General features: G+C 61.4%; 31 protein-coding genes. 19 read left to right on the forward strand and 12 right to left on the reverse strand.

Annotated features, from left to right (window positions below):
- The first annotated feature begins 212 nt into the window (after positions 1 to 212).
- From H567_RS28630 to H567_RS0116765, 9 genes are all read left to right on the forward strand, one after another.
- Complete coding sequence (locus H567_RS28630) at positions 213 to 794, forward strand: hypothetical protein (RefSeq protein ID WP_028322270.1); 582 nt, start codon at positions 213 to 215, stop codon at positions 792 to 794.
- 395 nt (positions 795 to 1,189) lie between these two features.
- Positions 1,190 to 1,567: a DNA-binding transcriptional response regulator gene (locus H567_RS0116725; RefSeq protein WP_028322271.1), complete on the forward strand. Its 378-nt coding sequence runs from the start codon at positions 1,190 to 1,192 to the stop codon at positions 1,565 to 1,567.
- Positions 1,568 to 1,582: 15 nt separating this feature from the next.
- Entirely contained in the window at positions 1,583 to 2,467 is an 885-nt protein-coding gene (locus H567_RS0116730; protein WP_208598409.1) for a methylenetetrahydrofolate reductase, read from the forward strand.
- Between the two features lie 17 nt (positions 2,468 to 2,484).
- Entirely contained in the window at positions 2,485 to 6,924 is a 4,440-nt protein-coding gene (locus H567_RS0116740) for an FAD-dependent oxidoreductase (RefSeq protein ID WP_153306228.1), read from the forward strand.
- Between the two features lie 182 nt (positions 6,925 to 7,106).
- Complete coding sequence (locus H567_RS0116745) at positions 7,107 to 7,532, forward strand: hydrogenase iron-sulfur subunit (protein WP_084517463.1); 426 nt, start codon at positions 7,107 to 7,109, stop codon at positions 7,530 to 7,532.
- A gap of 256 nt (positions 7,533 to 7,788) precedes the next feature.
- Positions 7,789 to 8,457, forward strand: coding sequence for a methylenetetrahydrofolate reductase C-terminal domain-containing protein (locus H567_RS0116750; protein ID WP_028322276.1), 669 nt, complete (start codon positions 7,789 to 7,791; stop codon positions 8,455 to 8,457).
- 5 nt (positions 8,458 to 8,462) lie between these two features.
- Positions 8,463 to 9,398: a methylenetetrahydrofolate reductase gene (locus tag H567_RS0116755; RefSeq protein ID WP_028322277.1), complete on the forward strand. Its 936-nt coding sequence runs from the start codon at positions 8,463 to 8,465 to the stop codon at positions 9,396 to 9,398.
- A gap of 191 nt (positions 9,399 to 9,589) precedes the next feature.
- A complete protein-coding gene (locus H567_RS0116760) occupies positions 9,590 to 9,970 on the forward strand; it encodes a response regulator transcription factor (RefSeq protein ID WP_028322278.1) in 381 nt (126 codons plus the stop codon).
- A gap of 28 nt (positions 9,971 to 9,998) precedes the next feature.
- Positions 9,999 to 11,027: a hypothetical protein gene (locus H567_RS0116765; RefSeq protein WP_028322279.1), complete on the forward strand. Its 1,029-nt coding sequence runs from the start codon at positions 9,999 to 10,001 to the stop codon at positions 11,025 to 11,027.
- Between the two features lie 286 nt (positions 11,028 to 11,313).
- Here H567_RS0116765 and H567_RS0116770 read toward each other — a convergent pair whose 3' ends face one another.
- The 8 genes from H567_RS0116770 to H567_RS28635 form a co-directional block, all read right to left on the reverse strand.
- The gene (locus H567_RS0116770) at positions 11,314 to 12,549 is read right to left on the reverse strand and encodes a M20 family metallo-hydrolase (protein ID WP_208598410.1); all 1,236 of its coding nucleotides are present in this window, start codon (positions 12,547 to 12,549) and stop codon (positions 11,314 to 11,316) included.
- Between the two features lie 25 nt (positions 12,550 to 12,574).
- Positions 12,575 to 13,288, reverse strand: a complete 714-nt coding sequence (locus H567_RS0116775) for a lysophospholipid acyltransferase family protein (RefSeq protein WP_028322281.1) — start codon at positions 13,286 to 13,288, stop codon at positions 12,575 to 12,577.
- Positions 13,281 to 15,107, reverse strand: coding sequence for a glutamine--fructose-6-phosphate transaminase (isomerizing) (glmS, locus tag H567_RS0116780; protein ID WP_028322282.1), 1,827 nt, complete (start codon positions 15,105 to 15,107; stop codon positions 13,281 to 13,283). Before glmS ends, H567_RS0116775 begins: the two co-directional genes overlap by 8 nt.
- Before the next feature lie 292 nt (positions 15,108 to 15,399).
- Positions 15,400 to 16,740 (reverse strand): penicillin-binding transpeptidase domain-containing protein, encoded by a 1,341-nt coding sequence (locus H567_RS27415; protein WP_161626647.1) that lies wholly within the window; start codon positions 16,738 to 16,740, stop codon positions 15,400 to 15,402.
- Complete coding sequence (gene serS / locus H567_RS0116790) at positions 16,718 to 18,022, reverse strand: serine--tRNA ligase (protein WP_028322283.1); 1,305 nt, start codon at positions 18,020 to 18,022, stop codon at positions 16,718 to 16,720. Before serS ends, H567_RS27415 begins: the two co-directional genes overlap by 23 nt.
- Before the next feature lie 156 nt (positions 18,023 to 18,178).
- Positions 18,179 to 18,949 carry an endonuclease/exonuclease/phosphatase family protein gene (locus H567_RS0116795; protein WP_035254900.1) on the reverse strand — a complete coding sequence of 257 codons (771 nt, stop codon included), beginning with the start codon at positions 18,947 to 18,949 and terminating at the stop codon, positions 18,179 to 18,181.
- 250 nt (positions 18,950 to 19,199) lie between these two features.
- Complete coding sequence (locus H567_RS0116800; RefSeq protein ID WP_028322285.1) at positions 19,200 to 19,385, reverse strand: hypothetical protein; 186 nt, start codon at positions 19,383 to 19,385, stop codon at positions 19,200 to 19,202.
- A gap of 8 nt (positions 19,386 to 19,393) precedes the next feature.
- The gene (locus H567_RS28635; protein WP_153306229.1) at positions 19,394 to 19,561 is read right to left on the reverse strand and encodes a hypothetical protein; all 168 of its coding nucleotides are present in this window, start codon (positions 19,559 to 19,561) and stop codon (positions 19,394 to 19,396) included.
- Between the two features lie 650 nt (positions 19,562 to 20,211).
- On the opposite strand from H567_RS28635, the gene H567_RS27420 reads away from it, so the two are divergent.
- The 4 genes from H567_RS27420 to H567_RS25600 all read left to right on the forward strand — a co-directional run bounded on the left by H567_RS27420 (position 20,212) and on the right by H567_RS25600 (position 28,328).
- Positions 20,212 to 22,242, forward strand: a complete 2,031-nt coding sequence (locus H567_RS27420; protein WP_051185057.1) for a PAS domain S-box protein — start codon at positions 20,212 to 20,214, stop codon at positions 22,240 to 22,242.
- A 153-nt stretch (positions 22,243 to 22,395) separates the two neighbouring features.
- Complete coding sequence (locus tag H567_RS25595; RefSeq protein WP_208598411.1) at positions 22,396 to 23,643, forward strand: efflux RND transporter periplasmic adaptor subunit; 1,248 nt, start codon at positions 22,396 to 22,398, stop codon at positions 23,641 to 23,643.
- 16 nt (positions 23,644 to 23,659) lie between these two features.
- On the forward strand, positions 23,660 to 26,848 hold the full coding sequence (locus H567_RS0116830; protein ID WP_028322286.1) for an efflux RND transporter permease subunit: 3,189 nt from the start codon (positions 23,660 to 23,662) through the stop codon (positions 26,846 to 26,848).
- 1 nt (position 26,849) lies between these two features.
- Positions 26,850 to 28,328 carry an efflux transporter outer membrane subunit gene (locus tag H567_RS25600; protein ID WP_084517467.1) on the forward strand — a complete coding sequence of 493 codons (1,479 nt, stop codon included), beginning with the start codon at positions 26,850 to 26,852 and terminating at the stop codon, positions 28,326 to 28,328.
- A gap of 520 nt (positions 28,329 to 28,848) precedes the next feature.
- On the opposite strand, the gene H567_RS0116840 is transcribed toward H567_RS25600, so the two are convergent.
- Both H567_RS0116840 and H567_RS0116845 read right to left on the reverse strand, forming a co-directional pair.
- Complete coding sequence (locus tag H567_RS0116840; protein WP_028322287.1) at positions 28,849 to 34,566, reverse strand: IPTL-CTERM sorting domain-containing protein; 5,718 nt, start codon at positions 34,564 to 34,566, stop codon at positions 28,849 to 28,851.
- A gap of 577 nt (positions 34,567 to 35,143) precedes the next feature.
- Positions 35,144 to 36,094, reverse strand: coding sequence for an NAD(P)H-dependent flavin oxidoreductase (locus H567_RS0116845; RefSeq protein ID WP_028322288.1), 951 nt, complete (start codon positions 36,092 to 36,094; stop codon positions 35,144 to 35,146).
- A gap of 612 nt (positions 36,095 to 36,706) precedes the next feature.
- On the opposite strand from H567_RS0116845, the gene H567_RS0116850 reads away from it, so the two are divergent.
- From H567_RS0116850 to H567_RS0116870, 5 genes are all read left to right on the forward strand, one after another.
- A complete protein-coding gene (locus H567_RS0116850) occupies positions 36,707 to 37,051 on the forward strand; it encodes an ArsR/SmtB family transcription factor (protein WP_028322289.1) in 345 nt (114 codons plus the stop codon).
- A gap of 115 nt (positions 37,052 to 37,166) precedes the next feature.
- The gene (locus H567_RS0116855; RefSeq protein WP_028322290.1) at positions 37,167 to 38,339 is read left to right on the forward strand and encodes a permease; all 1,173 of its coding nucleotides are present in this window, start codon (positions 37,167 to 37,169) and stop codon (positions 38,337 to 38,339) included.
- A gap of 25 nt (positions 38,340 to 38,364) precedes the next feature.
- Positions 38,365 to 38,757 carry a DUF2703 domain-containing protein gene (locus H567_RS0116860; RefSeq protein WP_028322291.1) on the forward strand — a complete coding sequence of 131 codons (393 nt, stop codon included), beginning with the start codon at positions 38,365 to 38,367 and terminating at the stop codon, positions 38,755 to 38,757.
- Positions 38,758 to 38,776: 19 nt separating this feature from the next.
- Positions 38,777 to 39,010, forward strand: a complete 234-nt coding sequence (locus H567_RS0116865) for a thioredoxin family protein (RefSeq protein ID WP_028322292.1) — start codon at positions 38,777 to 38,779, stop codon at positions 39,008 to 39,010.
- Between the two features lie 205 nt (positions 39,011 to 39,215).
- A complete protein-coding gene (locus tag H567_RS0116870) occupies positions 39,216 to 39,389 on the forward strand; it encodes a hypothetical protein (protein WP_153306230.1) in 174 nt (57 codons plus the stop codon).
- 185 nt (positions 39,390 to 39,574) lie between these two features.
- Here H567_RS0116870 and H567_RS27985 read toward each other — a convergent pair whose 3' ends face one another.
- On the reverse strand, positions 39,575 to 40,900 hold the full coding sequence (locus tag H567_RS27985) for a TIGR04283 family arsenosugar biosynthesis glycosyltransferase (RefSeq protein ID WP_035254893.1): 1,326 nt from the start codon (positions 40,898 to 40,900) through the stop codon (positions 39,575 to 39,577).
- 180 nt (positions 40,901 to 41,080) lie between these two features.
- Here H567_RS27985 and H567_RS0116880 point away from each other — a divergent pair, with 180 nt between their 5' ends.
- Positions 41,081 to 41,932: a sterol desaturase family protein gene (locus tag H567_RS0116880; protein WP_028322295.1), complete on the forward strand. Its 852-nt coding sequence runs from the start codon at positions 41,081 to 41,083 to the stop codon at positions 41,930 to 41,932.
- 384 nt (positions 41,933 to 42,316) lie between these two features.
- On the opposite strand, the gene H567_RS25610 is transcribed toward H567_RS0116880, so the two are convergent.
- Positions 42,317 to 42,892, reverse strand: coding sequence for an ABC transporter ATP-binding protein (locus H567_RS25610; RefSeq protein WP_279615001.1), 576 nt, complete (start codon positions 42,890 to 42,892; stop codon positions 42,317 to 42,319).
- Between the last annotated feature and the right edge of the window lie 119 nt (positions 42,893 to 43,011).

A 43,011-nucleotide genomic window follows, 5' to 3' on the forward strand; every position in this document is an offset into this window, starting at 1 on the left:
AAAAATCGCGACCGTAAAATGAGTAGTGACCATAAAATCGACTAACATACTGAAATATCAGCTTTCGGTAAAAAAAATGGCAAACTTGGGTTAAGCAGAAAATGCTTTTTAACTTGACTTGACCCCTTTTCTGCTATAGCGTCCATTTTGCAAACCTCAGCCTAAGACTCTCCTTTTTGGGCAATTTTGTATCAACGCAGGGGGGAAGTGACATGAAGCGACTCGTTTTTTTTCTTGTTCTTTTCTTCATGATGTGCACTTGGGCCCAAACCTCGGCCAATGCTTCCACCACCATAAAAGCATATATCGATGGTCAAAGCCAAATCATCCTCCAAGGCAACAGCGCTCAGTGGTATCACATATTGCATGATGCTCCTGGACGGAACGGTGGCAACACCTATCCGACTACTATTAATGGAAGTGATTGGTACCCGATCTGGTCTGACATTCCGGATGCCCGCAACAATAGTTGTAATTGTTATTCTAATGTCTATAACTCAGTCAGCCCACCTATCCCCTCTTCATCCACAAAATTCTGTTTAAAGGTGATATCTGCTCGTGAATCTGTAGAAATAAAGGAACAACCCACATCCCAAAACAAGTATAAATTGATTATCGAGTTCAATGATAATTCAATGAGTGGCGCTGATTGGTATGAGATCGAGGTCTACCCCTGTCAAACGGCTTCTCCCGCCCCTGTACCCACAATCAACCAATGGGGCATGATCGTTCTCTCTATCTGCTTTGTGATTTTGACACTCGTTGTATTGAAGCGCAAAAGGAACATGATTTAATCCTATCCAGGGATGTTCTTCGCATTTCGCTTTTCCGGAGACAGGGAACGTGAAATGCGAAGGACGCCCATCATCGATTGGGGCATATCGTAGCAGACGGGGCATAATGCCCCGTTTTCATAAACCCTGTCATGTCAATATCTTAGAAATCAGCACCCCACTTAGCGCTACAAATTGCCCCATCCAGTCCGCCCTATCCCCTCCCCCTCCCTCGCGTGAACGGTTCTTTATCTTGTAATATCCATTACTAAGCCATTCTGGCACCATTGTTGCTCATTACTCGGGCGCATCCGGGGATCCGACGCTTGGTTCACGGGATCCCCTCTCAGAGATGCAGGCCCCGGAGAGAAGGGCTGAACGGTGGACAGCAAGACAACCTGAAAAGGTCACACCTTATGGATGCATCGCGCAAGACCGTTCTCATCGCCGAACCGCAAAGCGTCATGGCCCCGGAGCTGCGGCCTTTCATGGATGACAACGGACTCGAGGGGGTGCATGCCGCCACCCTCAAGGAGACCCTCCTGACCATCCAGAACCAGCGCGTGGACGCCCTGGTCCTCGACTCGTCTCTGCTCGAGGAAGACTGCACCTTCATCTCCATCATCAAGGGCATGGCCGAGGATCTTCCGATCATCATCTGCGCCGAGACCAACACGCCGGAGTTCGAGAGCAAGGTGCGCCAGCAGCGAATCTTTTTTTACCACATCAAGTCGTTTGGCATTCAGGACCTCGAAATGGCGATCGCCAACGCCATGAACAGGCCGCCACATTAATTCCTGGGAGGAATCATGAGCATGAAACTGGAGGCAAAAATCAAAGCCGGTGATTTTATCGTCCTGGGCGAACTGGAGCCGCCCAAGGGGGCGGATTTCTCGATACTGCTGAAAAACGCCAACCTGGTCAAGGGCCGCGTGGACGCGCTGGTAATCCCCGAGATGGCCAACGCCGTCATGAAGGCGAGTTCGCTTGCGGGCTGCGCCTTCCTCCAGGGGCACGGGCTCGATACGATCGTGCAGGCCTGCTGCCGCGACCGCAACCGCCTCGCGCTCCAGGCCGACCTGCTCGGGGCCGCCGCCCTCGGGATCCCATCCGTCATGGCCGTCCAGGGGGAGGACATCACCTTCGGCGACCACCACCAGGCCCGCGCGGTCAACGATCTCGATCTGCTCGAACTCCTTGGCATGCTCCAGACCCTCGGCCGGGGCAAGGACATGGCCGGCATCGAACTGCAGGGCGCCGCGCCGGACTTCCTGGTGGGTAGCACCTTCAACGCCGGGGCGGCAGGCGGCGCCCTGGAAGTGGAACTGGCCGAACTGCAAAAAAAGGCCGACCTCGGCGTGCGCTACATCGTCACCACCCCGATCTTCGAGCCCGACCGGCTGAAGGCCGTCCTGAAGCGGATCGACACCTCGCGCGTCGCCGTCATCCCGACCGTCCTCCTGCTCAAATCCGCCGGCATGGCGCGTTACATCGACCGCAACATCCGCCACATCTCCATTCCGCCCGACACCATCCAGTCGATCCAGAAGGCCGGCGACAAGGCCTACCAGTGCACGAAGATCGCCGGTGAACTCGTGGCCGCCTTCAGGGAGATGGGGCTTGCCGGAACCTTGATTTCAACCATCGGGTGGGAGGACAAGCTCCCCCAGGTCCTGGACATCGCCAGGCTCTAAGAAAGGAAACCAGCATCATGACGGAGAATCAGGCAAAAAAGGTATCGGGATCGGTCATGGTGGTGGGGGGCGGCATCGCCGGGATGCAGTCCGCCCTCGACCTCGCCAACTCGGGGTACTACGTCTACCTGGTGGAGAAATCGTCCGCCATCGGCGGGCTCATGTCCCAGCTGGACAAGACCTTCCCCACCAACGACTGTGCCATGTGAGTGATCTCACCGAAACTGGTCGAGGTCGGCCGGCACCTGAACATCGAGTTGTTGACGAACGCTGAACTGATGGACCTCGAAGGGGACGAGGGTCTGTTCCAGGCCCGCGTGAAGCTGGAGCCCCGTTACGTGGACCTCTCGAAGTGCACGAGCTGCGGCGAGTGCACCAAGGTCTGCCCGATCGAACTCGACGACGAGTACAACCTCGGGCTCAGCAAACGCAAAGCCACCTACAAGAAATACCCCCAGGCCATCCCGGGCGGCTATGCCATCAGCAAACGCGGCACCGCGCCCTGCAAGGCCACCTGCCCGGCACACGTCAGCATCCAGGGCTACATCGCCCTCATCAACCAGGGGAAATACCGCGAGGCGCTCGAGCTCTTCATGGAGGCGCACCCCTTCCCCGCGGTCTGCGGGCGCGTTTGCCACCATCCCTGCGAGGGGATCTGTACGCGGGGGGACGTGGACGAACCGATCTCCATCCAGTACCTTCACCGGTTCCTCGCCGATGTCGACCGGAGCGGCGATGAGCCGTATGTGCCGGCGGTCCCCGAGGAGAAGCGGGACGAAAAGGTGGCGGTCATCGGAGCCGGCCCGGCCGGCCTGGCGGCGGCCTATTTCCTGGCGCTGAAGGGGTACACCGTCACGGTCTTCGAAAAGCTCCCGGTGGCGGGCGGCATGATGGCCGTCGGCATCCCGGCCTACCGGCTGCCGCGCGACATCCTGGCGCGGGAGATTGGCATCGTCGAGGCCATGGGGGTCGAGATCCGGACCGGGGTCACCTTCGGCGAGGACGTCACGCTCGAAGGGCTCAAGGCCGACGGGTACAAGGCCGTTTTCATCGGAACGGGCCTGCACCTGAGCCGCGGGCTGAACGTGCCCGGCGAGGACCTCCCCGGTGTACTGAAAGGCGTCGACTTCCTGCGTGACGCGGCGCTCGAACGGCCGGTCGCGGTGGGCGAGCGCGTCGTCGTGGTCGGGGGCGGCAACGTGGCCGTGGACGTGGCCCTGACGGCCCTCCGCGAGGGCGGGAAGGATGTCACGCTCGTCTGCCTCGAGAAGCGCGAGGAGATGCCCGCCTGGGACTACGAGATCGAAGAGGCGCTCGAGGAGGGGATCAAGATCGTCAACAGCCTCGGACCCCGCGCCTTCATCGAGAAGGACGGGCGGCTCGCCGGGCTCGAGTTCAAGCGCTGCACCGCCGTCTTCGACGAAAAGGGCGCCTTCCGGCCGCAGTACGACGAAGCGGATCTGACCACCTTCGAGGCCGACACGGTCATCGTGGCCATCGGCCAGGCGGCGGACCTCTCCTACGCCGAGAAGGAAGGGATCACGGTCGGCGCGCGCGGGGGCCTCACCGCCGACCCGGTGACGCTTCAGACGCCGACCCCGTGGGTCTTTGCCGGCGGCGACGTCTTCTACGGCCCGAAATCCGTCGTCGAGGCGGTCGAGTGCGGCAAAACCGCGGCCGAGAGCATCGACCGGTATCTGAACAACGTCGACCTCCGCGAGGGGCGCGAAAAGGACTGGTCCTACGAGAAGCCCGATGCCAAGGGGGAACCCTTCCGCCCGCGGGTCGAGATGCGCCACCTGCCCGTCCAAGAGCGGCGCGGGAACTTCCAGGAGACCAACCTCGGCTTCAGCGAGGAGGAGGTCCGGGAGGAGGCCCAGCGCTGCCTCAAGTGCGGGATCTGCAGCGAGTGCTACCAGTGCGTGAAGGCGTGCCTCGCCCAGGCGATCGACCACGAGCAGAAGGCCCTCGAGCGGGAGATCACCGTCGGCTCCGTGATCCTCTGCCCCGGCAACGACATGTTCGACCCCTCCCCTTACGAAGAGCTCTACCACTACCAATCGCACCCGAACATCCTCACGAGCGGCGAGTTCGAGCGGATCCTGAGCGCCTCCGGACCGACAATGGGCCACCTCCAGCGGCCGTCGGACCAGAAGGAGCCCCGGAAGATCGCCTGGCTCCAGTGCGTGGGCTCGCGCGACCCGCACACCTGCGGGAACGGCTACTGCTCGGCCGTCTGCTGCATGTACGCCATCAAGGAGGCCGTGATCGCCAAGGACCACAGCAAGGAAGAACTCGACACGGCGATCTTCTTCATGGACATGCGCACCTACGGGAAGGACTACGAGAAGTACTACAACCGGGCGGAGCATGAGCATGGCGTCCGGTTCGTGCGCTCCCGCGTCCACAGCATCAGCCCGATCCCGGAGAGCGATGACCTCCAGCTCGAGTACTCGGACGAAAACGGCGTCATCCAAGGAGAAGCCTTCGACATGGTTGTCCTGTCGGTCGGCCTCCAGATCAACGCCGAGACCGTGCGCCTGGCCGAGCGGGTCGGGGTCGACCTCGACCGCTACCACTTCGCCGCCACCGAGCCCTTCAGGCCCGTCAGCACCTCGCGGCCGGGGGTCTATGCCTGCGGCATCTTCCAGGGCCCCAAGGACATCCCCACCTCGGTCGTCGAGGCGAGCGCGGCGGCCTGCGCGGCCGGTTCCAAGCTCGATGCCGCGCGGTGGCTCGAGACGAAGGTCTTGGAGATCCCGGACGAGATCGACGTGGCCGGACAGGAGCCGCGCATCGGCGTCTTCGTCTGCAACTGCGGGATCAACATCGCCGGCGTGGTGGACGTGCCGGCGGTGACCGAGTACGCGGCGGGGCTTCCGCACGTGGCCTTTGCCGACAACAATCTCTTCACCTGCTCCCAGGACACCCAGGACAAGATCAAGGAGGTCATCAAGGAGCACAACCTGAACCGCGTCGTGGTCGCCTCCTGTTCGCCGAGGACCCACGAGCCGCTCTTCCAGGAAACCCTCCAGGCCTGCGGCCTCAACAAGTACCTCTTCGAGATGGCCAACATCCGCGACCAGGACTCCTGGGTGCACGCGGGCGACCATGAGGGCGCAACCGTCAAGGCCAAGGACCTCGTCCGCATGGCGGTCGCCCGCGCCGGGTTCCTGCACCCGCTCCACGAAAAGCGGATCCCGGTCAACAAACGCGCCCTCATCGTCGGCGGTGGCGTGGCCGGCATGAACGCGGCCCTCGGCCTGGCCGACCAGGGCTTCGAGACGGTGATCGTCGAAAAGGAGCCGGAGCTGGGCGGCCTCTCACGGCAGCTCACCACCACCATCGAAGGCGCCGACATCCACGCCTACATCGAGAAGCTGATCGAGCGGGTGAACCAGAACGCGAAGATCCAGGTCCTGACCAACAGCCTGGTGGTCAACTTCGGCGGGTTCAAGGGGAACTTCACGACGGAGGTCCTGGTCGGTCCCGGCATGTACGAGCGGAAGATCGACCACGGCGTGGTGATCCTCGCCACGGGCGCCACGGAGTACGTGCCGAAGGAGTTCCTCTACGGGGAGAACGAGGGCGTGCTCACGCAGATCGAACTCGGCCGGCGGCTCGAAGAAAAGGGCCTCGACGGCGTCGAGCGCGTGGTCATGATCCAGTGCGTCGGGTCCCGCAACGAGGAGAACCCCAACTGCTCCAGGATCTGCTGCCAGAGCGCGGTCAAAAACGCGATCCACATCAAGGAGATGAACCCCGCGGCCGATGTCTTCATCCTCTACCGCGACATGCGGATGTACGGGCTCCTCGAGGACTACTACCGCAAGGCCCGCGAGATGGGCGTGATCTTCGCCCGCTTCGAGCCGGAGAACCCGCCCCGGGTGGAATCCTCGGGCGGCGGGCTCTCGGTCACCTTCACCGACCACGTCCTGCAGCGCGACATCCAGGTCGCCGCCGACCTCGTGGCCCTCAGTTCGGGGATGCGCGCCCAGGACACCGAGGAACTCGCGACGATCATGAAGGTGCCGCGCAACGCCGAAGGGTACTTCCTGGAGGCGCACGTGAAGCTCCGCCCGGTCGAAATGGCGAGCGACGGGGTCTTCGTCTGCGGGACCGCGCACAGCCCGAAGCTCGTCTCGGAGACCATCGCACAGGCCCTGGCGGCCGCTTCGCGCGCCACCACCTTCCTCTCCCAGACCGAGATCACCCTCTCGGCGGTGACGGCCCGTGTGGATCAGGACAAGTGCGCCTCCTGCCTCATCTGCGTGCGCTCCTGCCCATACGGCGTGCCGCGCATCAACGAGCTCGGGGCGAGCGAGATCGACGAGGCCCTCTGCCACGGCTGCGGAATCTGCGCGGCCGAGTGCCCGGCCAAGGCGATCGAACTCAACTGGTACGAGGACGAACAGCTCATCAGCAAGGTGGACGCCCTGCTGGAGGGGGTGCTGTAGCCGGTGCACAGCCAAGGCCGGGATGCCCCCCTGCAAAGCGGGGGAGCGGAAACCGGCACACACCCTGTGAACAGCGCCGGGCGCCACGTTGCAACGGAAAGACGGATGCCGTGCAGCTTAAGGGGCCGGCTCAACCAAACAGTTCGGCGGAGCGGAGGCTTTGCCGCAGAGGGGACATCACCATGGAACAGTTCGAACCGATCATCGTCGCATTCGCCTGCAACTTCTGAGGGTACACCGCCGCGGACCTGGCAGGTTCGATGAGGCTTCAGTACCCTGGGACGATCCGCATCATCCGGGTCCCCTGCACCGGCAAGGTGGACATCATCCACATGCTGCACGCCTTCGAGAAGGGCGCCGACGGCGTTTACATCGTCGGGTGCATGGAGGGGGACTGCCGTTTCATCCGCGGGAACCTTCGGGCCCGGCGGCGGGTGGAGGCGGCGCAGAAGATCCTGGACGCCGTCGGGATCGGCGGAGAGAGGCTGCAGATGTACAACCTGTCTTCCGGTGAGGGGCCCCGCTTCGCGGAGATCGCCACCGAGATGACGGAAAAGATCAAGGCCATCGGCCCCAATCCTATCAAGCTCGCCAAAAAGGCCGCCTGATGGAGCGCCGTGGCTGAATCCAGAATGCTCGAATCCAGTCGACGGCACCCGGTTGTTTGTGCTGTTTTGGATTGCATAAATTTTGAAATGCCACTATGAAAGCATCAAGCGTTTTGACGAACCAGTGCCCGTTCCGGGGCCTTTCACGGCCTGCCGCGCGCGGCTGAAAAACGCCTCCCGGAGAGCGTGGCACGTTTCCCTTCCTTGAGACGGGAAGCCGACCAACCCAGCGCGATTGATTGAGAGGGAGCAAGACATGATTGTTGCCGAAAGAAAACCGATCGAAGAGATCATCGACTACGTGAAGGACAAGCAGACCATTCTCGTAGCGGGCTGCAACGAGTGCGTCACCGTCTGCGAAGCGGGCGGGAAGAAGGAGGTCGGGGTCCTCGCCTCCGCCCTGCGCATGTACTTCATGAACCAGGGCAAGGACGTCAAGATCGACGAGGTCACCCTCGAACGCCAGTGCGACCACGAGTACCTCGAGGAGATCCGGAACGTGATCGACAAGTACGATGCCGTCGTCTCCATCGCCTGCGGTGTGGGCGTGCAGTTCATGGCGGAGAAGTACTTCTCGACCCCGGTCTACCCGGGCGTCAACACCTGCTTCATGGGCGTGACGGAGGAGCGCGGCGTCTGGAGCGAACGCTGCCAGGGATGCGGCCAGTGCATCCTCGGCCGCACCGCCGGGATCTGCCCCATCTCCCGCTGCGCCAAGCGGCTCTTGAACGGCCCCTGCGGAGGATCGTCCAAGGGCAAATGCGAGATCAGCAAGGACGTCCCCTGCGCCTGGCAGCTGATCATCGACCGCCTGAAGGAGCTCGGACGCCTCGACGACTACGAGATTCTTGCGCCCATCAAGGATTGGTCGACCGACCGGGCCGGCGGCCCCAGAACCGTGGTGAGGGAGGATGTGAGACTATGAGCGCAATGGCTACCCTGAAGACCCCCAGCAAGTTGGAAAAGATCCTGGCAGCCGGGCATCTTGCGGTCACATCCGAATGCGGCCCCCCGCGCGGGAGCGATCCCGAGGCGATCACCCGGAAGGCCGAGATGATCAAGGACCATGTCGACGCCATCAACATCACCGACAACCAGACGTCGGTCACGCGGCTGTGCAGCCTGGCTTCCTGCATTCACATCAAGCTCATGGGCCTCGAGCCCATCCTGCAGATGGTCGTGCGTGACCGCAACCGAATCGCGCTCCAGAGCGATATCCTGGGAGCCGCTTCTTTCGACATCTTCAACATGCTCTGCCTCTCGGGGGACCATCAGAGCTTCGGAGACTGCCCGGCCGGCCAGAACGTCTTCGACATCGACTCGATGCAGCTCCTCCAGACCGTGCGCCGCATGCGCGACGAAGGCAAGTTCCTCGGCGGCGACGAGATCAAGCGCCCGCCCCGCATGTTCGTGGGGGCCGCGGCGAACCCCTTCGCCGACCCCTTCGAGATCCGTGTACCGCGCCTCGCCAAGAAGGTCGCGGCCGGCGCCGAGTTCATCCAGACACAGTGCATCTACAACCTCGACAAGTTCGAGAAGTGGATGCAGGGCGTCCGGGACCGGGGCCTTCACGAAAAGGTCCACATCCTGGCGGGCCTGACCCCCATGAAATCGGCCGGCATGGCCAAATACATGAAGAACCGGGTGCCGGGCATGGACGTGCCCGACGAGGTCATCAAGCGCATGAGCGGCGTCCCGAAGGAGCAGCAGCCCCAGGAGGGGCTCGACATCTGCGTCGAGGCCATCCAGCGCCTCAAGGAAGTGGAGGGCGTGCACGGATTCCACATCATGGCCATCGAATGGGAAGACAAGGTCCCGGAACTGGTCGAAAGGGGTGGACTCTATCCCAGACCGCAGGTAGATTAGAACTGGAAACCGATTCGCGGCGGATAGCGCCTGGATGGGCACCCGGTTCGTTCTCGTTCATTGGTGTCCATCCGGAAGTGACATCCCGGCAGAACCCCGCTTCATATGATTGAATGTATTCAAGACCATTTTTGTCTCGACTCGCGTGGAGCATTTCGAAATAGGGAACTCACAATTCAGGAGGAATCGATATGGCAAAACATTACATTCTGGTGGTTGACGATGATCCCGATCTGGTGGAGACCGTCGCGATGATGCTGGAGAGCAAGGGATGCGAAGTGGGCCGCGCCTATGACGGCGTGGAAGGCGAGGAGTCCATCAAGCAGCGCCGCCCCGACCTCGTCATCCTGGATGTCATGATGCCGCGGAAGGACGGCTACGTCCTGTGCGCCGAACTCAAATCGAAGGACGAGACGAAGGACATCCCGGTGGTGCTTCTGACCGCCGTGGGCGAGGCCGTCCCGACGACGACCTACACGCACCGGGACGGCATGTCCACGGAGGCGGACGACTACATTCCGAAACCCATCGACACCGAAGGGCTCTGGAAAGTGGTCAGCGGTCTTCTCTAGGGATCTTCAACCGGCGGCGGGGAATGGCATGGGGACCTGCGCCCCCCTATCTCTGGGCGGTTTCAAGATTCTCGACCAGGTCCTGTGGACCCCCTTGGCCGAGAACGGCCTGGATGGATCTCCGGGGCGGGAGTTCTGCAGCCTGCTCTCGACCCGTGAGGTCAACCTGCCTTTCCTGACCCTGGAACGCTCCGGTCCTCAGACCTGCTGGAACATCGTCTTCGGCTCCCAGGACGCCTCCCACGCCGGCGCGATCTTCCCCGATCACATCCTCTGCGAAGGGGGGGCCCCCATGCCGGGGGCCGTCCTCTCGCTCTTTCCGCACCGCAACGACCCCATCGTCGCCGGAAGGCTCATCCAGGCCTTCGCCCGCGCCGGCATCTGGCCCTATGTGCTGGCGTATTCCCCCTCGGCCCTCTCCGTGGTCGTCCCGGCAGCAGCCGTTGCGCAGGCGACCGAGGCCATCTTCGGCCCCTTCTGCTTCGGGACCTTCCACACGCCGGTGGACTGGCGCCTCGCCCAGCAGGGGAAGGAGGCCCTCTTCAAGGAGGTCGTCGCCTCCTTCAGCGAAAAGAGGCCCAAGGTCTACGGCCTGCGCTGGTCCGACAACCTGCGCCTTTTCATCCTGGACCTCGAAAAGGCGACCATGCCGCTCGCCGGCCGAATCCTCGAAGCCCTCGCCCCCAGCGGCGGGCCGCTGCATTTTCTCATGTCGAGCCTGTCAGACCCGGCCTCCCGGACCCGGCTCCTCATCGCCGTCCCGGAGGAGGCCCGGTTCGCATGCTCGGCGGCGATCGGCCGCGGGGCGGATCAGGGGTTTTCGGCGACCAGCCGCCCCGCCGCCCTGTTCACCATGAACGGCCCACACTTCGGGGACCGCTTCGGGATTACCTCCATCCTGCTTCAGGGGTTCGAGGAGGCCGGCCTCCACTTGATTGCCCTCAACTGCTCGGTCGCCTCCATTACGGGGCTCGTTGCCCCCGAAGAGGCCGACCGGGCCGTCTCCGCCATCACTCACTGCTTCGAGGTCCCCGCGGTCATCAAACTCTCCGCATGATGCGTCCTAATAAAATCATTCATTTCTAAATATTACGTTACATTATTTACAAATAACTTTAAGCTAGAGACGTTCGTTTTCCCCCTCCGGATCATTTCTTCCCCTCGAACCTACCGCGCATCGATCGATGCAGCCTCAACCTCCTCCAGGTACGAATCTTTTCGTGCTGCATCATCGCGCCGAGCGCTGCAGCGGCCTCAGCCTCCTCCGGGGGCGGATCCCTTCAAATACCGCACAGAAATGACCCCACAAAAGCCCGCTCCCGCAGGGCCGGATCTTTGGCGGACTACTCCTCGACAAAGAGGCACGCGAAGACCTTCGCGTCCGAGAGGATGTCCGGGATCGGGCAGGATTCGTTCGGCTGGTGGGCGGTGTGCGGCGCTGTGGACCAGACCGCGGCCGGGTAGCCCGCCCGGCGGAAGAAGGCGGCGAAGGTCCCCCCGCCGATCCCCATGGGCCTCGCTTCGCGCCCCGTAACCCGCAGGACGGCCCGTTCGAGGGCTTTGACCACCGGCGCGTCGACGGGGGTGGCCTCGGTCGCGTCCTGGCGCTGAACCACCTGGATGTCCACCTTCAGATCCAATTCCTGCGCCACCTTCGCCGCAAGGTCCCCGATCGCCCCGATGACCGTTTCAACCTCGTACACAGGTAGAATACGGCAGTCCATGTAGAAGACCTGTCTTCCCGGAACGGTATTCACGTTGGGAACGTTGGCCTCGATCTTGGTGCATTCGAAGGTGGATACGGGGGGGCTGAAGAGCTGGTCCTTCTTGCCGAAACGGGATTTGATCTTGTCGAATGCCGTGATCAGCCGCGCCGCGCCGTACAGGCTGTTGTTGCCCCGATGCGGCGTACTCGCGTGGGTCTGTTTGCCCGTCACCGTCAACTTCAGCCATAGCATGCTCTTCTCGGCCACCTCGATCATGGTCCCGGTCTCGTTGCCGGCATCCGGTACAACGATCCAGTCCGATTTCTTGAACAGATCCGAACGTTGGGCCAGGAGCGGAACGAGCCCATACTCGCTTCCAGTCTCTTCGTCCGCCACGATGGCCAACCCCACCTGCCGTGCCAGGGGTGTGTCCGCCTCGAGGACGGCCTTCAACGCCAGATAAGAGCTGACGATCCCGTGCTGATTGTCTTCGACCCCACGCCCGATTACCCGGTCCTCCTCGATCACCACCTTGTAGGGGTCACTCTGCCACAGGTTCGGATCCCCCGGTGGAACGATGTCCGCGTGGCTGAGGATCCAGACGGCGGGAGCCTCCGAGGCCTCGCCCCAGCGGGCGACGAGATTGGGGCGGTACCCCGCCGGCACCCGGGAGTCGATGGCATGGAACTCCTCGATCACCGTCGGGTTCAACTCCTTCAGCAGGGTCTTCACATAGGCGATCTTTTCGTGCTCGCCAGTGCCGCCGTTTTCGGGTCCGAGCGCCACCCGGGCCGTCAGCTCGGTCTGGAGCTGGATGACGTCCAGCGTGCAGGCATCGATGCGGGCGAAGATCTGGTCCAAATGGTTCATCATTCCTTTCTTTCCTCCTCCTTGCATTTCAGGGATGGGGCGCAGGCGGGGCGTCGAGGCCCGAGAGCAGCGCGATGCGATGCATGATCTCCTGCATGAGGGAATCGATGGCGGGGAAAGGCGGCTGCAGCGGAGGTCCGAAACGAACCGCCACGCGGGTTCGCCGCCCCGTCGGGGTGTACTCGAAGCCGGCCGGCACGATGGGCACCTCCAGCCGGCCCAGCACGAGGCGCACCATGCCGCTCAGGCCCGGCCCCATGCACTGCGGATAGTAGGTCCCTTCCGGAAAGACCACCACCCCCTCGCCGCTCTGAAGAAATCCGACCAGGCGCTTCAGATAGCGGCGGCTCTCCAGCGGGCGCTGCCGGTTGAGCGGCACGCCCCCGAGGGAACGCAGCACCCAGCTCCCGACCGGGTGCGAAAAGAGCTCGACCTTGGCGACATAGTAAAGCGCCTTGGGCGTGCTCAGGCCGAGCAGCGGGATGTCCTCCCAGCGCTGGTGCTTGGCCAGGAGCAGAAACGGCCCCTCCCCCGGCACATGGTGCGTTCCCTCGACCTCGAGGTCGAAAAAAGGACGGAGGCTCAGCGCGGCAAACGCACGGGCAAACCGGCAAAACCCCTCCCTCCGACGGCAGAGGATCTCTCTCTCGGCTTTGCGGCGAAGCTCGACGGCATCGCCGCACCCCGCCGGCCCGGAGCGGTCGCTCCCCCGCCCGGCAAGGCTCTTGCGCCGCTCATTCAACCGTCACGCTCTTGGCCAGGTTCCGCGGCTGATCGATGTCCCGGTTCAGGAACTTCGCGCAGTAATAGGCAAGCAACTGACAGGGGATGACCGTCAGGAGGGGGTTCAGGAAAGAGAGCGTCGGCGGGACCTCGATCACCTCGTCGACCAGTTCACGGATCTTCGCATCGCCTTGCGTCGCGATGGCGATGACGGGGCCTCTGCGGCTCTTCACCTCCTGGATGTTGCTGATCATCTTCTCGTACATGTCGTCCTGGGGGACGATCGCCACCGTCGGCATCTCGGGGTTCACCAGGGCAATCGGCCCGTGCTTCATTTCCCCTGCCGGATACCCCTCGGCATGGATGTAGGAAATCTCCTTCAGCTTGAGCGCCCCTTCCATCGCGATCGGGTAGTTGTACTTCCGGCCGAGGAAAAGCCAGTTCGAGCAGTGATAGTAGTTCTCGGCAATGGCCTCGATATGGTTCGCCTGGGCGAAGATCGCCTTGATCTGTTCCGGCACCTGCTTGAGAGCCCGAATCGCCTCCACGCCGTCGGTAAGCGAAAGATTCTGATGACGCCCCAGCAGCAGCGCCAGGAGGGTCAGGATCGTCAACTGCGAAGTGAAGATCTTCGTCGACGCCACCCCGATCTCCGGGCCGGCGTGATTGTAAACGCCGGCGTCGGTCTCGCGGGCGATGGAACTCCCCACGACGTTGACGATCCCGAGGAGCGAGGCGCCTTTGCGCTTGGCCTCCTTGATGGCGGCCAGGGTGTCGGCCGTTTCGCCGGACTGGCTCAAGGCCAGGATGAAGGTGTTGTGCGGGAAGTTCAGCTTACGGTAGCGGAACTCGGAGGCGAGTTCCACCTGCACGTCGATCTCCGTGAGCTTCTCGAAGACATAGCGTCCTACGCAGCCGGCGTAAAAGGAGGTGCCGCAGGCCACGATCACCAGATGCCGGCAGTCCTTCAGGCGGTCCCACACAGGCATGATGCCGCCCAGCTTGGGCACCCCTTCGGCCGGCTCGAGCCTGCCGCGCATGGCGTTTTCGATGGTGTTGGGCTGTTCGTAGATCTCCTTTAGCATGAAGTGCGGAAAGCCGCTCAACTCGATGTCTTCGCCCCGCCACTCCACCGTCTCGACATCCCTTTTGACGCTGACCGCCTGCGCCGTGGAGATCGACACGTCGTCCTTGGTGAGGACCGCCAGCTCGTTGTCCTGCAGGTGGATGACCTGGTTGGTGTAGCGCACCATGGCGGAGACATCGGAGGCCGCGAAACGACTCCCGTCGCTGAGGCCGATGATCAGCGGGCTCCCGCGCCTCGCGACGACGACTCTCCCCGGCTCGTTGCGGTGGATCACTGCAATCCCGAAGGTTCCCTCCACCTGCCCCATCGTCTTGCGGACCGCCTCGCTCAGGCTGCCGTCGTAATAATGCGCAATCAGGTGCGCGAGCACCTCGGTGTCGGTCTCCGACCGGAAATGCACGCCCTCCTGCTGGAGCCTTTTGCGCAGGGTGTGATAGTTCTCGATGATCCCGTTGTGGATGACGAAGACATTCTCTTTCTCGTCCCGGTGCGGATGGGCGTTTTCCTCCGTCGGCGCCCCGTGGGTGGCCCAGCGCGTGTGCGCGATGCCGCTCTCACCGGTGATGTCGAGTCCGGCGAGCTTCTTCTCCAACTCCACGATCTTCCCCACCGCCCGGTGGCAGGCGATCTGGTTGCCGTGCTGCACCGCAATCCCGGCCGAGTCGTACCCGCGGTACTCCAACTGCTTCAGCCCCTCGATCAGGACCGACTTCGTGTCCCGCGGCCCGACATAACAGACGATTCCACACATAGTTCCTCTTTTGAATTCAACGTTTTACGCTTCAGATTTCAGGCCTCGATGCTCACCGCCGCGGTTCGCAGACGGTCGCACGCACAAGGGAGCGGCCCTGTTTCAGGAACCGAAACCAGATGGCATTCAGATTATTGAAGCGAAGAGCTCAACCCTCGGCGCATCGAATCCGAGGGCTCAACACCGCCGCTTTCACTCAAGCCTTTCGCGATGCGGGACGGATCCCGGCGACGTCACCCAGTTCATCCGGTAACTTCGCCGAATCATTCCAGCCAGGCCCTCCGTCCTGCATTCAAAAGACACAATCATCCAGGATCAACCGGCCCAGTTCGGGGGCGCGGATGCCGAGCCTTTCCCCGTGCATCCCCATCACGGCCACGCAGACCCCCTCTTTCCGGTCCGGATCGATGACATAAGCACTCAGCCAGTCGATCTTGTGGGTGTTCGTCGGGTCGTTGATGGTCCCGGTTTTGGCCCCGATCTCCATCGTGTCGAAGGGTTTTTTCCGTGTGAGGCGTTTGAGCGTCCTCCGGCAGGTCCCGCCCTTGACCGTTTCCTGCATCATGACCCGCAGCTTCCGGGCAGTCGCGGCCCCTACTGGCCTGGCCATCACGGCGGGCTCGGCCTTGTAGAGGGTGCGGCCGGAGTCGTCCTTCACCTCCTCCACCAGCCAAGGCACCATCATGACCCCGCCGTTGGCGACGGCCGAGGAAAAAAGCGCTCCGTGAAGCGGTGATATCAGCGTCCGCTTGTTGAATCCGGATGCGATCTCCGCCAGGCCGAACGCCGTCTGCGGCACCTCGATCCGGCTCTCCTCCAGCGGCAGATCGAACGGGATCGGATGGTTGAACATGAAGCGTGCGGCAAAGTCCTGCAGCAGGTCCTGCCCCAGGGTGAAGCTCCCGAGCTTTCCGAAGACCGGGTTGATCGATAGTCCGAAGGCCTCCTTCAGCGCCACCTGGTGCGTGTAACGGGTCCGCTTGTCGTTCAACTGGCTTTTGTAGAGGGTGTAGCGCCCGCCGTTGTAATAGAGAGGACTGTCGGGCGACAAGCCCGCCCCCTCGACCGCGGCGGCGGCGGCAACGATCTTGAACAGGCTCGCGGCCGGAAAGTCCGCCTGCAGGCAGACTTCGTTCCCTTTGCCGTTCTGGTCGTACCCCGCGAGGGCGAGGATGCGCCCGCTGAACGGGTCCATGACCACCGCCGCCGACCGGATGGTCTGGGACCGTTGGAGGAGCCCCGCAACGGCCGACTGAATCGTCGCGTCGATGCCAGTCTTCACCGTCAGGGGCTTTCCCGCGTAATGAACGACGCGGCCGCTTTCACCCGCGTAGAGCAGGGGGTCGAAGTCCTTCAGGATCGGCCACAGATCCTCCCGCGTCCGGATGATCCCTTCCCAGGCCGTCTTGAACGGCTTCGGAGCGGGCGCCCGCTTCTGATCGGCCTCTTTCGGCTCCGAGCGCCATTCCGAAATCATCGACCCGACGAGCAGTGCGACCGCCAGCAGAGCAAACACCCCGCCGGCGCAGACGAAAAGAATCGACAGACGGTCCGGGGCCAGGACCCGCCATTTTTCTCTGCGCAGGCCGCGCTGGTAGTCCCGCCACCATTCACCTTTGAATCGATTCGACATGGCCTTCATCGGCTGAGAGATGGCTGCGTCCTCCCATATAAGATTTCAAGACATCGGGGATCCGCACCGTCCCGTCAGCCTGCTGGTGGTTTTCCAGGATGGCGACGAAGGTCCTCCCCACGGCCAGGCCGGACCCGTTGAGGGTGTGCACCAGGGTCGTCCCCTTCTGCCCCCTGGTCTTGAAGCGGATATTGGCCCGCCGGGCCTGAAAATCCGTAAACGTGCTGCAGGAAGAGATCTCCCGGTAGAGGCCCTGCCCGGGCAGCCAGACCTCGATATCGTAGGTCTTGGCCGCGGAGAACCCGAGATCGCCCGTGCACAGCGTCACCACCCGGTAGGGAAGCTCCAGCCGCTGCAGGATGTCTTCGGCATCCCGGGTCAACCGCTCGAGCTCCTCCTCCGATTCCTCGGGGCGGGTGAACTTCACGAGCTCCACCTTGTTGAACTGATGCTGCCGGATCAGTCCACGGGTATCCTTGCCGTGGGAGCCCGCCTCCGAGCGGAAACACGGCGTGTAGGCAACGTAGCGGCGCGGCAGCTCCTCCGCGTCCAGGATCTCCTCCCGGTGGATATTGGTCACCGGCACCTCGGCGGTCGGGATCAGGTACAGGTCCCAGTCCTGGATCCGGAACAGATCCTCCGCGAACTTCGGGAGCTGCCCCGTCCCCGTCATGGAGGCGCTGTTCACGAGGAACGGCGGCAGGATCTCCGTATAGCCATGCTCCTGCGTGTGGACATCCAGCATGAAGTTGATGAGCGCCCGCTCGAGCCGGGCGCCTGCACCGCGGTAGAGCGCGAAGCGTGAACCCGAAATCTTGGCCGCGCAAGGGAGATCCAGGATGCCCAGGGCCTCGCCGATATCCCAGTGCGCTTTGGGCTCGAAGGCCGTCCCCCCGGCCTCACCCCACGTCCTCACAACGGGGTTGTCGCGCTCATCGCGTCCGACCGGAACGCTCGGCAGCGGCATGTTGGGGATGACCATCAACAGGCGGTCCAAATCCTCCATGATCGAGGTGAGCGCCTTCTCCTTCTCCTTGATCCGCGTAGAGACCTCCCGCATCTGCTCTATCCGATCGGTGGCATCCTCGCGCCGCTTCTTCATCGCCGCGATCTCTTCGCTCACCTGATTGCGCCGGCAGCGCAGGTCTTCGAGCAGGGTGAGGCCCTCCCGGCGCTCCTGATCCAGCCGTTCGAACATATCCAGATCGAGATCGTTGTGCCTCTTCTGAAGCATCTCCCGAACGCCGTCGAAATTGGCCCGTACAAATTTTAGATCCAACATGATTCATTCCTCCGGGGACCCCCCCTGAACAAAAGCGCAGCACCGGTTCTCACCACCGGGAGGCCGCGCCCCTTCATCCATCATGGCTTGCCGGGCGCTCCCCTTCCCAGACCCGCCGGTCCTCGCCGGCCCGCGCCGCCCGCCGACGAGGACCCGTTACACCGTTTCTTCCCAATCCAGTTCGACACAGTAAGGGAAGTGATCCGAGGGATAAGACCCGTTGCCGGACCGGTCCCTCAGGATGCGGGCGTGTGAAGCGTGAAGCGGCTTCCCCACCAGGATCCAGTCGATTCTTCCAACCTGCGGAACGCCCGTGAAACCATGGTGCGTGAAGCTCTTTTCGCCCCCGTCCAGGCCGAGATCCTCCCAGCTGTCGCTGAGCCCGGTGGTGGGGGCGGTCAGGATCCGGTGCACATCGGACCCGGGGGCGTCGTTGAAATCCCCCAGGAGCACCACGGGCGGTGTCTGTCCGCCGACCCACTCGGCGAGGATGCGGGCCTGCCGGCTGCGCGCCTCGGTGCCGATGTGGTCCAGGTGGGTCACCGCTGCCGTGAGTGAACGGTCGTCTTGACGCACCCTGAGCCTCGCCCAGCTCATCATTCGGGGGAAAGCGCTGTCCCAGTCCTTGCTCCGATGCACCGCCGGCGTCTTCGAGAGCCAGAATTCCCCGCCGCCGAGGAGATCGAAGGCATCCAACCGGTAGAACAGCGTGGGATACTGGCAGGTGTCATCCCAGAAGCGGCCGGGGGCGTGCAGCCGATATCCGGAGAGACCCTCTTCCAGGAATCGCAACTGCGAGGGCAGCCCCTCCTGCGTGCCAAGCAGATGGGGGCGATACCGTTGGATCAGCGCCGCCACCTCGGAACGCCGGTTTGCCCAAGCATTCAGGCCGTCCCTGTGGTTTTCGAAGCGCAGGTTGAACGTCATGACGTGCAATGCAGCGTGTACCTCCCATTCGATCGCCGCGACGAGCGGACGCACCCCGCCACCAGCCGAAATGCGCGCCGGCGTGCGCCATCTTTCGGACTGGAACAGAATCTGGGTATCATTGCAGATTGCTGATGACTTGGCAATGCTTCAGATAACAGATTTTACGCCAGCCGGACAAGCCGATCAACGCGGCGGAGCCACCGGCCGGAGCGGGGCAGACCAGCCTCCGGGCGCAGGCCGGCCGGCGTTAGAGGATGTCGAACGGAGAACGCCAATCGGAACGGTCGGGCATGGGTCTGGCGGGCACCCACCAGCGCGAATCGTCGTACGTACGGCTGCGGTCCGTGGTTCCACAGCCGCTCACACAAGCCCCAAAAAACGCACAAATCAGCAGTACGGCAGCAATCTCGAGAATGCGCTTCACCTTGCCCATGTAATCCCTCAGTCCCCTTCCTCTTGGAGTTTTGCGGCCCTCACCCGGAGCAGGCAACTTCGTTTCCAGCCGGAAATGGTCTTTTGGCCAATCTCAGCGTCAATCTGCACGTTTGTTTGTGCGGCGGCCTGCAGGACGCCTCCACGCAAACTCTTGATTTTCTTGATATTGGCCAAAAATTCTCATTTCCGGACTGGAAACCGGGTTCCACCGGGAAATCATTTCGCATGGATACAACTTGGCCGCGGGCGCCGCGTTGGATGCACCGGCCCCACATTTACCGAAAATCAGGCGGAATGGCAAGGTTATTCTAGACAGGGGCGGCTTCGCGAAGAAAAGCGATTATTCATCCCATTTTCCTAATTTTTTCCGTGAACGTGTTGTATAGTACCGGCGTTTATGCAACGATCGAAGATCTAGAGTTCTTGGCCCGGCGTGTTTTGGTTTCCATCCGGAAATCGTCTTTTTGGCCAATCTCGGCGTCAATCTTTACGTTTGTTCGTGCGGCGGCCTGCAGGACGCCTCCGCGCAAGCGCAGGATTTCCTTGATATTGGCCGGACCGGGACCCGCTGCGAAGCGGTGGGACGGGGCATTCGGAGGATGTGAAAAAACCGGGATCGGCCCGAAGGGCTGGGACTGAGCACGCGCATGGTGAGAAGAAAAAGCCTCATTTCCGTATTGGAAACGGGGTTCTACAGGGAGATCATTTCCGGATGGAAGCGTTTTAGATCTCCCTCTGACTCATCCCCACGGGAGAGGGCTCGAAATCGACCGGTTACACCCTCTAGGAGGCCCTGTTCAGCTTCCGGGAAAGGATTTTTTTGAATGTCCATCTCAGACGAGCGCTTTCCTCCCCCCGCTTTTGAAGCCACATGCGCTGGGTTCAAGAAGATCATCGACTCCATCCCGATCGCGATCACTGTTTTCGATGAAAATGAAGAGGTCGCCTATGCCAATGAACTCTCCGAAAAACTTTTCGCCAACAGCTTCGAGGCGAAGGCGCCCGGGCTCCGATGCGGGGATTTCATCGGATGCACGAACCGCCATCGTCACCCGCGCGGATGCGGTTACTCACCTGACTGCCCCAATTGCCCTTTTTTAAGGGCGATACGCTCAGCACTCTCCGGAGAGAGCGCCGACTTTATCCAGGCCGGTGAGGCGCTGCTCGCCAGAGACCGCGCGCGTGAACCGATCTGGATCAGATACAAGGTCCGCCCCGTGCAGGTCGGCGGCGGACAGATCGCCGTATTGGCCACCGAAGACATCACGGAGGAAAAACGGACGGCTGCAGCCCTCAGACAGCAGGAGGCATTCCAGCAGGCTATCTTCGCGGCCTCTCCCGTGGCCCTTTATTCGATCGACCTCCTAGGAAATGTCCTTGCCTGGAACGCCTCCGCCGAACGGGTCTTCGGCTGGAGCGCCGAGGAAGTGCTCGGCAAACCGCTGCCTTTGGTTCCCGAGGAGAAACAGGACGAATTCCGGAGGCTTCGCGACCGTGTCCAAGCAGGCGAGACACTCACGGGTCTAGAACTCGTCCGCCGAAGAAAGGACGGCTCCACGATTCAATGCAGCCTTTCCACCGCGCCCATCGTCGACGAAACCGGGGCGGTCGTCGGAATCACTGGGGCCATGCAGGACATCACCGAGCGCAAACAGATGGAAGGGGCGGTGCGCGCCAGCGAGGGCCACTACCGTTCGCTCTTCGAGCACTCCCACGACGGCATCATGCTGACAGCGCCGGACGGATCCATCTTGGACGCCAACCCGGCCGCCTGCAGGATGCTCGGCAGAAGCGTCGGGGAACTGAGGCGGATCGGACGCAACGGGGTCGTGAATCTCGCCGATCCCCGGCTCCAAAGCGCTCTCGAGACCCGTGCCCGCCTGGGACGCTACCAGACAGAGCTGACGTTTATACGTGCCGATGGAACGATTTTCCCGGTCGACGTCTCGTCGACTATCTATCACGACCAGGACGGTCTGCAGAAGACGAGCCTGCTCGTACGGGATATCAGCGAACGGAAGCAGGCCGAAGCCGATGCGGAAAGACTGCGCGACCGGCTCACCCAGAGCCAGAGGATCGAATCGGTCGGGCGACTGGCCGGCGGGGTGGCGCACGAGTTCAACAACAAACTCATGGTCATCCTCGGGTACATCGAACTCGCCCTGAATCAGGTCGACCCGGCAGATCCCCTGAAGGAGGATCTCAGCATAGTCCAGGAAGCGGCCTTGAAATCTGCGGAGCTGGTCAAGCAGTTGCTGGCCTTCGCTCAGAAGCAGATGATCCAGCCCATGGCCCTGGAGCTGAACCGAAAGATTTCGGACATACTGACCATGGTGGAGGTTCTGGTCGGCGAACGCATCACGCTCATCTGGAGCCCATCGGCCGACCTTTGGCCGGTGCGGATCGACCCCTCACAGATCGACCAGGTTCTGGTCAATCTGGCGCTCAACGCACGCGATGCGATCTCGGGAACCGGTACGCTCACCATCGAAACCGAGAATATTTCGGAACGTGAATTCGATCCCGGCGAACTGGAGAACGCAGCGCCCGGCGATTATGTGCGACTCGCCGTGAGGGACGACGGCTGCGGCATGACCCCTGAAGTCCAAAAGGCCCTCTTCGAACCTTTTTTCACAACCAAACCGTTTGGACAGAGCACGGGGCTCGGCCTGCCGGCCGTCCACGGCATCGTTTCACAGAACGGCGGTTTTATCCGCGTCACGAGCTCCCCCGGGCAGGGCGCACCCTTCAGAATCTATCTGCCGCGCGCCGAAGCCGCGTCCGGCAGATCCCGGAACTCCTTCTCCGGCTCCCCGCCCCTCCTCGGAAAACGCGAAAACAGGCTTCCATCTTGAAGCCGGCAAGCGTCTAACGCACTTTTTTCTTGACCTTCGGACCATTTTTGTTCCTAAATCGGTCCGATGAAAATCTACGTGGTTATCCAAAGCTTTTCTTATTAGACCGCCTGCCTTCCCGAAGACATTGCAACGGGCCCCCCACAACGGAGGATGATGGTGGAAAACGCATCCCGCTTCGAAGTTTCCCCCGTTTCCTGCAGGAAAGGGAGGACACCGCTTTTTCGTTCCGCTTTGGTCCCGCTCCTGATCCTATGGATGCTGTGGGGCTGCAACAAACCTGAGCCTGGAGGCGCCCAGACCACCGAACAGCCGGTGAACGTCGTGGCAACGACGGTGAAGACGCAGGATGTCCCCATCGTCTTCGAATTCATCGCCCAGGTGGAAAGCTCCCGCGAGGTGAACATCCAGGCGCGGGTGAGCGGCTTTCTGGAGAAGCGGGTCTACATCGAAGGGGCCGTCGTCCAGGAGGGGGAAACCCTCTTTCTGATGGATCAGAGGCCCTTCAAGGCGCAGCTTGTGCAGGCCGAGGCCGCCCTCGCCCGCCAGCAGGCCGCCTACGAGGTGGCGCGCCGGAATCTCGCGCGCGTCAAGCCGCTCGCCGCGGCCGACGCCCTTTCTCAGAAGGACCTGGATGACGCGACGGGCCAATACCAGTCTACGGCCGCAGCCGTCGAACAGGCCAAGGCCACCGTCGAGCAGGCCCGGCTCGACCTTTCCTACACCGTTATCACCTCGCCGGTCACCGGCATCACAGGTTCAGCCGAACAGGCCGACGGCACCTATCTCAGCTTCAACAACAGTCAGCTGACCACGGTCACGGTGCTCTCGCCGATCTATGTGAACTTCAGCGTCTCCGAAAACGACTGGCTGCGCTCGCGCGACCAGATCGCCAAGGGGAGGCTCATCCAGCCCGAAGGCGAAGCCTACACCGCGGAGATCATCCTGGCCGACGGCTCGCTCTATCCGCTTACCGGCAGGCTGACCTTCGCCGATCCTTCCTTCAACCCCGAGACGGGGACCTTCCTGATCCGCGCCACCTTCGACAACCCCGACGGCGAGCTCCACCCGAACCAGTACGTCCGCATCCGCCTGAAAGGGGCCATCCGGCCCAATGCGGTCCTCGTCCCCCAGCGCGCGGTTCAACAGTCATCCAAGGGGCACTTCGTGTGGATTCAAGGCAAGGATGACAGGGCCGAGACACGCCCCGTCCTCGTCGGTGAGTGGCACGGGGATCAGTGGGTCATCTCCGAAGGACTGCACCCTGGAGACCGGGTCATCGTGGACGGGATGCTCGCCCTCAGGCCGGGCGCCCTGTTGAAGGTCAACCACCCGATCGATCAGGAGGGCACAGAAAAACCGGCCGTTGACCACAACGACCCACCGGAAAGCGGCCGCTGAGCGGAGAGGGGCACCCATGTTCTCTAGATTCTTCATCGAAAGACCCATCTTCGCGACCGTCGTCTCCCTCATCATCGTGATCGCCGGGCTGGTGGCCATGAGCGCCCTGCCGGTCTCCCAGTATCCGAGCATCACCCCGGTCCAGATCCAGGTGACCACCACCTACCCCGGTGCCGACAGCAAAACGGTCGGCGACTCGGTGGCGGCCCCCATCGAAGCCCAGATCAACGGGGTCGACAACATGCTCTACATGACCTCGACCAGCTCCAGCACGGGCCAGATGACCATCACCGTCTATTTCACCCTCGACACCGACCCGGACATGGCCGAAGTGCAGGTCCAGAACCGGGTGAACCTCGCCATGCCCCAGCTGCCCGAGGCCGTCGTGCAGTACGGCGTATCGGTGCAGAAGAAATCCTCCAGCATGCTGATGATCGTCGCGGTCACCGACGACGAGGGCCGCTACAGCCCGGAGTATGTCACCAACTACGCCAACGTCTACATCCTCGATGCCATCAAGCGGGTCAACGGCGCCGGGCAGGCCCAGATCTTCGGCGTCCCGGACCAGGCCATGCGCATCTGGATGAACCCGGACCGGATGGCCTCCCTCGGGATCACCACCTCCGACATCCAGAACGCAGTGGCCAAACAAAATGCCCTTTTCGGGGCAGGCCAGGTAGGCCAGCAGCCCACGGACGGACCGGTGCAGTTGACCTTCCCGGTGGTGACCGAGGCCCCCTTCGTGACCCCTGCCGAATACGAGAACATCATCCTGCGCGCGGGGCAGGAGGGCAGCGCGATCGTGCGCCTCAAGGACGTCGCCCGTGCGGAGGTCGGGCGCAGACTCTATATCGATGACAACCGCTTGAACGGGAAGCCCGCGACCTTCATCGCCGTCTACCAACAGCCGGGAGCCAACGGACTCGAGGTCTCCAAGGCCGTCCGCAAGACGCTCCAGGACATGAAGCGCACGCTCCCTGAGGGCATCGACTACCTGATCGCGCTCGATACGACCGATTTCGTGCGCCTGTCCATCAAGGAGGTCATCCACACCCTCTTCGAGGCGATTTTCCTGGTCGTCCTGGTCGTCTACCTCTTCCTCCAGAGCTTCCGCGCCACGATCATCTGCACCGTGGCGATCTTCGTGGCGCTCATCGGCACCTTTCCCGGGATGCTCGCCCTGGGTTTTTCGATCAATCTCCTGACGCTCTTCGGCATCGTCCTCGCCATCGGGATGGTCGTCGACGACGCCATCGTCGTCGTCGAAAACGTCGAGCGGAATATGACCAAGAACAACCTGGCGCCCAAGGAGGCGACCATCCGGGCCATGGAAGAGATCGGCACCTCCCTCATCGCCGTGGTGCTGGTGATGGCCTCCGTCTTCATCCCGGCCGCGTTCCTGCCCGGCACCACCGGGCAGCTCTACAAGCAGTTCGCCATCACCATCGTGATCTCGGTGGCCCTCTCCGGGTTCGTCGCCCTCACGCTCACGCCGGCGATGTGCGGGCTCATGCTCAAGCACTCGTCGCCGCCCCGCCGCGGCCCCTTCGCCTGGTTCAACCGCCTCTTCGACCGGTTCACCCTGGCCTTCGGCGACGCGGTGGTCCTCATGATCAAACGCATGACCGTCGCCTTCATCCTGCTCGCCGTGTTCATGGGCGTGCTCGTGCACCTCTTCCGAACTACGCCAACGAGCTTCGTCCCCAACGAGGACCAGGGCTACCTGATGGGCCTGGTGATGATGCCCGATGCCGCCAGCCTCGAGCGGACCGTCGAGACCTCCAGCCGGATCGATGCGATCTTCAGCAAGGACCCGGCCGTCGCCGTCCGCAGCGCCATCAACGGCTACAGCCTGATCGACGGCCAGTACAAGCCCAATGCGGCCACCTTTTTCGTGTCCCTGGAGGACTTCGAGGAGCGGTACTCGTCGATCGACCGCGCGCGCAAGGAGAACGCCCGCGCGGTCCTCCAATCCGCCTACGCCCAGGCGCAGGCAATCGACACCGGCCGGTTCATCCCCATCCCGCCGCCGGCCATCCCCGGCATCGGCACCACGGGCGGGTTCGAGTTCTGGGTACAGGACAAGGGGTCGGGCGATCCGGCCCGGCTCTACCAGATCACCCAGGACTTCCTGGCCAAGGCGCGCCAGCGGCCGGAGCTCTCCGGGCTGAACACCACCTTCCGCGCCGCCTCCCAGCAGTTGAAGGCCGAGGTCGACCGGGAGAAGTCGATGCTGCTCGGTCTGCCGGTGGAGGATGTGTACAGCGCCCTCCAGGCCCAGTTCGGCTCCATCACCGTCAGCCAGTTCAACCAGTACAGCCGGGTCTGGAACGTCGTGCTCCAATCCGACGCCCCTTTCCGGCGCGAGCCCGCGGACATCACCCGGATCTACACGCGCTCCCACAACGGCGAGATGATCCCGCTCTCGGCCGTCGTGACGGCCCGCTACGTGAGCGGGCCTGACATGGTGCCTCATTTCAACGGCTTCCCGGCCGCCCAGGTCACGGGGTCGGCGGCACCAGGGTACAGCTCCGGAGATGCGATCGCCGCCATGGAGCAGGTCGCGGCGGAGGTCCTTCCGGAAGGGTACAACTACGCCTGGTCGGGCATGGCTTACGAAGAGAAACAATCCGGCGGGACGTCGACGGCCGCCTTCGCCTTCGGCCTGATCATCGTTTTCCTGGTCCTCGCCGCGCAATTCGAGTCCTGGACCCTCCCCGGTTCGGTCATGACGGCCGTCCCCTTCGGCGTCCTCGGGGCCCTGGCGTTCAACTGGATGCGCGGGCTCGAGAACAACGTCTATTTCCAGATCGGGCTGCTGGTGCTGATCGGGCTGGGCGCAAAGAACGCAGTCCTGCGGGTCACCTTCGCCGTGGAGCTGCGCAGGCAGGGGCTGTCGGTCATGGAGGCCACCATCAAGGCGGGCGAGGAGCGGCTGCGGCCGATCATCATGACCTCCCTCGCCTTCATCTTCGGGGTGCTCCCCCTGGCGGTCGCCACAGGCGCCGGGGCCAACGCCCGGCACTCGATCGGCACCGGCATCATGGGCGGCATGATCGGAGAGGCCACTTTGGCGATGCTCTATGTACCGCTCTTCTTCTACCTGTTCGACCGCTGGAGCGAACGCTCCAAAGGAAAACACACCCCCCCGCCGCCCCCGGCCGCGCCTGCTGCGCCCGAGGACCGGCACCCGGAGGTGAACTGACATGCGCCGCCTCGCTCTTCTCTTCCTTCTGCTCCTCCTGGCCGGCTGCATGACCGGCCCCGATTACCATCGCCCGGAACTGGACGTCCCGCCGTCCTTCCGCTACGCAGAGGCCGATGCGAAGCAGACCGCCGATACCGAATGGTGGAAGAGCTTCGAGGACCCGGTTCTGACAGCCCTGATCGGCGAGGCCCTCACAAACAACCACACCCTCAAGGCCGCGGCGGCCAACATCGAGCAGGCGGCCGCGGTGCTCATGCAGGTCCGCTCCCCGCTCTTCCCGCAGGCCGACTACGGCGCCGCCGCCGGCCGCGCACGGACGAGCGGATTCGGCACGAGCCCCCTCTCCTCCCTCATCGAAAACCCCAGCGATTCGTTCCAGGTCTTCGCCGGCGCCTCTTGGGAGATCGACCTCTGGGGGCGCATCCGCCGCCTGTCGGAGGCCGCGCGGGCCGATCTGTTCGCCTCGGAAGAAGCCTATCGAGGCGTGATCCTCTCGCTCGTGTCGGCCGTCGCCGAAAGCTACATCCAGCTCCGCGGCCTCGATGAGCAGCTCGCCATCGCCCGCCGCACCCTAGAGGCCTACGGGGAGTCCGTCGAACTCTTCGAACTGCAGCACCGTCACGGGCAGGTCTCCAGGCTGATCGTCGAACAGGCCCGCTCGCAGTACCAGACGGCCGCGGCCGCCATCCCCCAGATCGAATCACAGGTCGCACAGACGGAAAACGCCCTGTCGATCCTCCTAGGGCGGAACCCCGGGGGCATCGACCGGGGGCGCTCCATCCTGGAAATGGCCCTGCCCGCCGTCCCCGCCGGACTCCCCTCCGAGCTGCTCGAACGCCGTCCGGACCTGGCCCAGGCCGAACAGAACCTGATCGCCGCCAACGCCCGCATCGGCGCCGCCAAGGCCCTCTATTTCCCGACCATCTCGCTCACCGGCGCATTCGGCTTCGAGAGCTCGGAGCTTTCGGACCTCTTCCAGGGTTCCTCCAAAACCTGGAGCTACTCGGGCTCCGTCACCGGCCCGATCTTCACCGCGGGCGCCATCAAAGGCCAGGTCAAGCAGGCCGAAGCGGCCCGTCTCGCCTCGCTCGAGACCTACCGCGACACCATCCTGAACGCCTTCAAGGACACCGAAAACGCCCTCGTCTCGCGCCGCAAGCTCTCCAACGAACTCCAGGCCCGCGAGTCCCTCGCCGCCGCCCTCCGCGAATACGCCCGTCTCGCCCGCATGCAGTACGACGGCGGCTACACCCCCTATCTCACCGTCCTCGACGCCGAATCCCAGCTCTTCCCCGCCGAGCTCAACGTCGCCCAAACCCGCGCCCTCCTCCTCACCTCCTACATCACCCTCTACAAATCCCTAGGCGGTGGTGCGGTGGGGTCGGACCAAGATAAGTATTTACAATTAAAAGATAAAGACGCTAAAATCGGTCCTTTTTGGGCCTTAAAACCCCCTTTTTGGGGTCAAAATCAGTAGTAGTGGGATCGGTTGAAATTGGGGTCGGACCAAGCCAAGCAGCTGAAAGCAATCAATAAGCCCTATAAAAATTCGCCTTTCTACAGCTTAAACGCACCTTTTTAGGGTCAAAATGGAAAATCCAATCAGATCCAGCCGGTTTTGAGGTTCCATGCATGGCGTCATGCGCATCGTCATCTTCCCATATGCCAGTCAGCGCGGTGCGGCCACCGATTAGCCGTTATCCATCCAGAAGCAATCATCGGGTGCGCCCCTGTTTGCAATCCCCGTTTGCAAATACACGCTGCTTGACGCTCCATCACCCCGGAAATCTTCCGTTTCTCCCTCGGAAATCACTCCATGCCTCCGCCACCGCTCGTCTTCCTCGGGAAAAAGCCGATCCTAGGCCGTCACCTCGCCCTTCGCTTTTCGAACCGATGCGTGCTTGAGAGGAATAAAAACGACGGCCGTATTTCTTGAGAGCAAAAAAAAACGACAGCTGGATTTCGAGACCAGCCGTCGCTTTTCCCTCAAGAACACGCTAAAAGGAGAATCCGTGCTGCTCCCGTTTCCGCCTCCGCAAAGCGAGGAAGCCCATCACCCCCGTCAGGAAAACCGCCAACACCATACCCAACTCCGACAACACGGGAACCGGCTTGACAGCCTCAAAAATCGTAACGCTGTATTCTTGGATGATCGAGCACCCTGCGCCGTCCTGAAACCCTTCATCTTTCGCGATGATCGCAAAGCTCCAGGTGCCCGCAGCAGCCGGGATCCCTGACAGGATGATTTTCCCCGGTTGGATATCGATAGCGAGCCCATCCGGCACCTCTCCGCCGGCAAACTCAATATCGTAAGGTCCCACTCCACCGGCGGCGGTAATCGTTTGGCTATAGTGCTGATCTACTCTCCCGCTCTTCAGACTGTTCGAAGAGGGAGCGAAGACAACGTCAGGACAGAGGTAAACTCTTGTCCCGGCTTGAGCCGTTGCGGGACCGAATGCTTGTCCTTCCTCGTTTTTCCAACCGGCGCTCGCTGTATCGATGAGCAGGGCGCTGTCCGAGACATCTAAGTCTACGGTCGCCCTCAGCGTGATTGTCCTGCTGCCGCCCGCCTCGATGGTCCCCAGATCAAAGGTCACCAGCCCTGCAGCATGACTCCCCGCCGGATTGGAATCCAAATAGGTCAGACCGCTGGGCAGGCTGTCCGACACCAGGACATCTACAGCAGGAGTTCCGCCCTGATTGGTGACCTCGATCGTGTACGCGACGATCTGCCCGGTGTAAGCGACCGCCGGTCCGCTCTTCTGGATGCTGAGGGAGGGAAAGGTCTGCAGGAGGGTGTCGCTGCCCCCGCTTACCGGACCGTAGTCGTTCTCGTCCGGATCCTGCCAACTAGCCAGCACCAGGTTGGTGTAGGTTCCGTCGGTGGCGTCCTCCTTCGCCAAGACGGTGATGGAAATCGTCTCGCATTGGCCTGGCTCGATGGCCCCCAGGTCCCAAAGCACGGTTCCGTTCTGAACTGCACCCTCAGGGGAAGAGCTCTGGTAAGTGAAGCACGCGGGCATGGAATCCACGACTTCAACCCCTTCTGCCCTCACACCTCCGACATTGCAAACCTCGATCCCGAAGGCGAGCTCTTCGCCTGGGTAGGCCTGCCCTGCACCTGTCTTGGAAACAGAGAGCTGCGGCCGTGTGAAGATCCTGGTGTCAGCACTCGCGGTAACCGGCCCAAAATGTTCGCCGGCTGCATTCTTCCAGGCAGCGCTGGCCGTATCCCTCAGTTGGGTGTTGTTTTGCGCGTCATCGGCCACCTTCACCGTTACGACGACGGTACGGTCCCCTCCAGGCTCGATAGCCCCCAACTGCCAGGTCACAAAGCCGCCCGAATGGCTGCCCTCGGGGTTCGAGCCCTGGTAGATCAACCCCGAAGGCAGACTATCCATGACCACGACCTCATTGGCAGCCGTACCGCCGATATTGGTCACCGTTATTGTATATTCGATGTTTTGCCCTGGATAGGCCTGGGCCGGACCAGTCTTGTCGATCCCCAGAAGCGGGTGGGTGTAAACGGTGGTCTCAGCCGTCGCCGTCGCTTCGGGTATCGGATTGCCCAGGGGATCCTGACCTGTTGCGGAGAACACATCGGTCAGAACGGATGCGTTGGCCAGATCGCCTGCAATGCGCACCGTCAGCCAGCCCGGCAGGCTCACCCCAGCGCCGATGTCGCCCAGATTCCAGGTCACCGTGTTTGCCACCGCATCATACAGGGCGTTCTGGCTCGAACTGACGAAGCTCACTCCTGGGGGCAGCTGATCGACGAGAACGACGTTTTTCGCCACTGTCCCTCCGATATTGGCGAGCACCCCGGTGTAGGTGATCAAGGAATTCACTTCCGCCTCGGCAGGGCCCGACTTGGTGATTTGAAGCCTGGAAAGCGTGTAGACGACTGTGTCCGCAGTTCCGGCGACTGGCCCGAAACCCTGCTCAGCCGCGTTCTTCCAAACAACGCTGGCCGTGTCTTTGAGCGGCGTGTTGTTCTCGATGTCATCCGCAACCTTCACGGTTACAACGACGATACGCTCCCCTCCGGGCTCGATGGTCTCCAGCTGCCAAATCACCAGACCGTCCGAATGACTGCCCCCGGGGTTCGAGCTTTGGTAGATCAACTCCGCAGGCAGGCTGTCCATAAGGATGACATCATAGGCAGCCGTACCGCCGATGTTGCTCACCTTGATCGTGTAGCTGATGTTTTGCCCTGGGTAGGCCTGCGCCGGACCGGTCTTGTCGACTGCCAGGAATGGGTGTGTGTAGACCGTGGTATCCGTGGAGGCCGTCGCCTCCGGGATGTCGTTTTCCGCGGCGTCTTTGCCCGAGACGGTGAAGGTGTTCGTCAGGAGCGTGGCATTGACCAGCTGATCGGAGATTTTTACGGTCAGCCATCCCTGGATGGAGGTTCCCGCAGGGACTGTGCCGATCTCCCAGGTCACCGTGTTGCTCTCCACATTGTAAACGGCGTTCTGACTGGAACTGACAAAAGTCATCCCCGCAGGGAGCTGATCCACCAGGCGCACGTTGAATGCGTCGCTGCCGCCCACATTGACGAGAATCCCCGTAAAGGTGATCAGGTCTCCCACCACCGCCTCGGCCGGGCCTGATTTCGTGATGGTGAGGATAGGCGCCGTATAAACGATCGTCTCCGCCGTGTCTCCGACAGGGCCGTAGGAATTTTCAAGGCCGTCCTTCCAGCTTGCATTCACCGTATCCCTCAGAGCCGTGCCATTAGGAACATCATCATCGACGGCGACAGTCACGACCACGGTCTTGACACCGCTTGCCTGCATGCCGCCCAGGTCGGTCCAGACGACCTTGCCCGGGGGACCGGCCGTAAAGTTTCCTGCAGGACTCGAACCTACATAAGAAAGCCCTGCCGGGAGCGTATCCTCCAGGGAGACCTGGAAGGCAGGGGAATCCCCGATGTTGCGGATCGTGATGGTGTAGCTGAACTGCTCATCGTGAATCGCCGTCGCCGGGCCTGCCTTCTCGATTGTCAACTGCGGGTGGGTATAGACCATCGTTTCCGCCTCCGCCGAGGCAGGGCCCAGCGGATCCCCGTCGAAGTCCTCCCACCTGACCTCGAAGCGATTTCGCAGCAGGGTTTCATTCAAAACGCCCGGAGCCACCTTCACATCGAGCCAACCCGGTATGGAGGCACCCGGCCCAAGCGTCCCAAGATTCCAAGTAACCGTATTCGCGACGGAATCATACACAGCGCTGTGGCTCGAAGTGACAAAGCTCACACCGTCTGGAAGCGTATCGACCAGGACGACATTGTGGGCCGGGGTCTGTGTGGTATTGGTCAAGGTGCCGGTGTATTGAATAATCGTTCCCGTTCCGGACGGATCGACAACCACCTCCGCCGGTGCCGACTTGGTGATCGTAAGCACCGGCGGCGGAATAACCACAGGGGTCGTTGCCGAAAAACCCTCGGAAATGCCGCCCCCTGCCGTGACCTTTCCGCTGTTTACGACCTCATCGAACCCTTCGATGCCAGACACGGCGACCACGAACCAAATCTCGACGGTCGCTCCGGGCACCAGGTCGCCAATCGAGACATCTACTTCCTCATCTCCCGCCGTGTTTCCTTTGTTCACTGTGCAACTCGGGCATTGGGAAACAGCCACCGAGCCGGTCACCAGGGAGGTGTCGCTGTCAAGCGCATCATCTGTAATCACCACATCGGCCGCAGCGCTCTGGCCCGTATTGCCCACCCTGATGACATAGCGCAGAAGGTCCCCTGGATTGACCTCGCCGTCGTTGTTCAGATCATGATACAGGCTCCAGGTCTTTTCAGCGGTGATGACAGCCGGACCCAACGCCGTAACATCCACAAAGGCGTCATCATCGGCCGTCAGCGTTGCATCGAGGGCCGTCCCCGTCGCAGTGGCTACATTCCGGTTGGGGTTGGTGGTATCCGCTGCTGAGGTTGCCTTTCCTCGAAATGTGAAGGTCTCGGATCCCCCCGGCTCAATCGTCCAGTCCACGAACCACTTGAGCGTGTAACCTGTCGTTATATTTCCACTTATATCGTCGGGCTCCCCGATATTTGCGCTGCAGCTGCCCACCACACACTTCCAACCCGGCGGTAGGACATCCTCGACTTGCTCCAATACAACATCCGACCCTGCATCCCAGGGAACGGAGATGATCACGGTGAATGTCGATTCCCCGTCGACGGCAATCGAACTGGGTGAAGCGCTCTTCTGCACCTCCAGGGCCACGTCGATCCATTCGACGGGCAGCGGCAAAGTCGTGTAGCCCATATCCAAATACGGATTGCCTGTGGCAGCCCTGTCCGGACTTTCCCCCCAGGCAATGGAGACGGGTTTGTTGCTGACGATGTGCATGCCCGTATTGTCGTTGTTGAAAGGCGCGGCGGCCGGCGCGAAGACCTGGTACACTTGAAGCTTGTCAAGGTTGAAGATCAGGTCGAAAACGCCGTCATTGGGTCCGAAATCCACGAAGACCCGGGTGTTGTCTTCGAGGGCGCTGACAAAAACCGGTGATCCGTTGCCCGAGAGGTTGGACGTCCCGGGGGCCCAACTCACATAGTTGTCCGTCCCCAGAAAATTCTCAGGGATGAGGCTGCACCCCCAATCCCACGTGGCGGAGCCGGTGTCGGCCGAGACGATTCCCCAGAAGGTACCGCTGCTGGAACGTAGATGCACCCCCGAGTTTTGCGGCACCAGGCGTCCGGCACCGCTCCTGTAGCTCCGTGTTTCCCCTGCCGGGATTTCGAAGGAACCGGTTCCGGTCCGATCCTCATAATCCACGGTGATAGAAGAGGAGTCACTGGGGTTATAGAGGAAAATATCGGTGTCACCGCTTCGCCAACTGGGGACCGGCGACCAGTAATAGCTCGAACTCCAGAAGGAACTGGGCATCATCGTAAAGCCGCGCATCTCCCACCCGCTGGTGTCGCGGCGTCCTGTCATGAGTTGCACCTGAACCGGCTGGGTGCCACTGACTATCGTGCCGGCGGTCAACACCTGGTGGATGTAAGTCCTGCCCCGGTCGAGCGTGAAATTCGCCAGGAGTGAGCCTGCGGAGTTCCTGATTTCAATGTCGTTGCTGTCGCTTGCCGACATGATCAGGGCGTAGACATAGGTGAAATCCCGATAGCTCTTCGGCGCGGCGGCAAGATCCTGTCCCACCGGGATGACATAGTCCCTTTCCCAGGCTTGCAGGGGATAAATCTCCCAGGCATCGGTAAAAACAGTGCCCTCATCCATGGTCCAGGTGGAAACGACCAGTTGCAGGAGGCTGCCGGAAACGAAGATACGGTCTCCCCCGTCGTAATATTGGTTTGTCCCCCGCGGCACGGGGATGTTGCTGTTTTGAAAATAATGAACATCCCCCTTGTTCAACTGCACTTTTTCATCGTAGTCGGTCCCGGTGCCGAGCCCGTTCTCCCAGTGGTCGTAATAAACCGTCGTGTTGTCGGCACTGGCCGTGACCCCCACCACGTAATGCATGCCGCGGCTGGCCGCGATGGGCGGTTCGATCGCATTGAAAATGGAGTAGGTTCCATTGAAAGGAGGACTGCTACGGTTATCCCCTGTAGGCAGGGGCAGGTAAAACTCCTGGAAACCGGCCGGCAAGGCATAGGCCGCCGCTTGATACCCCATGATGAGGACAATCGGAAGCAGTATCAGCAAAAACCCCTTGAACTTCATACCCTTGCAGCATTTCCAGCCCATATCGTTCCTCCTGTGTGTCAATGCGGGTCGGACCAAGCTAACAATCTGCAATTACGCGATAAACGTCATAAAAAAGCCCTTTCCAGGTGCTTAAATGCACCTTTTGGGGCTTAAAACAGATCCAAAAGCATGTAGCTGAGCAAAGACGGCGGGGTCGGAGCCAGTTACCATCCGGAAAGGTCCTCTCCTGGCAATCTCGGCGTCAATGGGCACGATGGCTCGTGTGGCGACCTACAGGTCGCTTCATCGCAAACAATTGATTTCCCTAAAATTGGAAAAACCGGACCTTGCCGCCCAGCGGGCGCTCTGGGAACGCGCAGCGTGTGAAGAAATCCGAGGCCGCCACGCGGCGCTGGGACGCAGCGCCCGAAGGGTGTGAAGAAAAAGTCCTCTTTTCCCGATTGGAAAATGGATTGCATCCGGAAATCATTGCCGGACAAGCACCAGATAAGGGGTTCTGTCAAAAAATGATGCACGCGAAAAGAGGATTTTCATTCGCTCAGCATCAGGCCATGACAACAACAAACCGAGCAGAAGCGCTCACGTGCGCAGCGGGTGCCCCCAACCTCCCAACTTCTCAGGCGACATACCCAGAAAGGCGCCTGATCTCGTCTTCGGCCTCCGCCATGATCTCATCAAGCAGTTCCGCAATCGGACGTATACGCTTGACCAGTCCGGCGACCTGCCCCATCATCACCGATCCCCACTCCATATCGCCCGAAACCGCGGCCTTCCGGAGGGACCCAATGGTGAAGCCGTCGATCTCGTGCTTGTCCTTCCCCTCCATCTCCATCTGAAGGACCCTTTGCACCAACTGGTTCTTGAGGACCCGGAACTGGAGCCCCGTGGTCCTGCCCGTGACCGCCGTATCCGAATCGACAGCCTGGCACACGGCCTGCTTGTAGTTCTTGTGGAGGGTGGCCTCCCGGGTCGCCAGAAACCGGGTTCCCATCTGTATCCCTTCGGCCCCGAGGGCCAGCGCTGCAACCAGTCCCCTCCCGTCGGCGATCCCCCCCGCCGCGACCAGGGGCAAGTCGGTTGCCTGGGCCGCTTCGCGGACCAGCACCAACGTGGAGATCTCGGAAGGGCTGATGTTTCCGCCCCCTTCCATGCCCATGGCGATGATGCCGTCCACCCCGGCCTCGTTGCACCGTTTGATCATCTCGAGGGTGAACGCGACCTGGAATATCCTGATTCCGGCAGCCTTGAAACGCTCCGTGTACTGGACAGGATCCCCGGCCGAAGAGACGACGACCGGGACCCGCTCTTCGATCGCAATTTCGACCGCCTTCTTGGAAGACGGAAGCCTCAACGGAATGTTCACTGCAAAGGGGAGTACAGTGGCCTCTCTGATCTTCCGTATGTGATCGACCAGTTCCTCGGGTTCCATGGTAGCGGCGGCGATCGTCCCCAATCCGCCGGCCTTCGAAACAGCGGCAGCCATTTCCCAACCCGTAATCCACGCCATCCCTCCCTGCAGGATGGGATAGCGAATTCCCAAAACATCACTCACTCTCGTCTTCAACATGCCTGCTAAAAACCCCGTTTCCTCTCTCTTGCGACACGAAACTGCAACCGGATTCCAGAAATCACAAAGGCTCAGCCCTTTCTTTTCCGATTCGGCCTCCCTCGTCAAGAACAAAACATCCGTGCCGCTCCTGCAGAGATCCGCACCCGGCGACTCCCAAAATCACATGCGTGTCCATGAATCATCGACGCTCATTAAGACAAACGACCTTGAGTGGTTACCTTGCCAAGACAAAGTTCTCACCAACTTGCGGCGTCATCCCGCCCGCTGGCCTGCATGCAGACGGTCAACGCGGCATCATCAAATCTTTTTCGTGGATACCTATAAACAATTCACCTCCAAATTGCCAAACAAATAGATGCATCCTTCCAAAAAATCAACCCTGAATACCCTGGAATCGAGAAGCAATCTGCATCCTCTGTCTTTCATTCGCGAGGTGCAGCAACTCTTCACCCACAAAGTCACCCCTCCGATCATTCACTCCGGCGTTGCCGAGGCGCCGCCGTTTTGCCAGAACTCGAAATCCGGCCGCCGGTGGGGATGAATGCAGATTTTTTATTTGACACGCTCCAGCTCAAAGACTATATTCTAAATTAACGATATGGAGATATCATGAAGACATTGATCAAGGTGATGAAAGCCCTATCCGACCCGAACCGGGTCAAGATCGTCAAGCTTTTGCAGCACCGGGTCATGTGCGTATGCGAACTTCGGGTCGCGCTGAACCTGGCGCAGTCGACTGTCAGCAAACACTTGCGGATCCTGGAGGAGGCGGACTTGGTCACATGGAGCAAGGACGGGCTGTGGGTCAATTACCGTCTGCTCGATGAAACACCGAACCCCTTTGCAAGCCGCATGCTCCGGAATCTCGAACAGTGGCTGGAAGAAGATCCTGAAATCACGGAGTTGATTACGCGGCTGCCGGAAATCCGCAGGGAAAACATCTGCGGCGTGTGATTTTTTTTGAACTTTCCACATCGTTAGATGGCGAACCAGCGATTAAGTTATGTTCACTGGAAAACCACGAATCCACCGACAGCCGCCTTTACTATAGCATCGAGGACGTTGACCGATGAAAGAGCGCACCAAGTTCCTGTTGATCATCAGCACTTTCCTGGCCGCCTATTACGTGCCATGGGGGCATCCCATCATCCGGCAATCCGGGCTCGAGGCGTTCATGATGCTGCAGGAGTATGCCCGCGAGCATGTCCTCACCTGCCTCATTCCAGCCTTCTTCATTGCCGGGGCCATCGCGGTCTTCGTCTCGCAGGCCTCCGTGCTCAAATATTTCGGCGCACAGGCCAGCAAGATCCTCTCCTACTCCGTAGCCTCCGTGTCGGGGACCATCCTGGCCGTCTGCTCCTGCACGGTCCTGCCGCTTTTCGCCGGTATCTACACGCGGGGCGCAGGCATCGGCCCGGCCACCGCCTTTCTCTATTCCGGGCCCGCTATCAACGTCCTCGCCATTACGCTGACCGCAAAGATCCTGGGCTGGCAGCTCGGGCTGGCCCGGGCCATAGGTGCTGTGCTCTTCGCGGTAATCACCGGGCTGCTGATGGCCCTCATCTTCCGGAAAGATGATGCCGCCCGCGCCACCGGGCAGATCTTCCTCCCTGACCCCGAAGCGAAGGAACGGACCCTGCTCCAGGATGCGCTCTACATCGGGACCATGGTGCTGATCCTCGTTTTCGCGGCCTTTGCCAGGCCGGCCCCCGGATCGACAGGGCTTTGGCCCGCCCTCTTCGCCGCCAAATGGACCATCACGATCGGGCTGCTCGTCGTCCTCGGCCTCATGCTGAAGTTCTGGTTCACGCGCGCCGAGTGCAGGAACTGGGTGGAAGCCACCTGGGGCTTCATGAAGCAGATCTTCCCCCTGCTCGCCGGCGGAGTCCTCGTCGCGGGCTTTATGCTGGGACGGCCCGGCCACCCCGCACTCATCCCTGAACAGTGGATCCAGACGCTCCTCGGCGGCAACTCGATCTCGGCCAATCTCATCGCCTCGGTCGCAGGGGCCCTCATGTACTTTGCGACCCTCACGGAGGTGCCGATCCTCCAAGGGCTCCTCGGGGCCGGGATGGGCAAAGGCCCCGCACTGGCGCTGCTCCTGGCCGGACCGGCGCTCTCCCTCCCCAACATGCTGGTCATCGGCAGCGTGATGGGCGTGCGAAAAACGGCCGTCTTTTGCCTTATCATTGTGGTCATGTCGACCATCGCCGGCCTGCTCTTCGGCACGCTGGCCGGATGACCCGTTTGGATAGGAGGACCCTGTCATGAAGCGCCTCGACATCGAGTGGCGCCATCTCCTGAAAGGCGGCAGGACGTGCGAGCGCTGCTCCGACACCGGGGAGGCGGTCCACGCCGCCTACCGTGCGCTCGCCGCTGAACTGGAGCCCCGCGGATGGTGCGTGACACTGCGCGAAACCCCCCTGACGGAGGAGGACATCGCCGAGTCCAACACCATCCTTCTGAACGGCCAGCCGCTCGAACTGCTGCTGCCGGGCGCACACAGCGCCTCGAACTGCTGCACATCCTGCGGCGACCTGCTGGGGATGCCCGCCATGTGCAGGACCATCGTGCACGGCGGCCGGATTTACGAAGCGATCCCCGGAGCCCTGATCATCGAAGCAGCGCATCGAATCGTTCAACAGACCCTTGCAGATTGAAAAAAAGGAGGATTCCCAGATGGAAATCAAAGTCCTGGGCCCAGGCTGCCCGAAATGCCGCCAGACGGAAGAAATCGTCCAACAGGCGATTGAGGAAGCCGGCGTCCCCGCTCAAATCGAAAAGGTCACCGACGCCATGAAGATCGCCCGCTACGGCGTCTTTGTCACACCGGCTGTCGTCGTGGACGGTGAAGTGAAATCGGTCGGCAAGATCCCCAGCAAAGAGGACGTCAAGTCCTGGATCAAAAAATGAATCGGAAAGAGGTGTGATCATGGGTCGACAAGATGATTTTCCGCAGAACAAGGATATCCTGCCGACGCAGAATACGACGTCTGCCTCACATCATGATGAGAATGGCTGAGGGGACGGGTGAATCGTTCCCCAACCGGCAGTTGGCCGGCGCATCCTCAAGTTCCCCGATGACACCCAGGTCGGCGTCGTGGGCCTGGACGCGATCATGGCCGACCTCCTTGCGCAAGGATTCGAGCCCAGCGAGCGGGTCGCCGAGCAGATCATGGAAAGGCTCGAAAAGGAAAAGAACTACATCCCCACCGCCGAACGCGCGCGCAGGGACTACGCCTACGCCCTGCTGAAGGAATACCGAAAATATGTCAAGGACCGCAAAGGCTGAACGAATCTATCCGCATCCTTCACATCCAGTCAACCGCATAACCTTTATTCGAAGGGGCTGTCCATGGAGTTATCATTTGAGTGAAATCCGGAAGGAAGACAGGGGCCTGATGGCGCCCTGCGGCATCATCTGCTCGGGATGCGACATGCAGCCGGGCGAAAGCCTCGAGGCCGGCGGATTTCTTCTCAGCGCAACCCCGTGTAGAAGCGTTGCAGCCTCTGGACCGGCACACCGGCCAGAAAGCCCGCGATCATGAGCTGGTTGACGAGGGTCGTGCGCAGGACGCCGAGGGTCTTCCAGCGCCGCGCCGACGTGAGCGCCGCCTCACGGAGCGTTACGATCCTGCCTCGCCTGCGGAGGCGCCGAACCAGTTCGAAATCCTCCATGATCGGCATGGGCCTGAAGCCCCCAACCTCCTCGAAGACCCGCTTCTCCATGAAGATCCCCTGGTCGCCGTAAGGCATCTGCAAAAGCGCGGACCGGATGTGCGTCACCCGTTCCACCAGGCGCATCACGGCCCTCGGATCGTCGGTCTTGAAACGGAAGGCCCCTGCCACCGTCGCCGGGCGATCCAGGGCGGCGCATATCGCCTCGGCGCACCCGCCAGGCGGGACGGTGTCGGCATGGAGAAAGAGCAGGAATCTTCCACGGGCAAAAGCAGCCCCGCCGTTCAACTGCAAAGCCCGCCCTCCGGACACCGTCAACACGTGCGCCCCCTCCCGCGCGGCTATCTCGCGGGTCCGGTCGCGGCTCCCGCCGTCGACCACGATGCGTTCGATCCCCACCCCCGCTCGTGCGAGCCATTCGAGGAGGCGCCGGATCGCACCGGATTCCTCCAAGGTTGGAATCACGACGGAGACCAGCGATTTTCCCGAAAAGACATCCGAGAAACGAGGATCGTGTCGAACCACATCCAAGTCCTCGGGCCGATCCACATCCCGCAGCGGCAGCAACTCTGCCACACTCAACCCGAGGCGTCGGATCTTTTCGCTCGTTTGGGCATAGACCCGGCCCGTTCCCCAGTCGATGCCCTCAAAGAGCGGGGTATGCATCGACTTCATCCCGATAAGGTAGTACCCGCCGTCAGCGGCACGGCCCACTGCCGTATCGTTCCATCGCAGACCCTCGACAGCCTGTTCGAGGATCTCGGAGGTCAGGCCCGGGATATCGGAACCGACGCCGATCACCGCCCCGGCTCCACTCTGAAAGGCCGCTTCGAAGGCGCCGAGCATGCGGGCGCCGAGATCGCAATCCCCTGAGGCCTGCTCCGCGAAACCGACATCGGTCCCGAGCCAGGCCCGGAAATCCCTCCGCCTTGCGCCGGTATACCAAACGGTGACCGGCATTTCCCCACGGGAGGCAGCCCGCGCCATTTTCACGACGGCCTCGGTCATCCGGCGGTGAAGCCTGGCGGCCGTCTGCGGCGTCAGCGCCGGAATCAGGCGGGTCTTGACCCTGCCCGGTTCAGGGTATCGCGCAAAGATCAAAAGATGAAGAGCACCTTGCTTCATGCCAGATAACCCTTACAATGGATCAACTGAGGCTCATGAAAAAGGACCGCGCTTCGATACGGCATAGCAGCTGACTCGAATATGCGCTCGTTTTGGTTGACCTCATTTGATATAAAGGCCTGCAGAGCTGGTTTTTTTGGACCCCTGACCCGCACGCGGTATCAGCAAGGAGCCGAACAAATGACCGAATTCATAACCGCCCATGAACCCGTCATCCGAATGGCCTTTTTCGCCGGGATCTTTTCGACTGTGGCCCTGGCGGAACTGCTCGCACCTCGGCGCACCCTGACCACCTCCAAGACATCCCGCTGGATCGGAAACATCGGCATCGTCTTCATCAGCACCGCCTTGTTGAGGGTCGTTTTCCCCGCCGGGGCGGTCGGAATCTCTATATGGGTCGGACTCCAGGGCTGGGGGATCTTCCATTATCTCCAGTGGCCCTTCTGGCTGGAGGTGGTGCTGACCATCATCGTTCTGGACTTCGTCATCTACCTGCAGCACGTCATGTTTCACGCGGTCCCGGTCCTTTGGCGCCTGCACATGATGCACCACGCGGACATGGACTACGATCTGACCACCGGCAACCGCTTTCATCCCATCGAGATACTCATTTCCCTAGGGATCAAGGCGGGGGCCATCGTCATTCTCGGGGCCCCTCCGGTGGGGGTCATCATCTTCGAGATCATCCTCAACGGGATGGCCATGTTCAACCATGCCAATCTTTTCATCCCGCTCGGGGTCGACCGTGTGCTACGGCTTCTGGTGGTCACCCCGGATATGCACCGCGTCCACCACTCGGTCTTCCCCAATGAAACCAACGCCAACTTCGGCTTCAACCTTCCGTGGTGGGACCGCCTTTGTGGAACGTACAAACCCCAGCCCACGAAAGGCCACGAACAGATGACCATCGGCCTGAACCAGTTCCGCGACCCGTCCCGCCTCACGCTTCCCTGGATGCTCGTCCTGCCCTTCGTCGGAAAGGGCGGCGCCTACGCCATCGGCAGGCGAGGGTCTACTTCGGGTCGGACCTAGATAACCCATTGAACAACATACGAAAGATTCCAAAAAAAGGCACTTTTAGAACCTTAAAAGCACTTTTTTGGCCTTAAAAAGCGATGTCTAAACATTCCTCTCCCCTTTTGAGAATACCAACCGGTGATTTACAAGCCCCTTTCACGGCTTCTTCCCACAGCTCCCTCCTTCTATTGTTGCATGACTTTCAGGGAAAGGAAAAACCTGGAATCTGCCTGATCATCTATTTCTGATGATCCTAAATCGAATGAGGAACAAGCGAATAGTCTTTGCAGGAGAGGGATGAGACCTGTTCGATTTGCCTGGTGAAGTTCCCGAGACGGCAGCGATACCGGAAAGTCCCGATATTTTTTTGCCCTTCAAGAAACGATTCCGCACAAACGGCTAACCCCGAAGCGCCTCGTGCAGCCTTCGACTGAGGCCTGCGAAGGCCGCGCCTTCTCTCTCCCGCGGCCGCGGCAGACTCACCGAGATCTCTTCGCGGATTCGACCGGGATTCTTGCTCATGAGGAGGATCCTGTCCGCCAGCATCACCGCCTCGCCGACATCGTGCGTTACAAAAAGGATCGTGTGGCCCAGTTCCTGCCACAGCATCAAGAGGAGGCACTGCATCTCTTCCCGGCTTTGGGCGTCCAAAGCGGCGAACGGCTCGTCCATCAGCAGCACTTCAGGCCTCAGGATAAGCACCCTGGCCAGTGCCACCCTTTGTTTCATGCCGCCGGAGATCTCGTGGGGGAGATAATCCCTGAACTCGTTCAACCCGACCAGATTCAGGAAACGGCTCATCTCTTCAGCCCTGGCCTTACGGGACTGCTTCCGCCCTTTCAGACCGAAGGCGATGTTCTCTCCCACCGTCAACCAGGGAAACAAGGCATCCTCCTGGAAGATGACACAACGATCCGGGCCAGGCCCCTTGTTGGTTGGCAGAATATGCTGTCGGGAAGGGGCCGTATTTTTCACAAACGCTTGACTAGAGGGGGTCGGATGTCGAATTATTCTGGCTTTGGGAATAGGGCGGAAGCGGTCATAGAAAACAATTGGGGTAAAGGATGTAGCAGCACCCTTTACCCCGAAAAACA

This window comes from Desulfatiglans anilini DSM 4660 (assembly GCF_000422285.1).
In the GTDB taxonomy this organism is placed as follows: Bacteria; Desulfobacterota; DSM-4660; order Desulfatiglandales; family Desulfatiglandaceae; genus Desulfatiglans; species Desulfatiglans anilini.

Bases quoted from the DNA above. Each gene is read 5' to 3' on its own strand.
- H567_RS0116755 (WP_028322277.1), top strand. From the start codon at position 8,463: ATGGCTACCCTGAAGACCCCCAGCAAGTTGGAAAAGATCCTGGCAGCC.
- H567_RS27420 (WP_051185057.1), top strand. From the start codon at position 20,212: ATGTCCATCTCAGACGAGCGCTTTCCTCCCCCCGCTTTTGAAGCCACA.
- H567_RS27415 (WP_161626647.1), bottom strand. From the start codon at position 16,740: ATGTCGAATCGATTCAAAGGTGAATGGTGGCGGGACTACCAGCGCGGC.
- H567_RS0116795 (WP_035254900.1), bottom strand. From the start codon at position 18,949: ATGACGTTCAACCTGCGCTTCGAAAACCACAGGGACGGCCTGAATGCT.
- H567_RS0116760 (WP_028322278.1), top strand. From the start codon at position 9,590: ATGGCAAAACATTACATTCTGGTGGTTGACGATGATCCCGATCTGGTG.
- H567_RS0116725 (WP_028322271.1), top strand. From the start codon at position 1,190: ATGGATGCATCGCGCAAGACCGTTCTCATCGCCGAACCGCAAAGCGTC.
- H567_RS0116860 (WP_028322291.1), top strand. From the start codon at position 38,365: ATGAAGCGCCTCGACATCGAGTGGCGCCATCTCCTGAAAGGCGGCAGG.
- H567_RS25600 (WP_084517467.1), top strand. From the start codon at position 26,850: ATGCGCCGCCTCGCTCTTCTCTTCCTTCTGCTCCTCCTGGCCGGCTGC.
- H567_RS28630 (WP_028322270.1), top strand. From the start codon at position 213: ATGAAGCGACTCGTTTTTTTTCTTGTTCTTTTCTTCATGATGTGCACT.
- H567_RS0116880 (WP_028322295.1), top strand. From the start codon at position 41,081: ATGACCGAATTCATAACCGCCCATGAACCCGTCATCCGAATGGCCTTT.
- H567_RS0116850 (WP_028322289.1), top strand. From the start codon at position 36,707: ATGAAGACATTGATCAAGGTGATGAAAGCCCTATCCGACCCGAACCGG.
- serS (WP_028322283.1), bottom strand. From the start codon at position 18,022: ATGTTGGATCTAAAATTTGTACGGGCCAATTTCGACGGCGTTCGGGAG.
- H567_RS25595 (WP_208598411.1), top strand. From the start codon at position 22,396: ATGATGGTGGAAAACGCATCCCGCTTCGAAGTTTCCCCCGTTTCCTGC.
- H567_RS0116870 (WP_153306230.1), top strand. From the start codon at position 39,216: ATGGCCGACCTCCTTGCGCAAGGATTCGAGCCCAGCGAGCGGGTCGCC.
- H567_RS0116765 (WP_028322279.1), top strand. From the start codon at position 9,999: ATGGGGACCTGCGCCCCCCTATCTCTGGGCGGTTTCAAGATTCTCGAC.
- H567_RS0116750 (WP_028322276.1), top strand. From the start codon at position 7,789: ATGATTGTTGCCGAAAGAAAACCGATCGAAGAGATCATCGACTACGTG.
- H567_RS0116730 (WP_208598409.1), top strand. From the start codon at position 1,583: ATGAGCATGAAACTGGAGGCAAAAATCAAAGCCGGTGATTTTATCGTC.
- H567_RS0116865 (WP_028322292.1), top strand. From the start codon at position 38,777: ATGGAAATCAAAGTCCTGGGCCCAGGCTGCCCGAAATGCCGCCAGACG.
- H567_RS27985 (WP_035254893.1), bottom strand. From the start codon at position 40,900: ATGAAGCAAGGTGCTCTTCATCTTTTGATCTTTGCGCGATACCCTGAA.
- glmS (WP_028322282.1), bottom strand. From the start codon at position 15,107: ATGTGTGGAATCGTCTGTTATGTCGGGCCGCGGGACACGAAGTCGGTC.
- H567_RS0116830 (WP_028322286.1), top strand. From the start codon at position 23,660: ATGTTCTCTAGATTCTTCATCGAAAGACCCATCTTCGCGACCGTCGTC.
- H567_RS0116855 (WP_028322290.1), top strand. From the start codon at position 37,167: ATGAAAGAGCGCACCAAGTTCCTGTTGATCATCAGCACTTTCCTGGCC.
- H567_RS0116845 (WP_028322288.1), bottom strand. From the start codon at position 36,094: ATGTTGAAGACGAGAGTGAGTGATGTTTTGGGAATTCGCTATCCCATC.
- H567_RS0116770 (WP_208598410.1), bottom strand. From the start codon at position 12,549: ATGATGAACCATTTGGACCAGATCTTCGCCCGCATCGATGCCTGCACG.
- H567_RS0116840 (WP_028322287.1), bottom strand. From the start codon at position 34,566: ATGGGCTGGAAATGCTGCAAGGGTATGAAGTTCAAGGGGTTTTTGCTG.
- H567_RS0116800 (WP_028322285.1), bottom strand. From the start codon at position 19,385: ATGGGCAAGGTGAAGCGCATTCTCGAGATTGCTGCCGTACTGCTGATT.